The organism is Mycobacterium sp. IS-1556 (assembly GCF_001499985.1).
Classification (GTDB): Bacteria; Actinomycetota; Actinomycetes; order Mycobacteriales; family Mycobacteriaceae; genus Mycobacterium.
The window spans coordinates 513677-569975 of sequence record NZ_LQIM01000001.1 but is presented as its reverse complement, the minus strand read 5'-3'; the positions used below and the strand labels follow the sequence as shown (position 1 = coordinate 569975).

58 protein-coding genes and 2 pseudogenes (2 of these 60 cut by a window edge) are annotated in these 56299 nt (G+C 65.2%); 25 read left to right on the top strand and 35 right to left on the bottom strand.

Translation table 11 applies throughout. The features are described 5' to 3' along the window. Together AU187_RS02750 and AU187_RS02745 are read left to right on the top strand one after the other, a co-directional pair. Positions 1–574, top strand: partial view of an amidase gene (locus AU187_RS02750; protein WP_059100352.1) — the end only. 896 nt of this gene lie to the left of the window's left edge; only the last 574 of its 1470 coding nucleotides appear in the window; its start codon lies beyond the left edge, outside the window; its stop codon occupies positions 572–574. Positions 575–684: 110 nt separating this feature from the next. Next, positions 685–1104: a PPOX class F420-dependent oxidoreductase gene (locus AU187_RS02745; RefSeq protein WP_059100748.1), complete on the top strand. Its 420-nt coding sequence runs from the start codon at positions 685–687 to the stop codon at positions 1102–1104. Positions 1105–1141: 37 nt separating this feature from the next. Here AU187_RS02745 and AU187_RS02740 read toward each other — a convergent pair whose 3' ends face one another. Both AU187_RS02740 and AU187_RS02735 read right to left on the bottom strand, forming a co-directional pair. Beyond that, positions 1142–2305, bottom strand: coding sequence for an RNA polymerase sigma factor (locus AU187_RS02740; RefSeq protein ID WP_059100353.1), 1164 nt, complete (start codon positions 2303–2305; stop codon positions 1142–1144). A 13-nt stretch (positions 2306–2318) separates the two neighbouring features. Further along, complete coding sequence (locus tag AU187_RS02735; protein WP_059166206.1) at positions 2319–2726, bottom strand: YciI family protein; 408 nt, start codon at positions 2724–2726, stop codon at positions 2319–2321. A gap of 100 nt (positions 2727–2826) precedes the next feature. On the opposite strand from AU187_RS02735, the gene AU187_RS02730 reads away from it, so the two are divergent. Then, a complete protein-coding gene (locus AU187_RS02730; RefSeq protein ID WP_059100355.1) occupies positions 2827–3600 on the top strand; it encodes an enoyl-CoA hydratase/isomerase family protein in 774 nt (257 codons plus the stop codon). A 13-nt stretch (positions 3601–3613) separates the two neighbouring features. Here AU187_RS02730 and AU187_RS02725 read toward each other — a convergent pair whose 3' ends face one another. The 4 genes from AU187_RS02725 to AU187_RS02710 form a co-directional block, all read right to left on the bottom strand. Further along, positions 3614–4459 carry an SDR family NAD(P)-dependent oxidoreductase gene (locus AU187_RS02725; protein WP_059100356.1) on the bottom strand — a complete coding sequence of 282 codons (846 nt, stop codon included), beginning with the start codon at positions 4457–4459 and terminating at the stop codon, positions 3614–3616. Next, the gene (locus AU187_RS02720; RefSeq protein WP_172800130.1) at positions 4456–5979 is read right to left on the bottom strand and encodes a flavin-containing monooxygenase; all 1524 of its coding nucleotides are present in this window, start codon (positions 5977–5979) and stop codon (positions 4456–4458) included. The genes AU187_RS02725 and AU187_RS02720 overlap by 4 nt, the downstream gene beginning before the upstream one ends. 78 nt (positions 5980–6057) lie before the next feature. Beyond that, positions 6058–6558 (bottom strand): L,D-transpeptidase family protein, encoded by a 501-nt coding sequence (locus AU187_RS02715; protein ID WP_353612185.1) that lies wholly within the window; start codon positions 6556–6558, stop codon positions 6058–6060. Positions 6559–6856: 298 nt separating this feature from the next. After that, positions 6857–7993: a glycoside hydrolase 5 family protein gene (locus AU187_RS02710; protein WP_059100358.1), complete on the bottom strand. Its 1137-nt coding sequence runs from the start codon at positions 7991–7993 to the stop codon at positions 6857–6859. A 449-nt stretch (positions 7994–8442) separates the two neighbouring features. Here AU187_RS02710 and AU187_RS02705 point away from each other — a divergent pair, with 449 nt between their 5' ends. Then, positions 8443–9510, top strand: coding sequence for an alpha/beta fold hydrolase (locus tag AU187_RS02705; RefSeq protein ID WP_172800357.1), 1068 nt, complete (start codon positions 8443–8445; stop codon positions 9508–9510). 119 nt (positions 9511–9629) lie between these two features. Here the strand turns inward: AU187_RS02705 and AU187_RS02700 are convergent, their stop codons facing one another. The 3 genes from AU187_RS02700 to AU187_RS02690 all read right to left on the bottom strand — a co-directional run bounded on the left by AU187_RS02700 (position 9630) and on the right by AU187_RS02690 (position 13120). Beyond that, entirely contained in the window at positions 9630–10829 is a 1200-nt protein-coding gene (locus AU187_RS02700; RefSeq protein WP_059100360.1) for an acyl-CoA dehydrogenase family protein, read from the bottom strand. After that, positions 10822–12015 carry an acyl-CoA dehydrogenase family protein gene (locus AU187_RS02695; protein WP_059100361.1) on the bottom strand — a complete coding sequence of 398 codons (1194 nt, stop codon included), beginning with the start codon at positions 12013–12015 and terminating at the stop codon, positions 10822–10824. Before AU187_RS02695 ends, AU187_RS02700 begins: the two co-directional genes overlap by 8 nt. 148 nt (positions 12016–12163) lie before the next feature. After that, positions 12164–13120: an esterase family protein gene (locus AU187_RS02690; protein ID WP_156425363.1), complete on the bottom strand. Its 957-nt coding sequence runs from the start codon at positions 13118–13120 to the stop codon at positions 12164–12166. Positions 13121–13316: 196 nt separating this feature from the next. Between AU187_RS02690 and AU187_RS25760 the strand changes: the two genes are divergently transcribed. After that, positions 13317–13856 carry a hypothetical protein gene (locus tag AU187_RS25760; protein WP_197413445.1) on the top strand — a complete coding sequence of 180 codons (540 nt, stop codon included), beginning with the start codon at positions 13317–13319 and terminating at the stop codon, positions 13854–13856. A 108-nt stretch (positions 13857–13964) separates the two neighbouring features. Here the strand turns inward: AU187_RS25760 and AU187_RS02680 are convergent, their stop codons facing one another. The 4 genes from AU187_RS02680 to AU187_RS02665 all read right to left on the bottom strand — a co-directional run bounded on the left by AU187_RS02680 (position 13965) and on the right by AU187_RS02665 (position 16960). Continuing rightward, a complete protein-coding gene (locus AU187_RS02680; protein WP_059166205.1) occupies positions 13965–14897 on the bottom strand; it encodes a M56 family metallopeptidase in 933 nt (310 codons plus the stop codon). Further along, on the bottom strand, positions 14894–15268 hold the full coding sequence (locus AU187_RS02675; RefSeq protein ID WP_059100364.1) for a BlaI/MecI/CopY family transcriptional regulator: 375 nt from the start codon (positions 15266–15268) through the stop codon (positions 14894–14896). The genes AU187_RS02680 and AU187_RS02675 overlap by 4 nt, the downstream gene beginning before the upstream one ends. A gap of 88 nt (positions 15269–15356) precedes the next feature. Then, positions 15357–16211, bottom strand: coding sequence for a cytochrome c biogenesis CcdA family protein (locus AU187_RS02670; RefSeq protein WP_059166204.1), 855 nt, complete (start codon positions 16209–16211; stop codon positions 15357–15359). Next, on the bottom strand, positions 16211–16960 hold the full coding sequence (locus AU187_RS02665; protein WP_059100366.1) for a DsbA family protein: 750 nt from the start codon (positions 16958–16960) through the stop codon (positions 16211–16213). Before AU187_RS02665 ends, AU187_RS02670 begins: the two co-directional genes overlap by 1 nt. Before the next feature lie 121 nt (positions 16961–17081). Between AU187_RS02665 and AU187_RS02660 the strand changes: the two genes are divergently transcribed. Next, positions 17082–18329 carry a L,D-transpeptidase gene (locus tag AU187_RS02660; RefSeq protein WP_059100367.1) on the top strand — a complete coding sequence of 416 codons (1248 nt, stop codon included), beginning with the start codon at positions 17082–17084 and terminating at the stop codon, positions 18327–18329. A gap of 8 nt (positions 18330–18337) precedes the next feature. On the opposite strand, the gene ripB is transcribed toward AU187_RS02660, so the two are convergent. The 6 genes from ripB to AU187_RS25355 all read right to left on the bottom strand — a co-directional run bounded on the left by ripB (position 18338) and on the right by AU187_RS25355 (position 22830). Next, a complete protein-coding gene (ripB, locus tag AU187_RS02655; protein ID WP_502687727.1) occupies positions 18338–18994 on the bottom strand; it encodes an NlpC/P60 family peptidoglycan endopeptidase RipB in 657 nt (218 codons plus the stop codon). Between the two features lie 273 nt (positions 18995–19267). Beyond that, positions 19268–20098 carry an LLM class F420-dependent oxidoreductase gene (locus tag AU187_RS02650; RefSeq protein ID WP_059100369.1) on the bottom strand — a complete coding sequence of 277 codons (831 nt, stop codon included), beginning with the start codon at positions 20096–20098 and terminating at the stop codon, positions 19268–19270. A 69-nt stretch (positions 20099–20167) separates the two neighbouring features. Continuing rightward, complete coding sequence (locus AU187_RS02645) at positions 20168–20701, bottom strand: COG4315 family predicted lipoprotein (protein ID WP_231740358.1); 534 nt, start codon at positions 20699–20701, stop codon at positions 20168–20170. A 109-nt stretch (positions 20702–20810) separates the two neighbouring features. Beyond that, positions 20811–21578 (bottom strand): SDR family oxidoreductase, encoded by a 768-nt coding sequence (locus tag AU187_RS02640; RefSeq protein ID WP_059100371.1) that lies wholly within the window; start codon positions 21576–21578, stop codon positions 20811–20813. 32 nt (positions 21579–21610) lie between these two features. Continuing rightward, the gene (locus tag AU187_RS02635) at positions 21611–22636 is read right to left on the bottom strand and encodes a zinc-dependent alcohol dehydrogenase family protein (RefSeq protein ID WP_172800128.1); all 1026 of its coding nucleotides are present in this window, start codon (positions 22634–22636) and stop codon (positions 21611–21613) included. A 29-nt stretch (positions 22637–22665) separates the two neighbouring features. Then, complete coding sequence (locus tag AU187_RS25355; protein WP_156425341.1) at positions 22666–22830, bottom strand: hypothetical protein; 165 nt, start codon at positions 22828–22830, stop codon at positions 22666–22668. Between the two features lie 156 nt (positions 22831–22986). Between AU187_RS25355 and AU187_RS02630 the strand changes: the two genes are divergently transcribed. Then, on the top strand, positions 22987–23877 hold the full coding sequence (locus AU187_RS02630) for a helix-turn-helix transcriptional regulator (RefSeq protein WP_059166226.1): 891 nt from the start codon (positions 22987–22989) through the stop codon (positions 23875–23877). Here the strand turns inward: AU187_RS02630 and AU187_RS02625 are convergent. Beyond that, on the bottom strand, positions 23874–25505 hold the full coding sequence (locus tag AU187_RS02625; protein WP_197413446.1) for an AMP-binding protein: 1632 nt from the start codon (positions 25503–25505) through the stop codon (positions 23874–23876). The genes AU187_RS02630 and AU187_RS02625 overlap by 4 nt on opposite strands. Before the next feature lie 228 nt (positions 25506–25733). Here AU187_RS02625 and AU187_RS02620 point away from each other — a divergent pair, with 228 nt between their 5' ends. Next, entirely contained in the window at positions 25734–26324 is a 591-nt protein-coding gene (locus AU187_RS02620; RefSeq protein WP_059100372.1) for a TetR/AcrR family transcriptional regulator, read from the top strand. Between the two features lie 117 nt (positions 26325–26441). Here the strand turns inward: AU187_RS02620 and AU187_RS02615 are convergent, their stop codons facing one another. Then, on the bottom strand, positions 26442–27062 hold the full coding sequence (locus AU187_RS02615; RefSeq protein ID WP_059100373.1) for a class I SAM-dependent methyltransferase: 621 nt from the start codon (positions 27060–27062) through the stop codon (positions 26442–26444). 131 nt (positions 27063–27193) lie between these two features. Here AU187_RS02615 and AU187_RS02610 point away from each other — a divergent pair, with 131 nt between their 5' ends. Beyond that, positions 27194–27649, top strand: coding sequence for a MarR family winged helix-turn-helix transcriptional regulator (locus AU187_RS02610; RefSeq protein WP_059100374.1), 456 nt, complete (start codon positions 27194–27196; stop codon positions 27647–27649). Between the two features lie 23 nt (positions 27650–27672). Then, the gene (locus tag AU187_RS02605) at positions 27673–28074 is read left to right on the top strand and encodes a PPOX class F420-dependent oxidoreductase (protein ID WP_059100375.1); all 402 of its coding nucleotides are present in this window, start codon (positions 27673–27675) and stop codon (positions 28072–28074) included. A gap of 53 nt (positions 28075–28127) precedes the next feature. Here AU187_RS02605 and AU187_RS02600 read toward each other — a convergent pair whose 3' ends face one another. Next, positions 28128–29903, bottom strand: a complete 1776-nt coding sequence (locus AU187_RS02600) for an acyl-CoA dehydrogenase family protein (protein ID WP_059100376.1) — start codon at positions 29901–29903, stop codon at positions 28128–28130. Between the two features lie 185 nt (positions 29904–30088). On the opposite strand from AU187_RS02600, the gene AU187_RS02595 reads away from it, so the two are divergent. After that, a complete protein-coding gene (locus AU187_RS02595) occupies positions 30089–31042 on the top strand; it encodes a DUF5996 family protein (RefSeq protein WP_059100753.1) in 954 nt (317 codons plus the stop codon). 70 nt (positions 31043–31112) lie between these two features. Continuing rightward, on the top strand, positions 31113–31520 hold the full coding sequence (locus tag AU187_RS02590) for a VOC family protein (protein WP_231740359.1): 408 nt from the start codon (positions 31113–31115) through the stop codon (positions 31518–31520). Positions 31521–31562: 42 nt separating this feature from the next. Here the strand turns inward: AU187_RS02590 and AU187_RS02585 are convergent, their stop codons facing one another. Beyond that, complete coding sequence (locus AU187_RS02585) at positions 31563–32561, bottom strand: glycoside hydrolase family 6 protein (RefSeq protein WP_059100378.1); 999 nt, start codon at positions 32559–32561, stop codon at positions 31563–31565. 150 nt (positions 32562–32711) lie between these two features. Between AU187_RS02585 and AU187_RS02580 the strand changes: the two genes are divergently transcribed. Continuing rightward, positions 32712–33743 carry a fused (3R)-hydroxyacyl-ACP dehydratase subunits HadA/HadB gene (locus AU187_RS02580; RefSeq protein WP_059100379.1) on the top strand — a complete coding sequence of 344 codons (1032 nt, stop codon included), beginning with the start codon at positions 32712–32714 and terminating at the stop codon, positions 33741–33743. Between the two features lie 12 nt (positions 33744–33755). Here AU187_RS02580 and AU187_RS02575 read toward each other — a convergent pair whose 3' ends face one another. The 4 genes from AU187_RS02575 to AU187_RS02565 form a co-directional block, all read right to left on the bottom strand. Further along, positions 33756–34580, bottom strand: a complete 825-nt coding sequence (locus AU187_RS02575) for an alpha/beta fold hydrolase (RefSeq protein ID WP_059100380.1) — start codon at positions 34578–34580, stop codon at positions 33756–33758. 375 nt (positions 34581–34955) lie between these two features. After that, positions 34956–35198, bottom strand: a complete 243-nt coding sequence (locus AU187_RS25350; RefSeq protein ID WP_156425342.1) for a hypothetical protein — start codon at positions 35196–35198, stop codon at positions 34956–34958. A gap of 202 nt (positions 35199–35400) precedes the next feature. After that, positions 35401–35823 (bottom strand): type II toxin-antitoxin system VapC family toxin, encoded by a 423-nt coding sequence (locus AU187_RS26110; protein ID WP_059100381.1) that lies wholly within the window; start codon positions 35821–35823, stop codon positions 35401–35403. Continuing rightward, the gene (locus tag AU187_RS02565) at positions 35807–36052 is read right to left on the bottom strand and encodes an AbrB/MazE/SpoVT family DNA-binding domain-containing protein (protein WP_059100382.1); all 246 of its coding nucleotides are present in this window, start codon (positions 36050–36052) and stop codon (positions 35807–35809) included. The genes AU187_RS26110 and AU187_RS02565 overlap by 17 nt, the downstream gene beginning before the upstream one ends. Positions 36053–36292: 240 nt before the next feature. Between AU187_RS02565 and AU187_RS02560 the strand changes: the two genes are divergently transcribed. The 5 genes from AU187_RS02560 to AU187_RS02540 all read left to right on the top strand — a co-directional run bounded on the left by AU187_RS02560 (position 36293) and on the right by AU187_RS02540 (position 41612). Next, positions 36293–37294 (top strand): Bug family tripartite tricarboxylate transporter substrate binding protein, encoded by a 1002-nt coding sequence (locus AU187_RS02560; RefSeq protein ID WP_059100383.1) that lies wholly within the window; start codon positions 36293–36295, stop codon positions 37292–37294. Beyond that, entirely contained in the window at positions 37291–37836 is a 546-nt protein-coding gene (locus AU187_RS02555; protein WP_059100384.1) for a tripartite tricarboxylate transporter TctB family protein, read from the top strand. The genes AU187_RS02560 and AU187_RS02555 overlap by 4 nt, the downstream gene beginning before the upstream one ends. Continuing rightward, positions 37836–39371: a tripartite tricarboxylate transporter permease gene (locus AU187_RS02550; RefSeq protein WP_059100385.1), complete on the top strand. Its 1536-nt coding sequence runs from the start codon at positions 37836–37838 to the stop codon at positions 39369–39371. Before AU187_RS02555 ends, AU187_RS02550 begins: the two co-directional genes overlap by 1 nt. Positions 39372–39647: 276 nt before the next feature. Next, positions 39648–39863 carry a hypervirulence associated TUDOR domain-containing protein gene (locus AU187_RS02545; RefSeq protein WP_059100386.1) on the top strand — a complete coding sequence of 72 codons (216 nt, stop codon included), beginning with the start codon at positions 39648–39650 and terminating at the stop codon, positions 39861–39863. A 357-nt stretch (positions 39864–40220) separates the two neighbouring features. Continuing rightward, a complete protein-coding gene (locus AU187_RS02540; RefSeq protein ID WP_059100387.1) occupies positions 40221–41612 on the top strand; it encodes an alanine/glycine:cation symporter family protein in 1392 nt (463 codons plus the stop codon). A 92-nt stretch (positions 41613–41704) separates the two neighbouring features. On the opposite strand, the gene tnpB is transcribed toward AU187_RS02540, so the two are convergent. From tnpB to AU187_RS02520, 6 genes and pseudogenes are all read right to left on the bottom strand, one after another. Next, complete coding sequence (gene tnpB, locus AU187_RS25845) at positions 41705–42748, bottom strand: IS607 family element RNA-guided endonuclease TnpB (protein WP_286131848.1); 1044 nt, start codon at positions 42746–42748, stop codon at positions 41705–41707. After that, positions 42685–43374, bottom strand: coding sequence for a hypothetical protein (locus AU187_RS25840; RefSeq protein ID WP_286131847.1), 690 nt, complete (start codon positions 43372–43374; stop codon positions 42685–42687). The genes tnpB and AU187_RS25840 overlap by 64 nt, the downstream gene beginning before the upstream one ends. Positions 43375–43377: 3 nt before the next feature. Beyond that, a complete protein-coding gene (locus AU187_RS02530; RefSeq protein WP_156425343.1) occupies positions 43378–43809 on the bottom strand; it encodes a hypothetical protein in 432 nt (143 codons plus the stop codon). Positions 43810–43919: 110 nt separating this feature from the next. Then, positions 43920–44451 (bottom strand): annotated as a pseudogene (locus AU187_RS02525) (IS607 family transposase). Next, the gene (locus AU187_RS25345; RefSeq protein ID WP_156425344.1) at positions 44452–44595 is read right to left on the bottom strand and encodes a hypothetical protein; all 144 of its coding nucleotides are present in this window, start codon (positions 44593–44595) and stop codon (positions 44452–44454) included. Between the two features lie 101 nt (positions 44596–44696). Next, on the bottom strand, positions 44697–46295 hold the full coding sequence (locus AU187_RS02520; RefSeq protein WP_059100390.1) for a flavin-containing monooxygenase: 1599 nt from the start codon (positions 46293–46295) through the stop codon (positions 44697–44699). Positions 46296–46405: 110 nt separating this feature from the next. Between AU187_RS02520 and AU187_RS02515 the strand changes: the two genes are divergently transcribed. The 5 genes and pseudogenes from AU187_RS02515 (at position 46406) to AU187_RS02495 (ending at position 51266) form a co-directional block, all read left to right on the top strand. Beyond that, the gene (locus AU187_RS02515) at positions 46406–47170 is read left to right on the top strand and encodes an SDR family oxidoreductase (RefSeq protein ID WP_502687726.1); all 765 of its coding nucleotides are present in this window, start codon (positions 46406–46408) and stop codon (positions 47168–47170) included. 49 nt (positions 47171–47219) lie between these two features. Then, positions 47220–47435, top strand: a pseudogene (locus AU187_RS02510) (SDR family NAD(P)-dependent oxidoreductase); the annotation flags it as partial. 76 nt (positions 47436–47511) lie between these two features. Then, on the top strand, positions 47512–48381 hold the full coding sequence (locus tag AU187_RS02505; RefSeq protein ID WP_059100393.1) for an alpha/beta fold hydrolase: 870 nt from the start codon (positions 47512–47514) through the stop codon (positions 48379–48381). 262 nt (positions 48382–48643) lie between these two features. Then, on the top strand, positions 48644–50254 hold the full coding sequence (locus tag AU187_RS25755; RefSeq protein ID WP_082683705.1) for a histidine phosphatase family protein: 1611 nt from the start codon (positions 48644–48646) through the stop codon (positions 50252–50254). A 166-nt stretch (positions 50255–50420) separates the two neighbouring features. Next, positions 50421–51266: an IclR family transcriptional regulator gene (locus AU187_RS02495; protein WP_231740360.1), complete on the top strand. Its 846-nt coding sequence runs from the start codon at positions 50421–50423 to the stop codon at positions 51264–51266. Positions 51267–51272: 6 nt separating this feature from the next. Here the strand turns inward: AU187_RS02495 and AU187_RS02490 are convergent, their stop codons facing one another. After that, positions 51273–52370, bottom strand: a complete 1098-nt coding sequence (locus AU187_RS02490) for an acyl-CoA dehydrogenase family protein (protein ID WP_059100394.1) — start codon at positions 52368–52370, stop codon at positions 51273–51275. A 70-nt stretch (positions 52371–52440) separates the two neighbouring features. Here AU187_RS02490 and AU187_RS02485 point away from each other — a divergent pair, with 70 nt between their 5' ends. Beyond that, the gene (locus AU187_RS02485) at positions 52441–53493 is read left to right on the top strand and encodes an acyl-CoA dehydrogenase family protein (RefSeq protein ID WP_059166203.1); all 1053 of its coding nucleotides are present in this window, start codon (positions 52441–52443) and stop codon (positions 53491–53493) included. Here the strand turns inward: AU187_RS02485 and AU187_RS02480 are convergent. Next, positions 53407–54873 carry a wax ester/triacylglycerol synthase family O-acyltransferase gene (locus AU187_RS02480; RefSeq protein WP_082683665.1) on the bottom strand — a complete coding sequence of 489 codons (1467 nt, stop codon included), beginning with the start codon at positions 54871–54873 and terminating at the stop codon, positions 53407–53409. The two genes, AU187_RS02485 and AU187_RS02480, sit on opposite strands and share 87 nt — an antisense overlap. A 194-nt stretch (positions 54874–55067) precedes the next feature. On the opposite strand from AU187_RS02480, the gene AU187_RS02475 reads away from it, so the two are divergent. After that, positions 55068–56299 carry the 5' portion of an AMP-binding protein gene (locus AU187_RS02475; RefSeq protein ID WP_059100755.1) on the top strand. It continues 397 nt past the right edge of the window, so the window shows 1232 of its 1629 coding nt (coding positions 1–1232); it begins with the start codon at positions 55068–55070; its stop codon lies off the right edge, out of view.

The following is a 56299-nucleotide window of genomic DNA, read 5'->3' as shown; positions in this document are numbered from 1 at the left end:
GGCCCTCGCCCGCGACTTCCTGCTCACCTGGTTCGTCTACACCGCGTGGGAACTCGACGAGGCGAAACGGATCTCCGGCGCAGGTGACGAGTCCTTTGAACGGGACACGCTGATCCTGGCCGCGCTCGGCCGGGCGACGAGCGGTGTCGATTACGTGGACGCCGTCGAGCGGCGCCACGACCATACGCGGCGGCTGACCACCTTCTTCGAGTCCTACGACCTCCTGTTGACCCCCACGTTGGCGACCCCGCCGCCGAAGATCGGCGAGTTCGATCTCCCGGTCGGGTTGCAGCGCGCCGCCGACGTGCTGATCAAGACGCGCACCGCCCGGCTACTGCGCTACACCAAGATCGTCGACGACATGGTGGACAAGAACCTCGGGTGGGTGCCGTACACGCAGCTGGCGAATCTCACCGGAAGACCGGCCATTTCGCTACCTCTGCACTGGACCGCGGATGGCCTGCCACTCGGCGTGCAATTCGTCGCACCCCTGGCCGGCGAATCGCTGCTCATTCGGCTCGCCGCCCAACTCGAGCAGGCGGTGCCCTGGGCGGATCGCGTCGCTGGGCTCTAAGCCCGAGCTCGATTCCACTCGGTCGATGAGCAACTCGCTGAGATCAAGGACTTGATCGTCGACCGCCACGATTGACTGCACGAGCACCTCGTCGCCCTACAGTGAACGTCATGCAACTGACCGACGATGTGATCGCATTCCTCTCCGAGGGCACGCGAACGGGGAAGCTAGGTTATGTCGCATCAGACGGCAGACCGCTTGTGGTGCCGGTGTGGTTCATCGTCGACGGGCAACAACTCGTGTTCAACACCGGTAAGCACACCGCCAAGGGCCGCGCGTTGCTACGCGACCCGCGGGTCGTGCTATGTGTCGACGACGAGCAGCCGCCGTACGGCTTCGTTCAGATCCAAGGCACGGCGTCGATAAGTGAAGACCCGGCAGAACTCATCGACACCGCGACTCGGATCGGTGGACGCTACATGGGGGCCGACCGTGCCGAGGAATTCGGCCGGCGCAACGGCGCGCCCGGCGAGCTCGTCGTCCGAATTTCGCCGAACAAGGTGATCAAAGCGTTCGACGTCGCCGATTGATTCGAGCGCGCAAAAGACCCGGGGATGCGGGACAAATTCAGCTCGAACCGTCCGGCGGACGCTGACGAAGGGTGGCCGCGCGCATCGTGAGGTGATTGCGCTCGGCCAAATTCTGCGCCTTCGCGGCGGCCTCCACGTAAAGCGTTGCTGCCGTTGCGATGTCACCCGCACGCTCGTGTAGGTAGGCCGCCGATGCGGTGTAGCGCGGGAGCGTCGGGTCGACATCGGCGAGTGCGGCAAGTCCCGCCTGCGCGCCGTCGGCCTCCCCGACGGCGACGGCGCGGTTGAGCCGCACGACCGGGCTGTCGGTCAGCCGCAGCAGTTCGTCGTACCACTCCACGATCTGCACCCAGTCGGTCTCGTCGGCCCGCTGAGCGTCGGCGTGAAGCGCCGCGATCGCGGCTTGCGCCTGATACTCGCCGAGCCGGTCGCGCGACAGCGCGGCCTGCAGCACGGCCACGCCGTCGGCGATCAGGTCGCGCCGCCACAGGCCGCGGTCCTGTTCGGCAAGCGGCACCAGGCTGCCGTCGGCGCGGGTCCGCGCCGGGCGCCTCGCGTGGTGAAGAAGGAAGAGCGCAAGCAGCCCGGCGACCTCGGGTTCGTCGGTGGCGGCGGCGAGTTGGCGAGCCAGCCGGATCGCTTCCGCGGCAAGGTCCACTTCGCCGGTGTAGCCCTCGTTGAACACCAGGTACAGCACGCGCAGCACGGTGCCGAGGTCGCCGGGCCGATCCAGCCGGACGGCGCTCACCGTGCGTTTGGCTCGGCTGATCCGTTGGGCCATCGTCGATTCGGGCACGAGGTAGGCCTGCGCGATCTGCCGGGTGGTGAGACCGCCGACGGCCCGCAGGGTCAGCGCGACGGCCGACGCGGGGGTGAGGCTGGGATGCGCACACAGGAAGTACAACTGCAGCGTGTCGTCCACGGAAACAGCCGGCCCGGGCGCCGGTTCGTCGAAGGCCTGGAGCTCACGACGATGCCGCGCGGTGTCGGACCGGGTGAGGTCGATGAACCGCCGCCATGCCGCGGTGATCAACCAGCCCTTGGGATCGGCGGGATATTGATCGGACCCCGCCGCCCACCTTTCACTGGCGCGCAGCAGCGCCTCCTGAACCGCGTCCTCTGCGGTCGCAAAGTCCGCCCCACGGCGGACGAGGGCCGCCAAGACCCCCGGAATCAGGTCCCGTAGCTGGGCCTCGTCCACCAGCCGCCACCACCTATTCGGTGACCGTCGGCGGAGCGGTCAGAAAAGGCCGGACCTCCAGCCATTCGTGGATCGGCTCACCGCCCGCTCCGGGTGCCGCGGACAACTCGCCGGCCAATTCGACGGCACGCTCGTAGGAGTCGACGTCGATGATCATCCACCCGGCGACCAGGTCCTTGGTTTCGGCGAAGGGGCCGTCGGTCACCGGCGGCTTGCCTTCGCCGTCGTAACGGACCCACGCCCCCTCCGGGGCCAGCGCCTCGCTGTCGACGTACTCGCCGGTGGCCTGCAGGCGCGCCGCGAAGTCGTTCATGTACTTCATGTGCGCCTCGATCTCGGCGGGGGTCCACTGGTCCATCGGCACGTCGTTCACGGCCGCCGGCGCGCCTCGGTAGTGCTTGAGAAACAGGTACTTCGCCATCGTTCTCCCTTTCGGATCGACGACCCTGATTGGTCGCTCACCCGTGGGACGGAGCCGTCACGACATTCTCGACATCCGCCCCCGTGGCTATGGTGCAGCCATGAACCTCGTCACCTACGAGTTGGCCGACCACATCGCCACCATCACACTCAATCGCCCCGAGGCGCGCAACGCCATCAACGGCGCGCTCCGGCAAGATCTGAACGCGGCCTGGGAACGCTTCCGCGACGACGAGGACGCGTGGGTCGGCATCCTCACCGCGAACGGTGACGTGTTCTGTGCCGGCGGCGACCTCAAGGACGGCGAGGGTTCGGTCGGCACCTTCGGCGGCACCTTCTGGGAGAAGCCGACGATCAATTCGTTCGAGAGCGGCATGGAACTCTTCAAGCCCACGATCGCGGCCGTCAACGGTGCATGTATCGGCTACGGGCTGACCGGCGTTCTGTTCTGCGACTTCGTGATCGCGTCCACCACCGCGACCTTCGCGTTTCCGGAGGTGTCGCTCGGAGTGCCCACGATCGTCGGGGCGATCCGGCTCCCCGAGCGCGTCCGGTGGGCCGACGCCATGGAACTGTTGTTGACCGGAAAACCGATGTCGGCCGAACGCGCCAAGGAGATCGGCCTGGTGTGGCGCATGGTCGCGCCCGACGATTTGCAAGCCGAAGCGCGCGCGTGGGCCCGGACACTCACCGAGGCGGCGCCGCTGGCGCAACGGGCCACCAAGGAGGTGGCGTCGCGCACCGCCAACATGGGTTGGATCGAGTCTGTCCGGTTCGGGGAGACGATGCGCAAGGTGGCCGCCGCCACCGAGGACGTCGGTGAGGGGTTCCGAGCCTGGCAGGTGAAACGCCAACCGCAATGGCGTGGGCGCTGAACGCGGCGAAGACCTAACCGAACGTTCGCTTCTCCCACCAGAGAACCATCCGCGCATGAGCCCGCGGGAGTACGCGGACCAGCAGGTCGACGCCTTTGGCGTCCCTGCCCACCAGTATTCGACTGCGGTTCGCCGCGACCCCGGCCAGGATCGTCTCGGCGGCCCGAACCGGCGACATCTTGAGCAGTTTCGCGTTGTACGCCTCGGCCCGGTGCCGCTGCTGGTCGGTGATCTCGCGGCCGGCACGCTCGGCCTCGGCCAGCGCCGACGTCGCAATGTTCGTGGCGATGCCACCCGGATGCACCACGGTCACCCGCACCGGATGGCCTTCGGCAAGCATCTCGGCGCGTAGGGATTCGGTGAACCCGCGAACCGCGAATTTCGTTGTGCAGTAAGCCGACATCGATGCTTGCGCCAGCAACCCGTTCAGGCTGGAGATGTTCACGACATGCCCGTCGCCGGAGGCGATGAGGTGTGGCAGGAACTCTTTGGTGCCGTTGATGACGCCCCACAGGTTGATGTTGACGATGCGTTCGTAGGTTTCGTAATCGCCCTCGAGCAGAGGCGCGGCACCGCCGGCGACGCCGGCGTTGTTGTAGAGCTGATTGACGGCGCCGTGGTGTTCGGCCACGGCCGTTGCGTAGTCCCGCACCGCGCACCGGTCACTCACGTCGAGCACTGCGACGTGAGGCTGCCTGCCGACAGCGCTGACCCTCGCGGCCGTGCTGCGCAAGCCTTCTTCGTTGACGTCCGATATCGCTGTCAGTGCTCCGCGGCGGGCCAGCCCGATGGCCAACGCACGTCCGATTCCCGACCCGGCACCGGTGACCACCGCCACCTTCCCGTCGAACGAACTCACGGCACCTCCACTGTTCGGGGCGATGCCGCCGTCTCGTAGGCGTCGATGTCGAAACGCTTGGTCTGCTTGCGGAATCTGAACGTGAAGTCGGGCCAGAGGGTGGTGTTGTTGCCGTGGGCGTCGAGATACCAACTGGCGCAGCCACCTGTCATCCACACCGAGTTGGTGAGTTTGCGCTGCAGTTCTTCGTTGTACGCGTCCTGCTCGTCCTGGCGGACATCCAGACGGCTCAGGCCGCGGCTCTCCATGGTGGTGATGGCGTCGACCACATAGTTGAGCTGGGATTCGATCATGTACACCATCGACGTGTGGCCGAGCCCGGTGTTCGGCCCGATGAGGATGAACATGTTGGGGTAGCCGGCGATCGTCGTGCCCTTGTAGGCCCGCATCCCCTTGTCGGCGAAGGTCTGGCTCAGGGTCCGCCCGTCGCTGCCGCAGATCGTCTCGAACATCGGCGAGTCGGTGACGTGGAATCCGGTCGCCACGACGATTGCGTCGACCTCTCGGGCGGTGCCGTCGGCGGTGATGATGCTGTGGCCGTCGATCTGACGGATGCCGTCGGTGATGAGGTCCACGTTCTCGCGGTCCAGCGCGGGATACCAGTCGTTGGCGATGAGCATGCGCTTGCACCCGATACGGAAGTTCGGTGTCACCTTGCGCCGTAGTTCGGGGTCGCGGATCTCAGCGCGGATCTTGGCGCGGGAGATGAACTCGAACAGCTTCATCAGGCGAGGGTTCTTCGCCAGCCCGAGCACTTGGGTCTCGCGCGCGGCGTAGATGCCTGCACGGGCCAGCCGCAGCACACCCGGGATGTTGCGGAAGATCCACCGTTCGATGCGGGTGAAAGGACGATCGAAGCGCGGCAGCAGCCACGGCGCCGTGCGCTGATAGACGTCGATGTGCGCGACGGTGTCAGCGATCGCCGGAACGATCTGGATCGCCGACGCGCCGGTGCCGATGACCGCGACGCGCTTACCGGTCAGGTCCGCATCGTGGTTCCACTGCGCCGAATGGAACAACTCTCCGTCGAAGTCGTCGATGCCCGGGATCGGCGGCAGAGCCGGTTCGGCAAGGGCGCCGAACGCGCCGATGACCACATCGGCTGTCATCGCCCCATGGCTCGTCGAGAGCTCCCACCGGTGCTGCTCCTCCTGCCACGCCACTCGTCTGACGTCACAACCGAATACGTGCCGATCCAGGACACCGGCGCGGCGCGCGACGCCACGGATGTACTCCTCGATCTCGGCCTGATTGGAGAACGACCGGGTCCAATTCGGGTTCAGCGCGAACGAATACGAGTACAGATGGGACGGAACGTCGCACGCCGCACCCGGATAGGTGTTGTCGCGCCAGGTGCCGCCGACGTCGTCGCCGCGCTCGAGCACGATGAAGTCGCGGTGTCCGGCCTCGTTCAACCTCACCGCCGCACCCAGGCCGGAGAACCCGCTTCCGATGATGGCGATGTGCGTGTGACCGGGGAGGGGCTCTGACTGCGGCCGGATCACTGGTTCGTCAGACACGGCGCCCCCTATCCACGGTCCCGTAGGTAGGTAGTAGTAGCCGCTTGCGCCGCTCCTTACACCACGTCGGTCAGCCGGTCACGCCCGTGACGGCACAAGCGACGGGCTCCCGACGCCGATGGTGATCCGCGGGGCAGCCGACGGATCCAGCCACTTCAGCACCGAGCGCATCTCGTCACGGCCGATGGCCACACATCCCCAGGTCGGGTTGCCGTCGGTCACGTGGAGAAAGATTCCGGAGACCCGCCCCGGGATGCGTTGCGGGTTCACCGCGATGTTGACGGCGTAGTCGTAGACGGGTCCGGAGTCGTAGAGGTTCTCCGCTATCGACGACGGTTTGCGTGGTCCGCGCACGTGGGTGTTGTACGTGGGCGAGTCAGCGTCCTCGTCCCACCAGTCCTGGTTGGTGGTCTGGAAGTACGGCATCTTGGTGCCGGGATTGGGTTCGCGCCCGAAGGCTTGGTCGAACGTGAACGTTCCGACGGGGGTGCGGTGGACACCGTCGGCGGGGGCGCCGACGCCGAGCGCACCCACTTTCGCGGGTGTCGGGCCCAAGACCGCTTTCCATTGTCGGCCCACCCGCTGGAAGGCGGTGAGGGTTCCTGAAGTTGCGTTCTCAGCGGGTACGCCGACAACGATCCACTGTGTGGACTGCCCGGCGGGCGCAGTCGCGGGCTGGGCCGCAGCGGGCGCAGCGAGTGACACACTCAGGAGCAGGGCCCCGAGTTGCGCCAGTGCTTTTCGCAGTTTCACAGGTACCTCGGGACCGGGAACGAACCAGCATTCTTTGACGAGTCCGGTGATCTTCTCAGAGACTTCCGCGCGATCGGGTCACCGAGATCCGTTCGCTATCAAAGAGAAATGCGGTCGCGACAGCTCAGCTGGCGTTGCTCACCCCGGCCAGCTTCTGGATGACGCGTATCTCGTTGTTGTCATGGGCCCGTCCGTCGGGGTGAATGAGGTCGCTGAACCACGTCTCCGGAAGCGTCGTGTAGGGGTCCTGCCACGAGTCCCACGGCAGGTACGTCTGCGTTCGACCAGCGACGAACCCCCAGTTGTACGCCGCGACATTGCGCCTCTTGGCAATCGGCAGTATCCCTTCGACGGTGCTGCCCAGGTTCCGCGCCAAATACTCCGTGCACAGGATCGGGCGGCCCAGCGGCGTGAGTTCGTCGATGCGGGCCTCGAATTCGGCGGGGTCGCCGTAACTGTGAAAGCTGATGACGTCTGATTGCTCGAGTTGAATGCTGCAGATCTTGCTGCGGCTTGCCGGGTCTCTCCAGTGGCCTTGCCACACACCGCTGGTCAACGGTTGAGTCGGATTGACCGCACGCGCCCACTGGAAGACGTGCGGTAGGAACGCTGCGACGAGTTCCAGCTTGTCCTCGTGTTCGACCTCGCGGTAGTCGCGCGCCGGGTTGTCCGGCTCGTTCCAGACGTCCCATCCCAGGACGCGTGGATCGTCGCGAAGCAGGCCCACCACCCCGGTCACATAGCTTTGCAGCACGCGGGTGTAGTCAGGATCCTGCAGCCGGTGAGCGCCCGGGCTCTGCACCCAACCGGAGTTGTGCACCCCTTTGATCGGCGGGCGTTGGCGACCCGCCCGCGGCAACGGATCCCAGCACGAGTCGAACAGGACGAAGAGCGGCTTGATGTTGTGACTCGCCGCGATCGAGACGAACTGAGATAGCCGCTGGCTGAAGCCCGCCCGGTCGGTAGCCCACAACTGGTCGTGCAGAAACACCCGCATGGTGTTCATCCCGATCCGCTTGGCCACGCTGAGTTCACCGTCGATACGGCGTGCGTCGTAGGTGCCCGCCTGGAACATCTCCAGCTGGTTGACGGCGTTGGAGGTGACGTAGTTCGCGCCGAGCAGCCAGCCCTGTTTCGCGTACCAGGCGTTGGCGCGGTCAGCCGACCATCGACCCGTCGCGCCGGATGCGGACGGAAGCTTGGTCAGCGCCGCGGCCGCTGCCAGGTACAGCGGAAGTTTGAGAGCCGTTCTGCGGTGCACCAATTGAACATAGTGTTTGTATCCGAACCGTCGCTTCGCGGGGCTCTTCCTGCAACACAACAGTTTTCGAATCGTTATAGACCAAGGCGATCGGGGATGCACGCCCACGCTCCGAATCAGATGGGACGGCTCAGCCGCTGTCCTCCGTAATGTGCGGATGCAAAACTGAGTCGGATCAATGAAAGAGGTGATCACCTATCGGCTCGGATCGATCGGCAGACAGGTACATTCGCTGGCTGCTTCTGAGTTTCGCGACCGTCTTCGTTGTCGTAGTCAGTTGGATCGTCGCAATCGTCACTGCGGCCGTCGTCGCGTTGCAACTGGCTGATGTTCGGCTCCTGCTGGGCATGGCAGTTGGTGCGTGTTTGGTTGTGGCCGGTGCAGGAGCATGGCTCGCGGCTCGTAACTTCCGCCGCCACCGTCGGGCCTACGCGATGGTCACCGCGCTCGTGAGTGCGTTCATACTCGCCGCGGCCGGATCGTTCGTGGTGCTGCATCCGTTACCGAGTGCACGGCCGCCGGACAAGTCGACGGCCGCGCCGGATGGCGTGCGTTATTGGGACCTGCCCAACGGGTCGCGTTTGGCCTACCGACACCTCTCCGCGGTCGGCCCAGCGCGGCCCACCCCGGTAATCGTTGTTGGCGGCGGGCCCGGCGAAGCCGTCGTGAGCGACCCGGCGAATGCCGGACCCTTCCGCGGGCTGACCCGCCTCGGGTACGAGGTTTACCTCTACGATCAGCTCGGCGCCGGCCTGTCGGCGCGGCTCAACGACCCGGCCGGCTACACCGTCGCCCGGCATGTCGACGATCTTGATGCGATCCGCGAGCAGCTGAACGCCAACGAGATGATTCTGGTCGGCGCCTCCTGGGGAGGAAGCCTGATTGGCAGCTACCTCGCCGCCCACCCGACCCGGGTCGCAAGAGCCGTCCTGACTTCCCCGGCCCCGATGGACTATGCCCGGTGGCCCGATGCCGGTGACATCGCTGCCCGCCTGCCCGACGAGGCGCGACAGCGTGCCGAACGCCTTATGCCCAACAACTTCCGCTTCATGATCTGGTACTTACTCGGCAGCATCAACCCGAGGGCGGCTCACGATCTCCTGCCCGACAGCGAGGCCGATGCCTACTTCGACACGTTCTTGACCATCGTCCGCCCGGCGACCGTCTGCGACCCGACGAAACTACCCGAAACTTTCGGAACAGGAAATGGCCTCTACGCCAACGTGTTCACCGTCCGCGACGCGGTATCAGGGGCTCAATCCGCTGTGCCACAACAGCTGCGAAGCAACGACACACCGGTGTTGATCATCACCGGCACATGCAACTACGTTCCCTGGGAACCGACCGCCGAATATGCAACCACCCTTCCGCGAGCAACACTCGTCTGCCTGCCGCACGCAGGACATGACGCCGACGTCGATCAGCCTGATCTGTACCGGCGACTGGTCCAGGACTTCCTGCTCGGCGAACCACTCCCGATGCCTGCCACCGCACCCACTCAGCCATGTCACCCCTGAGGAAGGTCTCGGATGTCCTTGCGCCACCGTTGTCAGCCGGCGATCGGACCGTGAAAATCTAGCCTCAGTCCAGGAACCGATACTCGACGTCGAATGAGCGGTAAGTGCGCTCTGACGCGCTAAACCGTGAGCCCGTCGGCCACCCGGGGGACCCGGTCGGCGGCGGCATCGTCGAGCACAATCGCCGCGACCCGGTCCCGGTGCTCTTCGGCGCTGCCCAGCAGGACCGCGTCGGTCGCGGCGCGCTTGTAATAAAGATGGGCCTGGTGCTCCCAGGTGAATCCGATCCCGCCGTGTACCTGGATGGTGTCGTTGGCGACGTGGCTGAGCGCTGCCGAACAGACCGCTTGGGCGATGCTCGTCGCGAGCGCGGGATCGTCAGACCCGTCCGTCAGAGCCCAGACTGCGTGATAGGCAGTCGATCTCGCGTGCTCGACGTCGACCAGCAGATTGGCCAGGCGATGCTTGACCGCCTGGAACGATCCGATCGGCCGGCCGAACTGCAGCCGCGATTTCGCGTACTCGACGGACAGGTCGAGCAGATGCTGCGCGGCGCCGACCTGCTCGACGGCGAGCAGCGCAGCACCGACCTGCAGCGCGTGGTCGAGGACTCGCGGGGTTTCGCCGGGACCGGCGATCAGGCGCCCGGAAGCGTTGGAGAACGTGACGTTGGCCTCGGGCCGGGTGAGGTCGAGGGTCGCCAACGGCGTTCGCTGTACCTTCCCGGCGGCGGTGTCGACGGCATACAGCGCGACGCCGTCGGATCCGCGCGCGGCGACCAGCAGGACGTCGGCGGAGCCGCCGTCGACGACTTGAGCCACCATGCCCGACAACGCGTCCCCGTCGGCGGTCACCGTCACCGCATCCGGCTCGAAGACTCCCGCCCGGTCCACCACCGCGACGGCCGCGGTGCGCCGACCCTCGACGAGGTCGGCTAACAACTCGTCACGAGCCGGGCCGGCCGGAGCGGCGACCAGTGCGGGGATCGCGAGGTACACCGTGCCGAACAGCGGTCCGCACGCCAACCGCGCACCGAGTTCCTCGATCGCGACGGCCTGATCCACCAAGGTGCCGCCGACGCCGCCGTCGGCTTCGGGCACCGACAGCCCGAGCACCCCGAGCTCGGCACCGAGTCGCCCCCAGACCTTCGGGTCGAACGGCGGGTCGGACTCCATGAGCCGCCGGACGTTGTCTTCGGCGAAGTGCTCGGCGCTGAACTTGCTCACCGCGTCGCGCAATTGCGCCTGCTCGTCGGTGAACCTGTACTCAGCTCGGGTCTCAACTTGATTGTCGGGCTGATCCGCAAGCTTCTCAACCACGGGGGATCTCCTTCCAGGGCATGCCGGCGTCGGCCCGCAGATCACCGGGCAACCCGAGAATGCGCTCGCCGAGGATGTTGCGCATCACCTCGGAGGTGCCGCCTTCGATGGTGTTGGCGCGGCTGCGCAGGTATCGCTGCTGGATCGGGCCCTGCCAATCCCGCTCGCCGGCGCCCCTGCCCTGCTGGTATCCGTGGTACAGAAGACCTTCGGGGCCAAGGAAATCCATGCACCACTGATAGATGTCCTGGTTGAGCTCGGCGCCGACCAGCTTGCCGATCGAACCCTCCGGGCCCGGACCGCCGACCGTGGCGGCGGCTCGCGACCGTTCCGAGGTCAGCCGCTGCGCCTCCGAGCGCAGCCACAGCTGCGTCAGCCGGTCGCGCAACACCGGTGTGCGGCGCTCCGGCCGCGACGCCCACAACCCCGTCGCGTCGGCGATCGTGCCCGCGCCCCGACGGCTGCCGCTGCCGCCGAGCGCGGTGCGTTCGTTCATCAGCGTCGTCATGGCGACGGCCCACCCGTTGTCGACGTCGCCGAGGCGGTGCTGGTCCGGGATCCGCGCGTCGGTGAAGTACACCTCGTTGAATTCGGCCTGGCCTGTCATCTGGCGCAGCGGGCGGGTTTCGACGCCCGTGCCGTGCATGTCGATGACGAAGTACGTCAAACCTTTGTGCTTGGGCACATCGGGGTTGGTGCGCGCGAGCAGCAGCCCCCACCGGGCCCGGTGGGCCAGACTCGTCCAGACCTTCTGGCCGTTGATCACCCAGTCGTCACCGTCGCGCGCCGCGGAGGTGGCCAGGCCGGCGAGATCGGACCCGGCGCCGGGCTCGGAGAACAGCTGACACCAGAGGTCCTCGGTGGTGGCCAACGGGCGCAACCACTTCCGCTTCACCTCCTCGGTCTGGGCGTGCTCGCGGATCGTCGGCGCGGCCATGCCGTAGCCCATCGGATTGAGCCCGAGCGGTACCGGCCCGCCTGCGCCTTGCAGAACGCGGTCGGCGACCGCCTGAAGTCCACGGGACACGCCCAGACCGCCCAGGCCTTCGGGGAAGTGCACCCAGGACAGGCCGGCGTCGTAGCAGGCGCCGAGGAATTCGGGGATGGGAACGCTCTTCGGGTCGTGGTCGGCGACGACTCCGCGCGCCAGCTCAGCGACGCGGTCGGCGTCAGCGGCATTGCTCATGCATGTCACGATAGAAACTCGACGCGCGTCGAGCGTCAGCGGGATGAGGTCGTGTGGCCTTAACGGGTGGATCGCAGGCATCTGGTGGCTGCAATCAACCCGTTAAGCGCGACCCGTTGAGGCCGGTCAGCGTCGTTGTAGCGTTGCGTCAGTCCTCAGATGTTGGCGCTGCACTCATCACCCGTTGGATGTCGGGCTTCATCTCCTGCAGTTGCTGTCCCCAGTACCCCCAGCTGTGTGTGCCGCCGACGGGAAAGTTGAACACACCGTTGGCGCCGCCGGCAGCGAGGTACTCGTCCTGAAAAGTCTTGTTTGTACGCAACGTAAATCCTTCGAGGAACTTGGCATTGAACAGGTTGCCGCCGCTGATGCCCGCGTCCAGGTCTGTCGGGGTGCCGTCACCGGCGTAGATCCAGATGCGGGTGTTGTTCGCGACCAGCTTGTCGATATTGACCATCGGGTCGTTGCGCTTCCACGCCGGATCGCTCGATGGGCCCCACATGGCCTCGGACTTGTAACCGCCCGCGTCCCCCATGGCGAGGCCCACGAGCATCGGCCACCAACCCTCCGAGAGGTTCAGAAAGCCCGAAAGCGAGGCGGCGTACTGGAACTGCTGAGGGTGGTAGATCGCCAGCGTGAGTGCGGCTGAACCGGCCATCGACAGGCCGACCGCCGCTGTTCTGCTGGCATCGACATCCTTCTCCGATGCCAGATAGGCCGGTAGCTCCCGGGTCAGAAACGTCTCCCACTTGTATGTCTGGCAGGTGCCGGTCTTGTCTCTGCAGGCCGGCGCATACCAGTCGCTGTAGAAGCTGGACTGGCCGCCGACGGGCATCACCACCGACAAACCAGAGCCGTGGTACCACTCGAACGCCGCGGTGTTGATGTCCCAGCCGTTGAAGTCGTCCTGTGCGCGAAGGCCGTCGAGCAGATAGACCGCAGGAGAGTTCGGGCCACCGCTTTGGAACTGGACCTTGACGTCGCGGTCCATTCCGGCCGAGGGCACCATGAGGTACTCGACGGGCAGGCCAGGCCGCGAGAAGGCAAAGGCCCTGCCGACGCTACCTGGCACCAGCGAACCGAATACCAGAATCAGTGCCACCATCGACGCCGATACCCGCACTACCAAGCCCTGTACTCCAGACACCCGCGTTCCTTCCGCTCGACACCTACGTAGATACGTAGTAGATACGTAGGTGCTGATATGTCTAGCCCACCGGAGGTCATCAATGCAACCCGCAACGACAAAGAGGTACGCCGGAGCGCTGGCCGCCGGGCTGTTGGCCATCTTGGTGATTGCGGTGCCCACCGACATCATCGATACGCCATTGTTCAGCCGTGATGTGCCGGTCCGGTGGTGGGAGTACCCGGTGCTGCTCGCCACCGGTCTGCTCACCGTGGCGTGGTTCGCCATCGAGGGTTCGCGACGCAATAGCGGATTCGTGACCTCTGGGCTGACGCTGGTGACCTTCGCGGTGGGATGCCCGGTCTGCAACAAGCTCGTCCTGCTTGCCGTCGGTACTTCCGGCGCACTCGGCCTCTGGGCCCCAGTGCAGCCCGCGCTGGCTGCGTTGTCGTTGGCATTGCTGACGGGTCTGGTAGCGCTGCGATGGCAACGTCGGCCTTGGGTGACCGGCAGCTGTACTCGTGTGCCGGACTGTGAGGCACCCGGCGCCTACAAGCAGCCGCGGCCTGCGAATACAAATGGGCTTTCGCCATGTGCCAGTTCAGCTCACGGACGCTCGCCCACTTCGACCCGGGTAGTCGGACAGGCGCCCTTCCAGGATGCCGTTATTGAGCCGGATCGCCCGTTCCCGGCGTATGGACCGCCGGAAATCTGACTGGCCAGCCGAACAGGTCGTAAATGCGGCCAGCTCCGGGTACCGCGCCGCGGTCGCCATCAACAATGCACTGGTGCTTGACGATGCGAGATTTTCGGTCAGCGGCATCTAAAGGGTGCATAGCGCGAACGCCAGCGCGGCACAGCTCGGAGTTGCGCCGACGACGAGCGCCATCAACAGTGCCTGGGGACGCCAACGGGGCTGGCGCGCGGGTTGACTCAGGCGGAGCAACCGATCGACGACCGCAGTGCCTGACGCTGCCAGCGCTCCGGCAGGAACGCTGTGTCGGGTGCTCAGTGTGAGCAGGCTGGCCATCAGGGGTGCCCGGCCGTATTGGCGAGTGGCGGCATCGTCGGCGCGCATCTCGAGTAGCGCCGGCACGGATCTTGCGGCGGCACGCATCAAGGGCAGGCGCGTCAGCGCCGCCGACAACGCGTTGAGCGTCGCGATGATGTGGTGGTGCCGGCCGCGCAGGTGCGCCCGCTCGTGGGCCAGAACTGCCGCCAAGCCCGCGGCGTCGAGCAATTCCAGAGCCGCGGTCGTGACGACGATGGCGTTTCGCCCACTGCCGGAAACGCAGTAAGCCGTGGGCTGGTCGGCCGTGATGACGACGACGCCGTTGTGAGCAGTGGGTCTGCCGACAATGCGCACTGCGTCAGCGTGTTCACGATTGCAGCGCCGGGTATTTCGCAAAGAGATGATCACGCGTCGCGCGGTGTGGATCGCCACCATGGCCGTCAGCGCGAGCAGTGCGACGACGAGAATGGTCGCAAGCGACGATGGCAACTCCACTGCGCTGGTGATCCCCAAAGTTTCGACGCAGAAGGTCAATGCGGTGTTGGTGATCACGCTGTGCGCCGAACCCACGACCAAGATTGCCAAAGCTGCAACCCAAGCGAACAACGCCGTCCCGACCGCCACCAACCAACCCGTGAGGGACAGCCGCGGATGCACGCTCGTCGCGATCGGGCTCGTGAGTACGGCCGGTGCCAGCCAGCTCAATGCCACCGCATAGATGAGCAGGAAGGTAACCGCGTTCATTGCGACGAGTCCTCGGTGAATCGCTGAAGGGTTTGGCGAAGCTTCACCGAGTCGTCGTCGGCGACCTGTTCGAGAAAGAAGTTGAGGATCAACTCGCTGTCACCACCGGTCTCGAAGACCGTCCGCATCAGCTTCGCGGAATGCTCTTCGCGGGTCATTATCGGCGTGTAGCGGTACGCCAAGCCGACTTTTTCGCGTTCCAGCCATCCTTTGCGGAACAAGTTGTCCATGGTGGACATCACCGTGGTGTAGGCGATTTGGCGTTTGCAGACGAGTTCGTCGTGGACGCTGCGCACCGTGGCCGGCTCGGCGCGCGACCAGAGGACATCCATCACCACGGCTTCGAGGTCGCCGAACCCTCTGATCGCCATCCCTATCACCGTCCACTAAGCGCAGCTGCCATGTCGCCACCCGTACCGCCTGCACCATACCTACGTAGCACGATAGTAGCCACGCTGCTCAATGATCGGCGGGTTCCGCCGAGGCGGTGTGCGAGCGGGCGTGGCGCCGCCACAACCGCACGCCCTGCCATGCGATGAGCACCACTACAACACCAAGCAACACCGCAGGATCGCTCGCTCCAGCGGACAGCCGACTGAGCCACACCTGCAATTCGTATTCGGCATCGACGGTCAGTACACCACCGAGATTCGCGGTGCCGTCGGTGATGAGGAAAAGACCACCGATGGTGATCAGAATCCCGCCGCTGAGCAGCGACGTGGTGTGTGTCTGCAACGGACCGAGCCGTAGCGGCCGTCCTCGCAGCCAGCCTCGCTTGGCAAGGTTGAAGCGATCCCACAGCCACGCAAGCACAAACAGCGGTGCGGCCATGCCGAGGGCATAGATCGCCATGAGCAGCGCCCCGTACACCGGGTCTTGACCCATCGCCGACATCGTGAGGACCGCCCCAAGAAGGGGGCCTGCGCAGAAACCGGCCAGCCCATATACGGCCCCGAGCGCCAGTACCGACAGTGAGGTGGAAATGTTGATCCGGCCCGTGATCGCTTGCATGCCGGGCATGCCAAATCCCTTGCCGAGCAAGGTCATCAGACCGAATGCGATCAGGATCAGTCCGCCGATCAGCGTCACTTCGCTGCGGTAGCGCGTGATCGCATTGCCCAACGCACCAATTCCGGCGCCGATCGGCATCAAGACGGTGCACGGACCGATCCAGAAGATGAAGGTCCGGCGGAGCAGGAGGTGCAATCGGTCGAACGCATAGGCGAAAAATGACGGCAACAGCAGCGCCGAACACGGACTCACTAGCGAGGCCACTCCACCCAGGAAGGCCCCGAGCACGCCGACGCCGATCATCAGTTCTCCAGCGCTTCGGTGATCGCGCGAACGAACTCTTCGGTCGGTTGAGCGCCGAGCAGGGGGACGTCGTTGATCAGGAACGCCGGAGTGCTGGGCACGCCGATGCTGTTGCCCTGCGCCAGGTCGGCATTGATGGCGCCGTCAAAGGCGTTGCCTCGCATTCCCGCAGTGAACTTGTCGAGATCGGCGACACCGGCCTGCTCGGCGAAGTCCACCAGAACCTCGTCGGGCAAATCTGCTTTCGATCGCTCCGGAGCAGCCGAGTAAACGGCACGGTTGAACTCCCAGAACTTGCCCTGCTCTGCTGCTGCGCGCCCGGCACGAGCCGCCAGCATCGACTGCTCACCGAAGATCGGGAAGTCGCGCCACTCGATGCGCAAGGTTCCCGAATCGACGAAGCGCTCGACAAGTTTAGGTTCGGTGTCTCGACTGAACTTGGCGCAGAACGGGCATCGGTAGTCCGAGAACATCACCATCACCACGGGTGCGTCAGGACTACCCAGAGCGAATGGGTCCTCCGCGAGCCGGCGTTCGACGGAAACCAGTCCGGCCCCCTCACCACCCGCGGCAGCGGTCTCGCCGGGCCCGGTGACCGCCGACGCCGACGAGGGTGTCGCGCCCGGCGCCGGCGCAGCGTCGTTGTCGGTTGGTAGCACCAGATACAGGATCAAGGCGACGGCAACGACGACCAGTCCCCCGATGAAGATGAGGTCCTTGCTGAGGCCGTCTCGCCGCGAACCGCCCATCGTCCACCTCCGTGCTAGCGTGTGAGCTACGTAGTTACGTAGTAGGTACGTAGCCTTTGTAGCACACCACGCTCTTAGAGCGGGAACAGCAGACGGGAGAGCTCTCACTGTGGCCTCGGTTATGCGCCGCAAGCGGATCGGATCACTACTCGTGGCGTCGCTTGTCGCCGCTACCGTCTGGCTCGTCGACCGATCGGGCATGGCGGGCACCACGGTGGAAGTGGCGCCGCCTCCACTGCCGGCAATCCCAGCGGTCGTAGCCGTCTCGCCTGCCTCGCAAGCTTCAGCAGTGGACCCGTTGAGCGCTGTACGGGTCAGCGCAAGCATGGGAACGCTGACCGAAGTCACACTCGTCGACGACATGAATGACGCCGTGCCCGGGTCGTTGAGCACCGACCGACGATCCTGGCAATCGGACAATCCGCTTGGTTACGGCCGCACCTACACGCTGCTCACCTCGAGCCGTGGTCCCACCGGAATCCCCGATACGCACACTTCGACCTTCACCACGCTCACACCAGCGCAACAGACCGCGGTGACCTTTACCGCGACATCGGGGGCGGAGCTGGTCGAGGGGGGCACCTACGGGGTCGGCACCGTCATCGTGGCCCGCTTCGACAGGCCTGTCAGCGACCGCGCCGCCGCCGAGGAGCGGCTTCTAGTCAAAACCGTTCCGCCGGTAGAGGGTTCGTGGTACTGGATGGACAACCAGCACGCACATTGGCGCCCGCGGGACTATTACGCGCCGGGCACCCAAGTCGCAGTGAGCGCCGACCTCTACGGAGCACACCTTGGCGACGAACTCTACGGCGAGCGCGACAGCGCAGTGTCGTTCCGCATCGGCGATTCGCACGTGTCCATCGCCGACGACGCCACCAAGCAGATCAGCGTATACAGCAACGGGCAACTGGTCCGGACAATTCCGACCTCGATGGGCATGGGCGGATCGGAAGTCGTTGGAAACCAAACGATCTCGTTCTGGACGCAGCCCGGTGTCTACACGGTCATGGACAAGGCCAATCCCGTCGTCATGGACTCTTCGACCTATGGGCTACCGGTCGACGCACCATTGGGCTACAAACAAACAGTCAACTACGCCGTACGACTGACCAACAGCGGAATCTATGTGCACCAACTCGACGACACAATCTGGGCGCAAGGAAACACCAACGTTTCCCACGGATGCCTAAACGTCAACGCCGACAACGCACGGTGGTTCTATGAATTCTCCCAACCCGGCGATGTGTTCGAAGTCCGCAACACCGGTGGTGAGCCATTGCCCATTTGGCAGAACGGTGACTGGAGTGTGCCGTGGGATCAGTGGCTCGCCGGCAGTGCACTAGCGACGGACGACGACGCTCCACGCTGAGGCCCGAGTCAGGTCTCTATCACACGAGTGACGGACGGCGTCATCCCGGTAATGCGTACCGGCGAAACCTTCACTGGCACACCGGTTTGCTGCGCTTCGATCATCCGGCCGTTGCCGAGATAGAGGGCCTCGTGCTGGCTTCCACCGGGGCCCCAGAACAAGAGATCGCCACGCTTGGCGTGCGATCGCGGGACATGCCGGCCCGCGTTGTACTGGTCGCCGGACCATCGCGGGAGCAGCACCCCGACACCCGCGAAAGCGAAACGGGTCAACCCCGAACAGTCGAAGCCGACGGTGTCGGCACCCGAGTCGACGCCCTTGCTCGGTCCGGTCAGACTTCCGCCTCCCCAGGAGTACGGCACCCCAATCTGTGAGCCTGCCCGTGAAATCACGTATTCGATCGCTTGCGGGCCGTGAACCCGGTTACCACGCAACGCCGTAGCCCCTGACGCTCTGTAGTCTCCGACCCCCAGGCTGCTCAGGAATCTGCGTCCGAGATCGACCGCGGTTTCGGCTGCGACTTGGGTCGCACGCAGCGAAGCGTTGGCGATTGCCACCGGATCACCCGGCGCCCCAGCGCTCACACGGCGGGGCAGAGTCGGGTCCCACTGCCCAGGTTCAGCACGGGCGACCCCGGCAGATGTCCCGATCACGACGGGCACGATGGCGAGGAATCCGACGCGAATTGCTTCCCGGCGACGCAAGACTGCCCTCCACGCTAGTCGATAAAGAACCGTTCTACGTAGTAACTACGTACGTAGATAGACAGTAGCTATGCCGCTTCCGGCGACGCCAGCCACATTTGAGTCTCGGTTCTGCAACTCGCCGTTAAGTTGGCGCAGCAATTCGAGGCTTGGGCCATACGGCCCTAAGTGGTGGATTGCAAGCATCGGTGTCTGCAATCACCCGTTAAGCGAGCCCAGCCCGCCGAGCCTGGCTCAGCCGCGATACCCGGCGACCTTCTCGGAGTATTCGTCGAGCAGACGAAGCGATTCATCGCGCGGCTTGGTGGGCAGCAGCAGGTTCGCCTGCCGGTAGCCGAGGTCCTCGAGGGCGCGCCAGTAATCCGGGTCGATCGGGGTGCCGAATGTCGTCAGCGGGACGTCGTGGTTCGCGCCCGCACGCATCTGGTCGATGCGTTTGGTCAGCCGCTCGACCGGAAGTGGGTTCGACATCCAGCCGGCGCCATGGCGGATCACCCGCTTGACGGTGGCATCGGAGTCGCCGCCGACGAGGATCGGCGGATGGGGCTTCTGAACCGGTTTGGGACGCAGGTATGACGAGTCGAAATCGACGTAGCGGCCGTGGTATTCGGCCGGTTCCTCCGTCCACAACACCTTGATGGCCTCGATACGTTCGTCGAGCAGCGCGCCGCGCGTCTTCGGGTCGGTGCCGTGGTGCCGCAGTTCCTCGATGTTCCAGCCGGCGCCGACGCCGAACACGAACCGGCCACCCGAGATCAGGTCGATGCTGGCCGCTTCCTTCGCGGTGATGATCGGGTCGCGCTGGATGAGCAGAGCGATTCCGGTGATCAACTCGATCGTCGACGTCACCGCCGCGGCGGCCGCGAGTGTGACGAACGGATCCAGCGTGCGGTAGTAGATCTTGGGCAGGTCACCGCCCATCGGGTACGGAGACTGCCGACTGGCCGGGATGTGGGTGTGCTCGGCGATCGCGAGCGCGTCAAAACCCCGTTCTTCGATCGCGCGGGCCAACGACGCAGTGTCGATGGTGTCGTCGTTGACGAAAGTGGAGATCCCGAACTTCATGTGCGCACCTAACTGCCGTCGTCAGGGGCTGGCAACGCCCGTTCGGATCACGCTATTCCTCGGCGATCCTCAAGCCAGGGGCTCGCCGTTTTTCGTCAGGACGTGCCATTCGCCGCCGAACATGTCCAAACCCTGTCCCTTGGCGTCCCTGTCCGTCGTGTCGCCTGCGTATCGATAGAGCGGGATTCCCTTGTAGGTCACCTGGTCACCGCCGTCGCGGCGCGGCACGGTCCGGGCCGCCGCCACGCTGATACCTATGCCGCCCGCCGGATCGCTGTCGGCCAGCACGGGCAGCCAGGTGTCGGCGCATTCGCCGTAGCAGGTGGGCTCGTTCGCCGAGTCCGCCGAGAAGGCATACAGCGTGCGGCCGGAGCTGTCGACGATGATCTCCCCCAGGCCGGGGCGGTCGTCGATGGCGAGGGAGACGTCGCCGATCGGCAATTTCCGCTCGACGGACGGCGGCGGGTAGGGCGCCGGGGCGGTTGCATCGGTTCGCAACGCGGTCGCCGCAGTCTGCACGCCGGAGGTCTCAGAGCTGTTCGCCGTCTGGTTGTCGAGTGCCGAACAACCGGTCAGGGCGATGACGCTGAACGCGAGGGTCAATGTGCAGGCGCCGCTCCGGCATCCTGCAGCCAGGATTCGAGGCATGGGCATGCTGCATCAATACCAGCCGTGCCAGGGCTCATATGTGTCGGGGTGCGTGCGCGCCTGGTCAGCCCACGGTCTGTCCGCCGTCCACGACCAGGGCGTGGCCGATGGTGAAGGCGGCGTTGTCGGAGCACAGCCAGAGCACTGCGGAGGCGATCTCGTCGGGCCGGCCCATGCGCCCGATGGGTTCTTGGTCGATGACGCGCTTGCGGCCTTCGGGTGTGCCGCCGGAGAAGCGGTCCATCATGGGGGTGTCGATGATGCCAGGACACACAGCATTGATCCGGACGTTGTCGGAGGCATAGTCCAGGGCGGCGGACCTCGTCATCCCGATCACGCCGTGTTTGCTCGCCGCGTAGGCGGCCTGCCCGGCGAAGCCGCTGACACCGGCGCCCGAAGAGGTGTTGACGATCGCGCCGCCACCGGTCTCCAGCATCAGCGGAATCTCGTGTTTCATGCACAGGAACACACCGCGCAGATTGACGTCGACGACTCGGTGCCACTCGTCCTCGGCGATGTCGACGATCGGTTTGACCGGTTGTTCCACGCCGGCATTGTTGAACGCGAAGTCCAGACGCCCGAAGGACTCGACGGCCCGGTTCAGCGCCGCCTGCACGTCGCGACTCTGGGTCACGTCGCAGGTCACCGCCAGCGCCTGTCCCCCGGACCTTTCGATCAATTCGGCGGTTTCGCGGCACCCGTCTGCGGAGATATCGGCGACGACCACCGCGGCGCCGCGCGCTGCGAACGCGACAGCGGTCGCTTGGCCGATCCCGCTGGTGGCGCCGGTGACGAACGCGACGCGGCCGGCGAAGTCGTCGGTCGGCTTCATGAGTGAAGCCTCCTCTTTCGATGTCACAGGTATCAGAGCTCGAGCAGCACCTTGATGGCGCGGCGCTCGTCCATCGCGGAGTAGCCTTCGGCGGCCTGCTCGAGCGGCAGGGCGAGGTCGAACACCCTGCCCGGGTTGATCTTTCGGTCCCAGATCAGCTGGATCAGCTCGGGCAGGAACCGGCGCACCGGGGCGGGACCGCCATGCAGGTGCACCTCGGCGAAGAACAGCTCATCCGCCGGAATCGACACGCCTTCGTGTGCGACGCCGACGAAGCCGATGTGCCCGCCGGGCCGGGTAGCACCGATGGCCTGCAGGAACGATTCCTGTGTCCCGACGGCCTCGATCACCGAGTGCGCGCCGAGCCCACTAGTGAGCTCCTTGATCTTGGCCACGCCCTCCTCACCGCGTTTAGCGACGATGTCGGTCGCGCCGAACTCACGGGCAAGGTCTTGCCGGTGGGCGTGGCGGGACATTGCGATGATCCGTTGGGCGCCCAGCTGCTTGGCGGCCAGCACACCCATTAGCCCGACGGCGCCGTCACCGACCACGGCGACGGTCTTGCCGGGGCCGGCCTCGGCGGCGACGGCGGCGAACCAGCCCGTTCCGAGGACATCGGATGCGGCCAGCAATGAGGGGATCAGCTCCGCATCCGGTTGACCGGGTGTCGCCACGAGGGTGCCGTCGGCGAACGGGATACGGGCCTTGTCGGCTTGAGTGCCGATCGTGGCAGAGACGAATTCAGCGTGCACGCAACGACTTTGGTAACCAGCCTGGCAGATCTCGCAGGTGTTGTCGGAGATCACGAACGAGCCGACGACGAAGTCGCCAACCTTCAGGGTTTTCACCTCGCCGCCGATCTCCTCGACGACGCCGACATACTCGTGCCCCATCGGTGTGTGGTCGACGTCTTCGACGCCCCGGTAGGGCCACAGGTCCGACCCGCAGATACATGTCGCCGTAAGGCGGACAATCGCATCCGTCGGCTCGACGATCTTCGGGTCGTCACGCTCTCCGACGCTCACATCGCCGGGGGCGTTCATGAAAACCTGACGCATGGCTTCTCCTTCGTACGGTTCGAGGTCGCCTATGGCGACGGTTGCAGGTTGTCCTGGAAGAACTCCGTCAATTTGTCGAACGGAATGAGGTCGACCCGGTCGTAGAGATCGACGTGGCCGGCACCGGGAACGACGTAGAGTTCCAGCGCGACGAAACCGGTCAGCTTGGACAGGCCACGACGCGCGCCATGCATGAAGAGCTCCTGACAACATCCCGGGCGGGAAGTCTGGACTGGCTTCCCGGCATGTGCACAACGAAACCAGCCTTGCCAGCCGGCGTGGGAGTTCCTGATGAAAGGTGTAATGACAAGACATCCCACGAGCCGTAGCGCCCTCGTACCGTGGAGGACATGGACAACCGCGCCGAGGTCCGCGAGTTTCTGGTCTCGCGACGAGCCAAGGTGACCCCGCAACAGGCCGGTGTGCCGGTGACCGGTTCCCGCCGAGTCCCTGGACTGCGCCGGGGGGAGGTTGCCGACCTCGCCGGGATCAGCATCGAGTACTACAGCAAGCTGGAACGCGGCGCTCTGGCCGGCGTTTCGGCGTCCGTCCTGGACGCGATCGCCCGTGCGCTCCAACTCGATGACGCCGAACGCGCTCACCTGTTCCACCTGGCCCACGCCGCCGACGGCACCGCTGCCGGCATGTGGCCGCGACGACGCCCCGCGAAACGCTGGGCGCCCCGGCCCGGCTTGCAGTGGGTGCTCGACAAATTCACCGCCCCGGCGATCGTCCGCAATGGCCGGATGGATCTGCTCGCCGTCAATCACCTCGGGCGCGGCATGCACTCATCGTTGTACGACAGCGACCCGAGCCGCCATCCGAACTTCGCCCGCTACACCTTCCTCGACGATGACTCGCACCGCTTTTACCCGAATTGGGATGAGGCGGCCGACACATGTGTCGCGATCCTTCGCACCGAGGCCGGTCGTGATCCATTCGACAACCTGCTGCACGATCTCGTCGGCGAATTATCCACTCGCAGTGAGGACTTCCGTCGCCGGTGGGGCGCTCACAACGTCCGCTATCACGGCGCGGGGACCAAACGGTTCCACCATGACGTCGTGGGCGACCTCGAGCTCACCTACGAGAGCGTCGACATGATCTCCGAACCCGGGCTGACGCTCACCCTCTACGCGGCAGAACCTGCCTCCCCGACCGCACACGCCCTAGACCTCCTGGCCTCGTGGACGGCGGGCCAGCCGGTTGAGAATCCGCCTGCGCCTCACCTTGGACGCTAGCGGTCAAGGCCCAGGATGTCGACGCTGCGTTCGCGCATCTCGACCTTGCGCACCTTGCCCGTGACCGTCATCGGAAACTCGTCGACAACGTGCACGTATCGCGGAATCTTGTAGTGCGCGAGCTTGCCTGCAGCGAACGCGCGCACGGCGTCGGCGTCGAGCGCGGGACGACCCGGCTTCATCCGGATCCACGCGCATGTCTCCTCGCCGTACCGGGCGTCGGGCACGCCGATCACCTGGGCGTCCTCGATGTCCGGGTGCGTGTAGAGGAACTCCTCGATCTCTCGCGGGTAGATGTTCTCGCCGCCGCGGATAACCATGTCCTTGATGCGGCCCACCACGTTGCAGTAGCCGTCGTCACGCATCACGGCCAGATCGCCGGTGTGCATCCAGCCGTCGGAATCGATTGCCTGAGCGGTCTTCTCGTCGTCGTTCCAGTAGCCCAGCATCACCGAATATCCGCGCGTGCAGAACTCGCCCGGCTGTCCGCGCTCGACGAGCGCACCGGTGTCCGGGTCGACGATCTTGATCTCAACGTGGGGATGCGCCCGTCCGATCGTCGCGGTGCGCCGTTCCAGGTCGTCGTCGATGAGCGTCTGGCACGACACCGGCGACGTCTCGGTCATGCCGTACGCGATCGCCACCTCCGACATGTTCATGTCGTTGATGCAGCGCTTCATCACCTCGACCGGACAGACCGCGCCGGCCATGATCCCGGTCCTTAGCGTTGACAGGTCGCGGTCGGTGAACTCCGGGTGGTTCTGCATGGCGATGAACATCGTCGGGACGCCGTACACGCCGGTGCAGCGTTCGCCCTCGATGGCGGCGAGCGTCGATCCGGGATCGAAACCCGGTGCGGGAATTACCATCGTGGTGCCGTGACTGGTGCAACCGAGGTTGCCCATCACCATGCCGAAGCAGTGGTAGAAGGGCACCGGGATACACAATCGGTCGTGCGGGCCGAGCTTGATCAGCTCCGTGGTGAAGTATCCGTTGTTGAGGATGTTGCGGTGCGAGAGTGTCGCTCCCTTCGGGAAACCCGTTGTACCCGAGGTGTATTGAATGTTGATGGGGTCGTTGTTGGATAGGCCGGCCATCCGCTTCGCCAAGGCCTCGGATGTCACTTCGTCGGCGCCCGCCCGCAGCGCGTCCCAGTCGGCCGTCCCGATGTGGACGACGTCGGTCAACGCTGGCACGTCCGCGCGGACCTGCTCGACCATCGCCACGTAGTCAGACGTCTTGAACGACGTCGCGGCGATCAACGTTCGGGCCCCGGATTGGTTGAGCACGTAGGCCAATTCATGGGTGCGGTAGGCGGGATTGATGTTGACGAGGATCGCGCCGATCTTCGCTGTCGCGTACTGCGTGAGTGTCCACTGCGCGCAGTTCGGCGCCCAGATGGCGACCCGCTCGCCCTTGCCGATCCCCAACGCCATGAGGCCCCGGGCCACGACGTCGACCTCGGCGTCGAGTTCGGCCCACGTGTAGCGCAGACCCTGCGCGACGTCGATGAGCGCTTCACCGTCGGGGTGACGGGCGACGGTGGCTTCGAAGTTGGCGCCGATCGTCTGCTCGAGCACCGGGGTGTCGGTCGGTCCTGCGTCGTAAGACTCCACCGTCGACGGCATTGCACCAGGTCCTTGCATCGGTAGTCGGCCTCGATCGGGGTACCCGATCGATTCTCCTCATCCTCGCGCCTGCACATCTCGGCACGGCACAAAATTGCGGAGATCGGACGTGGGCATGTCGCGCAGAGCGGCTGCGGAGGGCCGAAATGGAACGGTACGGTACCGTATCGACCAGGGCAAGCGCTACGTCATGGATGACGCGCTATAAAGCTCGGTCAAGGAGGACGTGTGCCGCCGGAACACGCGCACGATGCGCCGGAATCGCGGTGGACCCGCCGCGAAGCGGAACTGTTGGCGATCACGCTGCAGCAGTTGCAGCAGCACGGGTACGACCGATTGACCGTCGAAGCCGTGGCGACACAGGCGAAAGCGAGCAAAGCGACCGTGTACCGGCGCTGGCCGTCGAAGGCGGACCTAGTGCTCGCGGCCTTCGTCGAAGGCACCCGCGTCACCGCCGTCCCGCCCCGAACCGGCTCGCTGCGCAGCGACTTGCTGGAGCTCGGCGCCTCGGTGTGCAGGCAGGCGTGTGCGCACGGCAGCACGATGCGGGCGGTGCTGAACGAGATGTCGCACAACCCGAGGTTGAAACGAGCGATGCAGGACGAGTTTCTCCATCAGCGCAAACTCGTGATCAACGAATTGCTGGCCGAGGCTGTCGAGCGCGGAGAGATCGACGCGGCAGCGATCAACGACGAGATCTACGACTTGCTACCGGGATATCTGGTATTTAGGGCGTTGGTTTCCACACGGCCGCCGACCGAGGAGACGGTCCGCATTCTGGTCGACGACGTGCTGCTGCCCAGCCTGGGGTACCGCTGAACGTTGGCGCGCTGTTGGCGCCGTTGGTCGATGCCGTGTGGGATCGGGTCGCCGATTCCGGTGGTCGACACAAGCCGCGGTTGCGGGTCAGCGCGGATGTGGGCAACTGATCTGGAGTCAGCCAGCCTTGCGTGCGACCACCAAGTGCCCGGGCATTTGGGTCTGGCCGTTGACCGGGACCACAGAGTGCAGCTTGGCCGGACGGATCTCCTCGACCTGCCAGTACCGCGAAACCTGCTCGCGCAGCTGACCTTCGGTGAATTGGGTGGGCCCGGGCCCGTCGTGCTCACCAAACGCCCCGGTTCCGAAGGCCAGGATGTAGAACCTGGCGCCGGGCGCCGCCGCGCGATGCATCGATTTCAGGTAGCCGTCGCGCAACTCATCGGGCAACGCGTGCAGCAGCCCGCTGTCGAAGATGGTGCCGAACCGCGCGTCGTACCCGGTCAGTGACGAGATGTCGGCGGCCACGAAGGTCGTGTTGGTCAACCCACGTTCCTTCGCGGCGTCGGCCGCGGCAGCTATCGCGGTCGGGCTCAGGTCGATTCCCACGACCGTGTGACCACGGGCGGCGAGCGCCAGCGCCAGCTCGGCGTGCCCGCAGCCGGCGTCGAGAACCTCACCACTGACAGCCGCTTCGTCATCGATCAATGCCGCGTACTCCGGTTGCGGCGCACCGATGTTCCATGCGGGTGCCTCGTCGGACCGGTATGCCTGATCCCAGTCGATTCGGTGTGTCATATCGAAATCGCTCCTCGCGGCGTGCGGTTAGTTCAAACTTGTATTACCATGAGAGTAGTCACAGCCTAGACGTATTTCAAGCATGCGTCAGTGGATAGTTTCGATTTGAACCGATCACCGAGAGGGCCGGTATGGCACGCAGCTTGACCGCGGCGCAGGAGCGCGCCTGGCGGCCCTACATCGAGGCCAGTCTGCGACTGGAGACCAGGCTCGACGAACGGTTGCGCGAGAATGCCGGAATCACCCTCATGGACTACCACCTGCTCAGACTGCTGGCCAATGCACCGCAGCGCAGACTGCGCATGAGTGAACTGGCCGAGAAGATGGTGTTTTCGCGCAGCCGAACCACCTACCAGATCACCGCGATGGCCAAACGGGGTCTGGTGCTCCGTGAACCGGTACCAGAGGACGGCCGAGGCTATCGAGCAGTGCTCACCGCCAGCGGTGCGGACGTGCTGCGGCAGGCCGTGCCGCTGCATACCGACGCGGTCCGCGAATTGTTCTTCGACCACGTTGAACCGGATGAGCTCAAGGTCATCGAACGGGCCTTCACCCGACTGCACCAGCACCTGGAAAGCCAGCACTGAAACCACTACCGAAGGCGGAGTCCATGACATTCAGCCCGGCCGAACTGGCCTACCTGCGCGATGAGCCGATCGGGCGACTCTGCACGATCGGCCCGGCAGGTGATCCGCAGATCCGCCCGGTCGGCGTACACCTTGGCCCCGAGGACACGACGATCGACATCGTCGGCCATGCGCTGGCCTCAACACAGAAGTGGCGCAACGTAATCAGTCGGCCCAACGTGGCCTTCATCGTCGACACCGTGGTCTCTGTGAGCCCGCCGGACGCGCGCGGCATCGAGATCCGAGGAACCGCCACCGCCCTCCCCGGAGCAGGTACCACGGAGGGCGGCCTGAGCGGCGACATCATCCGGATCACGCCGCGCCGGATCATCGCATGGGGCATCGACAGCGCCGGTACGTCGGCACGCAACGTCACAGACAGCTGAGTCAATCGCGACTTCCTCTGCGCCCGCTCGCGTTCGCATAAGCCTTGAAGCGTTCAATCCAGCGTCAGCGCCCCATACACGAGTTCGTCGAAGCGTCCGATCGCCTCGTCCTCGTCGGCGTCAATGCCGCGAAGCGGTCCGTGGTCGACGAGGTAGCGCTGTGCGTACAACCGAGCCACCAGCGCCTTGCGATCCGACCCGTAGGTGGCGCGTTCCCAAGCCGCCTGCTCGGTCAGCAATGCGGCCGCGTAGACGTCGCCGATGAACTGCGCGAGCGGAAACAACCGCGCCTCCGCAAGATCGCCATCGAGCTTCTTCCATGCGGTGATCGCGGCGTCGAGATCGTCGATGCGGCGGCTGACCAGGTGTGTCGTTCCTTCGTCGTCGGACACCGATATCGCGTCACGAAGCCGCGCCAGCATCGGCTCGTGTGCGCTCGACTTCTCGATTCCCCGCCTGACGTCCAGGCACAGAATGTTGTCCGGGCCCTCCCAAATGGTATTTACCTGAGCATCCCGAAGAATCCGTGCGACCGGCCAGGTTTCGATGTAGCCGTTGCCGCCGTGGATCTCGATCGCGTCGGACGCCATAGTGATACCCAACCGCGCGACCTTCAGCTTGGTCACCGGCACGGCGATACGCTGCCGAACTTGATGTGGCTGTTGGTGATTCGGATGACCTGTCCCATCGAATACCAGCGCGAGGGCGGCTTCGGAGTCAATGATCATCTCGGCCAGCTTGCGCCGCATCAACGGCTTGTCGCTTAGCGTTTCGCCGAATGCGCACCGGCTCTGGGCAAAACACAATGACTCGACCAGTGCCCGTCGGGCAGCAGCCGCAGCGAACAGAGCGGTGCCCAGTCGCGCTGAGTTCGTCAGTTCCATCATCCGGCCCAGTCCTTTGCCGTCGGACGGCCCGGCATCACCGGTGGCCTCTCCGGACAACAGAAACGCCTCGGCGTCGACGAACTCCACTTCGCCAGATGCCACCGATCGGGTGCCGAGCTTGTCTTTGAGCCGCCTGATCCGGATGCCGTTGCGCGATCCGTCGCGACGCGTCCGCAGCACGAGGAACGTGGCGATACCGCGGCTGGAGTCCGGCGCACCTTCCGGTTTAGCCAGCACGACGAACACCTCGCCGTCGCAATTCGAGGCGAACCACTTGAATCCGTTCAGTAGCCACGCGTCACCGTGCCGCGTAGCCGTCGTCTCCAGCGCGCCGAGGTCCGAGCCGCCCGTACGTTCGGTGAACATCTGAGCGGTCTCGCCCTCCCATTCGCCCGAGGCGAATTTGGCCAGTACGTAATCCCGCACATCGGCCGGCGCGTAGGCCGAGACTTGCGACTTGACCATGCCGCCGCCAGTCCCCAGCGCGCAGCCCATGCCGATGTCGGCCTGGTTCATCAGATAGTTCGACGCAAACAAGATCAGAGAGGGGCTCACACCGTTGGCACGCGCTTCTTCGCGCAGCACCGACTGAGCCTCGAGGATCGCGCGTTTGGATTGGATGAACGACGGCGGCTGCACCACCTGGCTGATGTCATGGCCCCAGCGGTCATACCGTTCGAGGCGCGCGGGACTGCGGTCGGTCTCTTCGGCCCACCGCGCCACCGGCCCGCCCATCAATTCTCCGGCGCGCGTCAAGTGGGGTTCGGCGAACGCCAGCTCGTCGGGCTGCAAGTAATACGCCATCGTCGACCGCAGCGTCGGATCGGTCGTGAACCAGTTGAGACCCACCGCTCCTTGATAGTTCTCCGTGCGATAGCGCGCGGCCTTCTCTGTAGTGGCGAAGGGCAGGTGGTCGACGGCTTCACCTTTGTACGGGGTCATCCACCCACGCTATTACAGATTTCTGTCGCCTGTTGTGAAATCGTAATACCGTTCTGTCTCGCTGACTTCCTCTTTCGTTCGGGTTATCGGTCGCGCGACCTTTGGCCTTCGCCCTGCCGGCGGTTCTTGCGGCAGTCACTGATCGCTATGCGTAGGTTCTGTCCGCCCGGGGAAAGCTGATGAACATGGCAGGCATCGCCACAACCAAGTCCGCGTCGTCGAACGGCTGGCCACAGCTGCGGGTCGACGACTGGAGCGCGTCACGCGAAACACTGCATATGTGGACACAGATCGTCGGCAAGATCCGGCTCGCGCATGCGCCGATGATCAACCATTGGTGGCAGACCACTCTCTACGTCAGCCCGCGGGGATTGACCACTTCCGCAGTGCCGTCCGGAGCGAGGGTGTTCGACATCGAGTTCGACTTCATCGAGCATCGGTTACACATCCGCTCCAGCGACGGCGACGCCCGTCAGATTGCGCTCGAGCCCAAACCCGTCGCTGAGTTCTATGGCGAGACAGTGCGTGCGCTCGGTGAGCTCGGAATCACGGTCGAGATTCAGGCCAGGCCGAATGAAGTCGAGCCCTCGATCCCATTCGCCGACGACGATGAGCACGCCTCCTACGATGCCGACGCCGTGCAGCTGTTCTGGCGCCAACTCGTAGCGGCCGACAGAGTTATGCACGAATTTCGCTCGCATTTCATCGGCAAGGTCAGCCCCGTGCACTTTTTCTGGGGCGCCATGGATCTGGCCTGCACCAGGTTCTCTGGCCGCACTGCGCCCAAGCATCCCGGCGGCGCGCCCAACTGTGGTGACTGGGTGATGGAGGAGGGCTACTCCCACGAGCTGAGCAGTTGCGGCTTCTGGCCGGGCGGCGGCGACGAAGGCGCGTTCTACGCCTACGCCTATCCCGAGCCCAACGGCTTTGCCGACTATCCCGTTGCACCTGAGCAAGCCTTCTACAGCACCGAGAACGGCCAGTTTCTGTTGCCGTACGAGGCGGTGCGAACCGCGGCAGATCCGGACAGAAACCTTTTGGAGTTCCTGCACACCACGTATCAAGCGGCTGCTGAACGCGGCAACTGGGACCGAGCCGCGCTCGAAGTCGATCCCCACCGATGGCGTCACAAGCAGTAGCCGTCAGCTCACTGAAAGGGGAATTGTGGTCAACCGCAACGATCTACCAGCTCCCGAACAGGGATTGATCTTGACGCACTTTCTGACCGTCCGCGACGTCGCCCGCTCGCGCGATTTCTACGCCGACATCTTCGGCGGTGAAATCGTTCTCGAGGAGAACCCCGCCATCATCAAGGTTGCCAACAGCTGGATCATCATGAACCCCGGCGGCGGGCCCACCCCGGACAAACCCGACATCACCCTCTCGCCACCACAGGCTGGCGACCCAGTCTCGGCGTTTCTGAACGTGCGAGTGGCCGACATCAACGCATTCCACGCCGACGCCAAAACCAAAGGCGCTCAGTTCCTTACCGAACCACTGGACCGCAAAGCCGAGATACGCTGCTATATCCGCGACCCCGACGGCTACCTCATCGAGATCGGACAAGCCACCGGCATGCTCCGCGGCGTCTACGCCGACCGACCCGAGGACGACTAGATGTACGCCCCGGGGTACCGCTAAACGTTGGCGCCCAAGGCTTTACCGCGGACGGGCGTTGCTGGCCAGCTCGACGGCGTACTGATTGACGAAGGTGCCCGCCGGGGGATCGCCTTTGTCGCAGGTTCCGTCGGATTCACCGGGCCGCTTGATCCACAGGTACGCGTCGGCGTGCGGGCCCGCAGTCTGCGTGGTCGGCGGAACACCCAGTGCTCGGCCGTCCGGATTGCACCAATGCAACGGTGAGTCGGGGGCCGCTCCATTGCCGTTGCGCGACGTGTCGATCACGTAGTGGGAGCCATTCGTGAGGCCCGAAATCGCTTCCCCGTAACCGATTTCCTCCTCGGTGGTGAAGAAGTTCGCGACGTTGAGGCTGAATCCCCTCGCTCGGTCGACGCCGGCCTGGTTGAGCCTGGCGGCCATCTCCTCGGGGCTGTGCCAGCGCAAGTGACCCGCGTCGACGTACACGGCCGCGGCCGGATTGCGGGTGAAGGTATCGACGGCGTAGCGGATCAGGTCGAACCGCTCCTGGCGCTGGTCACCCGACAGGCAATCGGCCATGGCGAGCGCGTCGGGTTCGAGGATGATCGCCACCCGCGAGCCACCCAGGTCGGCTGCGATGCCGTCGATCCACGCCCGGTAGTCGGCGCCCGACGCGAAACCACCTGCCGCGAAGCTGCCGCAGTCGCGGTGCGGAATGCCGTAGAGGGTCAGCACCGGCAAGGCGCCGGCTGCTTGCGCGTCACCCACGTACTTCGCGACCGTCGCCGCGGAACCGCCGGGGACGAGCCAGTACGCCTGCGGCGTGTTCGCGATGGCAGTCAGTTCGGGGCTCGGCGGATCGGCCTTCTGCGCAGCACGCATGGCCGCGGATGCGGGGTTGACGTAGAACCGCATCCCGGCCAACGGGTTCGCCTCGCTGACCAGGTGCACTACCGGAGCCGGAGCCGGTGGGGAAGCCAGAAGTCCGCCGCATACAACAACCGCGGTCAGGACCGAAGGGAGCCACCGAGCGAGCGCACGAGCAGGGGAGATTTGCACTCGATGAACATAGCGGCTCGGCCATCTGCGTCGCGTAGTGGCGGCGGCGGACTCACTGCTCGGATCTTGACGTTGTGGGCCGACGTGGTGAGCGCGTTAGGGTGCTTCGATCGGCCTCAACGAACCAGCCGATAGAAGAGTTGGGCACGCATGACCGCAGCAGCAGAAACGTCAGCGCTCGAAGCGCGGGTCGGCCACTGGTACCAGATGGACGGCACATACCTTGTCGGCCGCGAGAAGGTACGCGAATACGCCAGGGCAGTGCAGGACTACCACCCCGCGCACTGGGACGTCGCAGCCGCCGCTGAGCTGGGATATTCCGACGTGGTGGCGCCGCTGACGTTCACTTCGACGCCGGGTATGTCGTGCAACCGCCGCATGTTCGAAGAGATCGTCGTCGGCTACGACACCTACATGCAGACCGAAGAGGTCTTCGAACAGCACCGTCCGATCGTCGCGGGCGACGAGTTGACCGTCGACGTCGAGCTGACGAACGTGCGCAAGATCGCCGGCCGAGACCTCATCACGGTGACGAACACGTTCACCGACACCGCCGGCGAGCGGGTGCACACCCTGCACACCACCGTGGTGGGAGTGACCGCTGAGGACGTCGATCCGGCGATCAAGTCCGCCGTGCAGAACGCGATGATGCATGACGTCGATTTCTCGGGAATCGGCACGCTCGATGCCGCCTACGAGAAGACGGTGCGCCCCGAGGGGGAGATCCGGATCGCTGAAGGGGGTATGACCCGCGAGCCCGGGACGCCGTCCTTCGACGAGCTCAATGTCGGCGACGAGCTGCCGGTGCATCACACCCGGCTGTCGCGCGGCGACCTGGTGAACTACGCCGGAGTTGCCGGCGACGCCAACCCGATCCACTGGGACGAGGACATCGCCAAGCTGGCGGGGCTACCGGACGTGATCGCCCACGGAATGCTGACCATGGGGCTGGGTGCGGGTTTTCACTCGGCGTGGTCGGGCGACCCCGGTGCGGTCACCCGCTACGCGGTACGGCTGTCCGCACCCGCGATCGTGTCGGCCAAAGAGGGCGCCGACATCGAGTTCAGCGGCCGGATCAAATCGCTGGACCCGGCCACTCGCTCCGGCGTCGTCATCGTGGGCGCGAAGTCCGCCGGCAAGAAGATCTTCGGCTTGGCGACTATGAACGTCCGCTTCCGCTGACGCGTCAGAGCGTCAGGCTACGAAGTCCCGCAACGCATCTGCGATTGCCTCCGGCTGGTCCTCGGGGATGAGTGTCCAGGAGTCGTCGATGACCATCTTGGTGGCGTCCGGGAACAGTTCGACCAATCGATCCGCGTGCGCCAACGGCATCATCCGGTCTTCGCGGGCCCACACGACGAGCACCGGACGCGTGAACGTCCGCATCCGTTCGGACAGTTCGAGCAACCGGCGGCGCGACGGAGCGCCCGTGGCGAACTTGACCAGGTCGCGGCGGATCGCGGCATTCTCGACGGCGGGCCGGAACCACTCGTCGAACAACCAGTCGGGCAGACCCTTCTTGGTCAGCGCTCCATAGGCGCGCCGACTGTGCCGGAAGAAGTTGGTCCCGAGCATCCTGGACAGAAGCCACCCGCCGCCGGGCATGCGGCACAGCAGCGCCGCCGGACGCGCCGGTTTCGGTGGGTAGTTGTCGAACGCCGTACACGACGCCAGCACCAGTCGGCCCACGCGCTCGTCGCGGCCGTCGGAGATCATGAACTGCCCGCCGCCCCAGTCGTTGAGGACGAGGGTCACGTCCCCGAGGTCGAGGGCATCGAGGAAATCGGCGAGAATCGCCGCCATTCCTTGTTCACTCAGGTCGGCGTCTGGGCTCATCGGTTCTTTGTGGGCGCCCATAGGCAGCGTCGGTGTGATGCACCGGTATTCGGGTAGCAGCGCGATGACCTTGCGCCATTGCCGGCCGTCCATCAGCAGGCCGTGACCGAACACGACGATCGGCCCGTCTCCGCCGGTGTCTTCGTAGGCGATGGGACCTGATGGCACGTCGACTGTCGGCATCGCAGCCTCCTAGATAGATCGTTTGTACTCGGCCGACGATAGGCTGTTCCGAACGCGTGCTCCGTGTTTTTCCGCACGCTGCACTCGATCGAGCCGGTTGTCATTGCGGGCCAAAGAGTTCAGGTCATCGCGAGCGCCGCGCTCGCACAACAGAGTGCGGATAACACCGGAGTGGCGGGGACCCCGGTGGCACTGGCGTCAAGATCGTCGTCCTCCACGCGGGGCTGACCTTCGGCCGTCGTCATCATCCGGTGGGATGCCGCCGATGTCGATCACGGCCTCGGTTGACCAGAACGTCGGACGCCGCGCAGGTGTCGTTGTTCGGACACCGGCGTCCGCGTTTGGGTTGGTCGCCAAGGAGGTTGTTAGGAATCCCTAGTCGCGAGAAAGGTTGCCTTGCAAGGGCCCCGGTGAGGAGAACTCACCGTAGCTGCGCGCATCTGACACCGTCGGCGGCGCAACCTGAATTGCGACGTGGCCCTGTCTCTGGTTCGTCGCGGTCGATGCGCCCCCATCGGGGCCGGTGACCGTGCTTGTCGCGGAAGCGCTTGGCGCGGCGGCAATGGCCGCAGCAGCCGCACCTGTCACGAACATGGTTGCAATATAATGCAGTTTCATAACTGCTCCTTTGCGTGTTTCTTCGTCCGCACGGTGCAACGACGACGTGAACCCATGCCATCCCGATGAGGGGCGCACTGGCATTACATGTATTGGTAGAGCGCCCTTAAAAACAGTGCCAGCGGTGATGTCAACGACGTTTTTCTGGTCAGCCAGTAGCTGTCACCACACCTCAACCAGTGGGACTCAGCTGGATTGGCTGTCAGTCAACGAACCGGTAGTCGACCTCGAGTGAGCGATACGTGCGCTCAGCGCGCCGGTCCCGGGTAAGCAGGATGCGGTGATTGTTGACGGCCGCCTGGCCGACGAGGGCGTCGTACACCGATCCGCCGACGATGTCGAGGCGAGCAAGCCGTTCACGAAGGTCGCGGGATCCGGTCGCGTCGAGCCAGCAGTCTCCGGGGAAAGCCGAGGCGAGTACCGAGGCCGCCTGGCCGGCATCGAGGCGCAGTGGAAGAGGCAACCGGGTCAGCACTGTATACGTCTCGAACGCGGCATGCCCCGCTAGCGCAGGACGAAGGTCAACCAAGGCTCGGCGGCAGGCCGGATGTGCTTCATGGGTCGGATCGAGAGCGGCGACGGCAACGCTGGTGTCACACGCCCAGCGGTCACCGTTGGAGGTCATCGCGAATTCGACGGACGTCGTCTTCGGTGAGCACGGCACCCTCGACGTCGCCGAGTATCGGCAGGCCGTCGCTGGTGTCGATCGACCGTTGGCGGCGTCGAACGGGCTCGATCCTTAGACCCGATCCGTCGGGAATCAGTTCGAGCGGCGTGTCCGGGGTGATTCCCAGCGCAACACGCAGCGCTTTGGGGATGACCACCCGTCCCACCCGGTCGATGGTTACGTACATAGCATGAAGCTACCAATCAATTGGTAATTTGGGCCTACGCAACCATTCCTGGTCGTGACAACCACACGCTCGTCTAATCCGACTGCCCGGGCGGTGTCGACCAGAGGCGCGACGGCTTACTGGGTCCGACGGCGCGAGCCATGCGGCGAGGCTCAGGTTCCAATTCCAAATACGCGACCGTGGGGCGCATGGAAGGGTCAGGATGTGCCTGGTTCACGGTGATCGCGAAGGGATAAGGGCATGCGCGTTCCGACAGCTGTCCGGTGGATCCTCGGGATTGTCTGTGTCGGCGCCTTGGTGGTGGCGGCGGGTGTCAACGCGAACCGGACCGGCTCGGGAGCCGAAGCCCGCGCCAAGCTCACACTGATCGCGCCCGCCGCGGCCGGTGGCGGTTGGGACCTCGTCGCACGAGAGTCTCAGCAGGCACTGCGGTCAAACCGCATTGTCAACAATGTCCAAGTGGTCAACGTTCCCGGCGCCGCTGGAGCGATCGGGCTCAGTCAACTGACTCGCCTCGGCGGTGACCCGACCACGATGATGGTGACCGGCACGGTCATGCTCGGCGGGGTCGAGCGCAACGACTCACCTGTCGCACTGTCTGATATGACGCCCATCGCCCGGCTCGCCGAGGACTTCGAAGTCATTGTGGTGCCGGCCGACTCGCCATACCAGACGCTCGGCGAGCTGATCGAAGCGTGGCGAGCCGACCCCGCGGCGATGCCCATCGGTGGCGGCTCGGCCGGCGGAATCGACCATATGGTCGCCGCCCAACTTGCGCGCGAAGCGGGAATCGACCCTGAGCAGATCCGATACGCCGCCTACGCCGGCGGTGGCGAACTGACCATAAACCTGCTGTCCACGGCGCCAGGCACACCCGACGTCGGGATCAGCGGATACAACGATTTCCGGGACATGCTGGCCGAGGGACGACTGCGGACACTGATGGTGGTTGCGCCGGAAAAGTTGGAGGGCCTCGACGCTCCGACCGCTGCCGAGGCCGGCTATCCGGCCGTCGATCTGGTGAATTGGCGCGGTTACGTCGCCCCGGCCGGTCTCACTGACGACCAGCAGCAAGAACTCATCGAAATCGTTGGGGAAATGGTCGAGACCGAGCATTGGCAGAGCGTCGTCGCGCGGAACCGCTGGAAGGAGACCTTCCTTACCGGGGACGACTTCGGCAGGTTCATCCGCGAGGAAGAGCAGCGGGTGAAGACCATTCTGGACGATCTGGGGCTGACATGACAGTAAGCGAACACGACACCGCTGCGTCGGCTGAACCCACACCGCCGCGCAGGTTTTGGACCGGCAAGAGCGCATTGATCATGCCGGCGCTGATGGTTGGGCTTGGGCTGGTCCTGGTCTACGGAATCTTCGACATGGAGATCGCCGATGACTCGGAACTCTTCGGGCCCAAGGCATTCCCCTGGATCACCGCCGGGTTCTGTTTCCTCATCGCGGCGCTGCTCACCCTGGTCATCCTGCGCAATCCTGAGGTGCCCGAACCAGTGTTGGACGACCAGGGGCGTCCCATTCCGAGTCTGTTCAGCAATTGGCGGTCCACCGGAATCACGATCGGGTCGTTCGTGGCGTTCACTGTCCTGCTGATACCCGCCGGCTGGATCATCGCCGGAGCCGTCGTCTTCTGGGGAGTGACCGTCGGGCTCGGCAGCACGAGGTATGTTGCGAATCTACTGACCGGCCTGGCGATTTCGTCGATCATGCAACTGATATTTGCCGGCTTGCTCGGCCTGAGCCTGCCCCCCGGCGTGATGGGGATGTTCTGATGGACTCGCTGACTGGACTGATCGGGGGATTCGGTGACGTCCTCACTCCGGTCAACCTGCTTTACGTCTTCATCGGCGCCGTCATCGGCACCGCGGTCGGGGTGCTGCCCGGACTGGGATCGGCGATGGCGGTCGCACTGCTGCTGCCCGTGACGTTCACCCTCGACCCGCTGGCCGCGCTGGTGATGTTCGCGGGCATCTATTTCGGCGGGCTCTTTGGGGACTCGATCGCCGGAATCCTCATGAACACGCCCGGGAACTCGACTGCCATCGCCGGATCCCTCGAAGGACACCGGATGGCCAGGAAGGGCCGCGGCGCACAGGCATTGGCGACCTCGGCGATAGGCGCGTTCATCGGCGGCATGGTCGCCACGGCTCTGGTGGTCTTCTTCGCACCCGCGCTGGCGGAGTGGGCGACCAAGTTCGGTCCGGGCGAGTACTTCGCGCTGGCGTTGTTCGCGTTCATCGCCACTTCGGCGGTGGTGTCGGAGTCGGTGCTCAAGGGTGCGGCGGCGTTGCTGATCGGCCTGGTGCTGGCCATGATCGGGACCGACGAGGTCAGTGGTTCTCAGCGGTTCACCTTCGGCAACGTGGCGCTCTTCGACGGGATCAGCATCGTCGTGATCACCGTCGCGATGCTCGCCGTCGGTGAGGTCATCTTCGTCGCCTCGCGTATCGGACGGCCCGACGACCGCAGCTTCACGCCGTCAACAGGACGCCCGTTCCTGTCCAGGGCCGAATACCGGGAGGCGTTGCCGGCATGGTTACGCGGCACCGCCGTCGGCGTGCCGTTCGGCGTCATCCCGGCCGGCGGCGCCGAAGTCCCGACGTTTCTCGCCTTCGGTGTCGAGAAGCGGCTGGACAGTCGGCGAAAGGTGCCGATGTTTGGCAAGGGCGCGATCCGTGGCGTTGCCGGTCCAGAAGCGGCCGGCAACTCTACGGCGGGCACGGCCATGGGTGCTCTTCTGGCGCTGGGGCTGCCGACGTCGGCCACCGCGGCGATGCTGTTGGCCGCGTTTCAGCAGTACGGTATGCAGCCGGGTCCGCTGCTGTTCGACCGCAGCGCCGACATCGTTTGGGCGCTCATCGCCAGCCTGTTCATCGGGATGGTCGTATTGCTCGTGTTGAATCTGCCGTTCGCTCCGCTGTGGGCAAGACTGCTCTCGATCCCCAAGGAGTACCTCTATGCGGGGATCGCAGTGTTCGCCTGCTTCGGCGTGTACGCCGCGAGTTCGGCGATCATCGACGTCGTGTTCATGCTGGTGCTCGGTGTGCTCGGATTCGCCATGCGCCGCTACGGCATCCCGCTCGCGCCGGTGCTGATCGCGGTCATCCTCGGCCCGCTTGCGGAGTCGTCGCTGCGCGCCGCGATGAACAACTCGCAGAACAATCCGCTCACGCTGGTGAGCACACCGATCACGATCACCTTGTACGCCCTGCTGGCCGTCGTCATCGCAATCAGCACCTACAACAAGCTGAGACTGCGCAAGGAAGTACCGGCATCGGCGCGCAGCACCGAGGACGTGGCCGGCTGAGAGTCTCAAATAGTTTGTCGTCCTGGTTATTTCGCGTCATACCCTAGTCATCTGAGGTCGGCTGCACCGACGGTTTAGCGCGGATTCAGCGCGGCGGGTTGTACGTCTAGAGCAGTTCAATTGGCCCTCCACGACGCCAGCAGGTCGAGGCCGTGCGCGGTCGAGGGCATCAAGACGCGCGGAATCTGGGCCCGCAGCTGCGCGCACCGAGAAGGCGGTGGCGGCATACCGTGGTAGGTGACGAAATCGACGTCCGTTGAGGAGGGGAGCGAAGAAATGAATGAGCACTTCAAAGTCGACGACCACGTGACGTGGAATTCGGAAGCCGGACAGGTCAGCGGCAAGATCATCAAAGTCCATACGCGGGATGTGGACTACAAGGGACACACCCGCCACGCCAGTAAAGAAGAACCGCAGTACGAAATCAAAAGTGACAAAACCGATCACATCGCCATGCACAAAGGATCGGCATTGAAGAAGGTCGACAGCTGACGCGGAGAAGGCTGTGGTCAGCCAACCGATCGCTGGCACCGCGCGAAACGTGGCGGTATCTCACGGGTGCTACCACAAACTAGCACTCGCTCGAGCTCAGTAGCTCGCTGAGAGCTACCAACATCCGCATGCCATCCTCGAGGGTATGGCGCGGACGTGGTTGTCGGTGACCTTCTCCACCGACTGTCAATTGGGTCGCGCCCCCGAGTTCCTCGCCGACGCGGGCATTCGTGTGGGCTCACAGTTTGACGGACGCTAACTCGCGCAACTGACGATCGACGCCCGCGCCGATCCCCGAGGTTGGGTAGGTGGACTACGGTTTTCACCAGTCCGATGTCTCTGCGATCCGGCGGTGCGATGACCACTCTCGACGACTTTCTAGGCGATGCCAGTTCTTTCATCTGGGGCCCCTGGCTGCTGATCCCGCTGCTCCTGCTGACCGGCCTGTATCTGACTGTGCTGTTGCGCGGGATCCAGGTGCGCCGGTTCCGGCTGGCGTTCTGGCTGGCGTTCGTCAAGCGTAAGGATCCGGGCGCCGAAGGCGATATCTCGCACTACCAAGCGTTGTCGACGGCCCTGGCTGCGACCGTGGGCGTCGGCAATATCGCCGGCGTCGCGACCGCGATTGCCCTTGGCGGTCCCGGGGCTGTGTTCTGGATGTGGTTCACCGGCATGGTCGGCATGGCGACCAAGTACAGCGAAGCTTTTCTCGGCGTACGCTTCCGTCGCACCGACGCCGCCGGGGAGCAAGCCGGTGGTCCGATGCACTACCTACGTCGCGGCATCAAAGGGCCAGTGGGCGTGTTTCTCGGCGGATTCTTCGCGGTCGCAGGAGCGCTGGCCGCGTTCGGCATCGGCAACATGACGCAGGCCAACACCGTCGCGGCCAACGTCAACGAAGAGTGGGGTGTGTCGGCACCGATCACAGGCGCGGTGATCGTGGTGCTGGCCGCCGCGGTGATCTTGGGCGGCATCAAGAGCATCGGGCGGGTCACCAGTCTGTTCGTCCCGGTGATGATCGTCATCTACATCGTCGGCGCGGCAGCCGTCCTCGCCTTCAACATCGGCGAAGTGCCGCGAGCCTTGGGCGTCATCTTCACCGACGCCTTCACCGGCACCTCGGCCACTGGAGGTTTCGCGGGGGCGGCCGTCGCAGCGGCGATTCGCTACGGCGTCGCGCGTGGCATCTTCTCCAATGAGTCGGGGCTGGGAACCGGCGGCATCGCTGCGGCCGCGGCGAAGACGACCCACCCAGTCCGGCAGGCGCTCGTGTCGATGACTCAGACGTTCATCGACACGCTCGTGGTGGTGAGCTTCACCGCGCTGACGATCGTCGTCACCGGCGTATGGAAGGAGGCCGGCCCCGAGGAGGCCGCCAGTTTCACCGCACGCGCATTCGCTGAGGGTCTCCCCGGGAGCTGGGGCAGCGTCATTGTCACGCTCAGCGTGATCTTCTTTGCGTTCTCGACGCTGCTCGGATGGTCCTACTACGGCGAGCGGTGCGTGGAGTACCTGTTCGGACGGAAGGCGGTCTTTCCGTACCGGATCCTTTTCATCATCGTGATCTACCTCGGTGCCACCACGGCTCTCAAGACGGTATGGACCTTCTCCGACGTCATGAACGGTCTGATGGCGCTGCCCAACCTCATCGGTCTGATCATCCTGTCCCCCCTGGTCTACCGGGAGACCCGCGCCTACTTCCGCGGCGAGGAGCACGCGGACGACATGCGGGCGCGGAGCGATGTCTGAGGCGTACCGGCCAGCTCCGGCGACGGATAGTAAGGAATAATTGGTGTTGGGGTGCGGACCGTTGCGGCTGAGTGAGTATTTGTGAGTCTCATTCAGGCGCTCTCCTTGCGGAGTTCCGTTGTCGCGGGGGCGACTCCGGTTTTGGCCTCACTGTTCGCGGCCTTCCCGTGCGGGCGGGTCTTACGCAAACTCCCCAGGCAATCGGTGGTGCCGATGGTCTGAGCCGCCGTCTCCGGCACCCCTGCCGGAACCGCTGACGAACGGGGCCGTGGCCCTGACTGGGCCACAACTGGCATATCCGGCCAGTCGCGGAGATTTTTGGCAGCGTTGCGATCACGGTCGACGACTTCACCGGTCTGCGGGCAGACGAGGTGCTTGTCAATGCGGCCTTTACCTTGCAGGCGGCATGGACTGCCGTCCGGGAGGTAGCAGCCGTGGTGGATCTGGCTGGAGGCATACCAGCGATCCGCCACGATCAGGGTGCTGCCACACCGGGTGGTTTTATACGCCATCATCGGCGCGACCATTCCCATCGCAGCATCGGAGACGGCGCGCCGGTAGGCGCGTCTGCCCATGCTGCGTTTCATCGCGGCCACGTCGAGATCTTCGATCACGACCTGTCCGTAGGTGCCCGCCAACTCGGTGGTGAGTTGGTGAGCTCCTTCCCGCCGCAGATGCACACACCGGCGGTCCAACCGGGACAGCTTGCCTTTCGCTGCCCGATGACCGTGTGATCCGGGGATACGGCGGGAAAGTTGGCGACCAGCCCGGCGCCTAGCAGCCAAGGTGGCTTTCAGCGGGGCCGGATTCTGGTATTCGACAAGCGTTTCGGTGCCGGTGATGATGTCGCGGGTCGCCACCGTGGCCAGTGTGCGCACGCCGAGATCCACGCCGGCCCGCACGGTGGGTCGGGTCGGTGTTCGCGCTGTGTCGGGGGTGCGTAGCGCGTAGCCGACCGAGACGAACAGTCGCCCCCAGCGCTGCGACAGCGTCATATTCAAGATCCGCGCGCGACCTGAAGCGAGATGGCGTTGCACACGGCGGGTGTTCTCCATCGACCGCAATCCGCCGATCACCGGCACCGTGATCGTGCGGCGATCATCCTCCAGTCGCATAGCGCCGGTGGTAAACCGCACCCGACCCGGATCACGGCGCGCGGATTGGAACCGCGGAAACCCACCCGCCGGCCGTTGCGGGTGCCGTTGCGACTCGCGCTCCAATTGCTCAGTGCCTGGGCCAGATCGGCCAAACCCGCGGAGTAGCACTCCTTGGAGTTTTCCGCCCACCACGGCGCCACGTCATCCTTGGCGCGGTTCCACGCCTTGCGCAGCGAGCCCAGATCCCAGCCCACCGACTCATGTGCCGGATCAACAGCCTTCGCGTCCAGGTCAGCTTTCACGAGGTCCAGACCCCAGTTGAACGCTTTACGGCGGGCACCGAAATGCGACCGCACCAACCCGGCACGGGCACCATCAGCGGGCCATTCGACCTCGAGCTTGGCCGCGGTGACCATCCAGCCCGTCGGCAGTTGCGTACCCGGCGACCCGGTCGCGGCATACCTGTCGGCGTCTCCGTCGTAAAGCTCGAAAAGCACCGACACTGACTCCACTGTCGCCCGATGCGCCTCGAAATCGGATCCCACAGCCACGAATCGCGACACTGTCGGTGTGCCATCGGGTTTCGCCTTGCCCGGCAACTGCACACCACCGGTTGCCTCGGCCACCTTCGCGGCCTGGGCGCGGGTACGCATCACGACGATCACCCGTCAGCGCACCACCTTCAACGCCTGTGACAGCACGGGCGACGCAGTGCCATCCCCCAAGTCGATACTGTGAATTCCTGCATCATGCAGCACGCCAGCGGCCCAGGCATCGGTATCACCGCGATCCTTGATCGCCCGCAAATACGCCTCCGCCAATTCCAGTTCCCGGGCCTCGCGTGCCGCGCGACGCTGCGCATCGGCCCGCTCACGCGCGGCGCGCACCTGGCGCTGCTCTTGGGCAGCGATCAGCCAGCCCGGTGGCGCCGCAAGCAGCTCGCAGACATCACCCGGGGTGATGCCTCGGTCCTTGACGACACGGACCGCGACGCCCAGGCGTTTGGCGATGCTCTCACGCTCGCGCCGTCTTTGCCGGTTGGCCTGTTTATCGCTGCGCTTTTGTCGTGCAACGATCAGCCAGTCCGGCGGATCCTCCATGACCGCCTGCACACGCGCAGGCGACGCGGTAGCCCAACCCTGTTGCCGCAGCGTACTACTGGTGACGCCAAGAACTAGCGCCGCGCGTCTAAGCTCACCCATCTTCGCCATCAGGCCACCCGCGCTGATTCTGTTTTCGTCGCAGTGACCGCACGCATCGCCCGATTCCGCGCGCCCCGGCGACCGTACAAGCGAGCACACATCGACGTCAGCACCTCGATCATGTCGCGCACCAGATCATCGGTGGTCCCACCAGCATCCGCGACCACGATCCGCCGCCCCATGCGCACCGAGCGCAGCTTCGAGGTGCTCCACCCCGAAACGCGCCAGACGATCCCGATGCTCCACAACCACCACCGTGGCAGAAGGGTCTGACAAGATCCGCCGTAACTTCGGTCGTTTCCCGTTCAACCCGGAACCGACCTCGCACACCACCTCACCGATCTCGTGCCCGTTTGAAGTGGCCCACCGCGTCAGACGGCCGACCTGCCGGTCAAGATCCGAGCGTTGATCATGCGACGACACCCGGGCATATAGCACCACCCGGCCCGACACGTTCTCCGGCGCCACCTCAACCCAGATCGTCCCCGACTCCAACCGCCGAGCAGGCACCGGCATCTTGCCCTCCCGAAACCACCACATTTAGTCACATACTGGCGAACAGTTCCTACCCTCGATCTCGATCGGGATCGCGGTGTGGCCCCGCGCCTCCAGTTCGGCCGTCACCTCGCGCCAGTACACCTCGCCGGCCCCTCCGGCGCCGGGGAGCAGGACGAACGTCGCCATTTTCCGCTCCCTTCGCAAGCCTCTGAAAGTCTAGACACGGCCTTAGCGTGCTCTCATGGCGAACTCGCTTGCGAGCAATGAACTCTGCACCTCGGTGCTGGTTACGCCTCGATGACGTCGAAGCCCTTGTAGCCCGCATCGGCCACCTCGGCGATGATCTGACCGTATATCCCAAAGCCGCCGACGAACGGCATGAACACCCGCGGCTTACCGGGGATGTTGGCACCCAAGTACCATGAATTAGCTTGTGGCATCAGCGTTCCCGCCGCCCGCCGAGTGCACTCTTCGACCCACTCCGCGACCGCTTCTGGGCGTGCCTCCAGCGCGACCGCTCCTCGTGCGCTGAGGTAAGCGATGGCGTCCGCCACCCAGTCCACATGCAATTCCGAGTGCAGGACCATATTGGCGAGCACCGACGGACTGCCCGGGCCCGTCATGTTGAACAGGTTCGGAAACCCCGCAACGCTGAGGCCGAGGTATGTCGCCGGTCCGTGCGCCCACGCCTCGTTCAGGCTCTGGCCGCCGCGACCGACGATGTTGAGCTTGGCGACCGACCCGGTCATGGCGTCGAAACCGGTGGCCAACACGAGCGCGTCCAGTTCGTAATACGCATCGGCAGTGTGTACACCGGCGGCATCGATCCGCTGGATTGGCGTGGCTCGCAGATTCACCAGGTGGACGTGGTCGTGGTTGAACGTCTGGTAGTAGTTGTCGTCGGTGCAGATCCGCTTGGTTCCGATCGGGTGGTCGGTGGGAATCAGCAAATCGGCCGTCGCGGAGTCGTCGATCACCGCGCGCACCTTCTGCTCCCAGAACACCCGCGCCGTGTCATTGGCTTCGAGGGTGACCAGCTGATCGGCGAACGTCTTGGAGAACAGCACACCACCCAACTGCCACCGCTTTTCATACGCCTCGCGAAGTTCCTCGTCCGACGCCTCGACGGCCAACTTCGGGTGCGGCTGGTGCGGCGAGCCGCCGCCACTGGCCATCGACAATCGTCGCCGCTCGGCGTAGTTCGCTTTGTGGCTCGCCCGCGTCGCGTCATCGAGGGGCACATTGCCCGCGGGCACACTGTAGTTCGCAGTGCGCTGGAAGACATGCAGCCGGGCGGCCTGCTTGGCGATGCACGGAATCGCCTGAATACCAGACGATCCGGTGCCTATCACGCCGACGCGCTTACCAATGAAGTCGACGTTCTCGTGCGGCCAATACGCCGTGTGGTACACCGCGCCACCGAACGAGTCCAGTCCGTCGATCGCGGGTATGTTCGCGTTCGACAGCGGACCAACGGCCAGCACGCAGAATCTCGTGGTCACCACGTCGCCGCGGTCGGTGCGAACCTGCCAACACAGCGTGTCCTCGTCGAGGACCATATCGGTCACCCGGGTGCCGAATGTGATGTCGCGCCGCAAGTCGAAGCGGTCCGCGACATGGTTCAGGTACCGCAGGATCTCGGGCTGGGTCGCGTACTTCTCGCTCCAGTTCCACTCCTGCTGAAGATCTTCGTCGAACGAGTACGAGTAGTCGACGCTTTCGACGTCGCAGCGAGCGCCGGGGTAACGGTTCCAGTACCAGACACCGCCTACCCCTTCGGCGGCCTCGAACACGCGCACCGACAGCCCGTCGCCGCGCAGGCGATGCAGCGCATAGAGGCCGGCGAAGCCGGCGCCGACTACGACCACATCGACGGTCTGGTGCATGACTGAGACGGTATGAGGCACGCCAACCGAGCGACATCCGACGTCTCATTGGGCGGGACTGCGCAGTGACGCGGGCCCCGCGCGGTGCTGCCATGAGGCCCATGCAAGATCTGAACGGACTATCCGGGTTGGTGGCGATCGTCACCGGCGGCGCCCGCGGCTTGGGCGCCGCTTTCTCCCGCCACATCGTCGACCGGGGCGGCAGGGTTGTCGTCGCCGATATCCTCGACGACGAGGGCGAGCAGCTGGCTGAAGAACTCGGCTCGGCTGCGCGGTACGCGCACCTCGACGTCACCGAACCCGAAGGGTGGGTCTCGGCGGTAGAACTCACTCAGGCCGAGTTCGGCACCCTCAACGGACTGGTCAACAACGCCGGGGTGTCAACGGGCCAATACATCGAACACGAACCGGTCGATCATTTCCGCACCGTGCTCGAGATCAACCTGGTCGGGGTGTTCAACGGCATGAAGGCCGTGATCGCGCCGATGCGTGCGGCCGGCGGCGGCTCCATCGTCAACATCTCGTCGGCGGCCGGGCTCATGGGCCTCGCGCTCACCGCCGGCTACGGTGCCTCGAAGTGGGGGGTGCGGGGGCTCACCAAGATCGCCGCAGTCGAACTCGGCATCGATCGCATCCGAGTGAACTCAGTGCATCCAGGTATCACCTACACCCCGATGACCGCTGAGATCGGCGTCCAACCTGGCGAAGGCAACTATCCGAATACGCCGATGGGCCGCGTCGGGGCCGCCAACGAAATCGCGGGCGCGGTCGGCTATTTGTTGTCCGACGCCGCGGCATACGTCACGGGGGCCGAGATCGCAGTCGACGGCGGTTGGACCGCCGGGCCCACCGTGAAATATGTGATGGGCCAGTGAATTCAGGCCGATCGGAGGCGAAATGAAACGTTTGGACGGTCATCGGGTCCTGGTGACTGGCGCGGCGTCCGGTATCGGACCGGCCACTGTATTACGGCTGCTCGACGAGGGCGCAGCGGTGGTCGCCGCCGACGTATCAGCCGATGGCCTGGAGAAGACCAGTGCGCAAGCACAGGAGTTCGGCTCGGGCACGCAGCTTTTCGTCCTCGAATCGAACATCGGCGACGGGTCCTCGGTAGTCGACGGCGTCCGGTCGACGGTCGACACGGAGATCCGCATCGACGGTGGTACGCACGCATGACGACCCGAGGACGAGCACGGGCGCGAGCGAAAGTCGAGGCATGACAGTAGAGCTCAGCCAGGAAACCACCGCCAAAGAAGTCATGACCGACGGCGGTGTGCTGCGTTACCACGAATTCGGCGACGGCCCCCCGCTGGTCTTGTTGCACGGCTCAGGCCCTGGGGCCACGGGGTGGCGCGACTTCCGCGGCGTGCTGGGCGCGTTCGGCGAGTTCTACAGATGCCTGGTCCTCGAGTTTCCCGGCTTCGGTGTCAGTGACGACTTCGGCGGCCATCCGATGGTCACCGCGCATGACGCGCTCACCCGGTTCGTCGACGCGTTGCCACTTGACAGCGTGGACATTGTCGGCAACTCGACGGGTGGGTCTGTCGCGATTCAGTACGCGATCGACCATCCAAAAAAGGTGCGACGGCTGGTGACCATCGGCGGTATCGGCCGCAGCGTGTTCTCACCCGGCCCGGCCGAGGGCATCAGGTTGCTGCATGAGTTCGCCGAGAACCCAACGAAAGACCGTCTGGTGCAATGGCTGCACTCGATGGTGTACGACCCAGCGCTGGTGACCGACGAGCTCATCGAGGAGCGATGGGCCCGCGCCACCAAACCGGCGACGCTGGCCAGCGCGCGTCGGATGTACAGCAAGGCCGCCTTCGAGCAGATGGTTCAGGCCATGGAAGCCGTCGACGGGCCACAGCCGTGGGCGGCGATGCACCGGGTCAAGGCGCCCATCCTGATCACCTGGGGGCGTGACGACCGGGTGAGCCCGCTGGACATGGCGCTGATCCCGATGCGCACCATCCCCAACGCCGAATTGCACGTGTTCCCCAATTGCGGGCACTGGGCGATGATCGAGCAGCGCGACGCGTTCGTCAGCACCGTGCTGTCGTTTCTGCTTCACAAGGACGGCGGCTGACACGCATCGATTCCGGTCGACCAAGGCCGCCGGCGGCGATTCGCTCGGCGCCTTGTGCGTGCCCCGCGCGGGAGCTGACAACGCCGAGTCTCGGTGTGCGGGATTGCCGCTTACCCGCCCGTCAATCGTGAGTTCACCATGACGTGTCCGTACCACCGAGAGGAAGTGTTGAATGATCGAACCTTCTGTCCCCGCCCCAACGGCGGGGCGACCCATTCGACGACGGAGATCCGCGTTCTGGAAATTGCTCGGTGTCGCCCTGATGGCGTCCGCTGTCCTGCTCGGAACCGCGATTCCGGCTGCCGCCGCCGAGCTGATGCGGGTGACGATCGTGCGTCACGCTCAGTCCGCAGGCAACGCCTCTGGGCTGATCGACACGTCGACGCCCGGCCCCGACCTCACGCCGCTCGGCCAGGAGCAAGCCCAGGCGTCTGCGGACAGGCTGGCCGTCAACAATTACGACGCCATCTATTCCTCGACGATGGTCAGGACGCAGCAGACGGCGGCGCCGATGTCGGAACGCCTGCGCCTGCCGGTTCAGGTGCTGCCCGGTCTGCAAGAGATCGAGGCCGGAATCTATGAGGGCACGCCCGAGAACGAGGCCTTCGGCGGTTATCTTCAGGCCCCGCTGCGTTGGATTGGGCTGATTCCGACGCCAGCTCCTGGCGACCCGCTCGACGCCCGGATTCCGGGTTCGATCGACGGCCACGAGTTCGACGCCAGGGTGGACGGCGCGCTGGAGACCATGTACAACAACGGCGACCGCAACGCCGTCGTGTACTCACACGGCGGCACCACCATGTTCTGGACGATCATGAACGCAAAGAACCTCACCACGGAGCAGAAGCTTCAACTGCTGACTCAAACCCCACTGCACAACACCGATTACGTGGTGCTGGAGGGCAATCCGGAGGACGGCTGGACACTGGTGGACTGGAACGGTCAGCGGTTCACGCCGGAGCCCACGCTCGAGTCCGAGGTGCAGCTCCATGCCCGCACGCTGCAAAGGCAGCTCGCGGCCGCCGCAAAGCTGATCACCGACGCGGCAGCCACGGGGGACATCGCAACGCTGATGAACGCGATCAGGCAAAGCGTCGCGGACACGACCTTCTCGGTCCAGAAGTTCACGAACGCGTTGCAGCACGAGATCACCGAGCGGCTGGCCAACCTGACCCCGCCGGCGCCGGCCGTGCCGTCGTCGCCAGAGGCGCACACGGTCCAGCTGGCGAGTCAGACCACGTCTTCAACCGTGGTGTCGCCATCGGCGACCGACATGATGAAAGCGCTGACAAAGCCGGTGGACGACCCGGCGACGACCGAGACCGACTCGCAGCGTCAAGCCGACGCATCGACCGTCCAGGCGACCGACCCGGCCACCGTCGAGGCGACCGTCCAGGAGACCGACCCGGCGTCGACGCAGGCCGACTCGGCGACGACGGTGGCCGACTCGGCGACGACGGTGGCCGACCCGGCGACGACGGAGGCCGACCCGGTGACGACCGGGGCCGACGCGGCGACGACGGGGACGGACTCGCAGCGTCAGGCTGTCCAGGCGACCGAGCCATCGAAGAAGAAGGGTGCGGCGTCCAACGGCGCGACCGATCTCTCGAACGGCAACATGGCGGTCCCCGGAAAGTCCGGGACCACGTCGACCCGTGCGGACGATCGTGCGTCGCAGGCGGTCAACGTCAGCGATCAGGCCGCGTCGTCGGACAAGCAGCGCGGTGGCGTTGCCGTCAAGGACGCCGACACCGGTAGCAAAGCCAGCGAGGCCACTGCAGGCGCCCAAGCCGGCGGCGGCGACACAGCTGGAGGCAGCGGTGGCGACACGTCTGGTAGCAGCGGCGGTGACTCAGGCGGGAGTGACAGCTGACACCGTCGATTTGACCGCATAGAGCAGTCGGCCCCCCTCACCAGTTTCGGTGGCGGGGGCCGATTGCTGCACACCGAAGATTTCAAAGCGTCGGCATGCCGAGGAGCGGGATGATTGGGTGGATCCTGTGTCGACGTCAACTCGAGGCGCGGTTGTGCAGCGGTCCGTGACGCAACACGACACGGTGGTGTCGATGGTGGAGCGCGTTGCGCTGATCATGAACGCGTTCGACGAGCCGGGCAAGCACTTGCGCCTGGACCAGGTGGTGACCCGCACCGGGCTGCCACGATCCTCTGCGCATCGCATCCTCAAGCAGTTACACACCGCCGGGCTGCTGCAACACCACCCGAATGGTTACAGCATTGCCGCCTCAGCGCTGCCTGCGACGAGGATGGCCGACCACTCGCAGTTGCGGGGCGTGGCGTCTCGCGTCCTCGACCGCCTCCACGCAGACACCGGGTTGGTGGTTCATCTCGGAGTACTGGTCGGCAGCGAGGTCGTCTATCTCGATAAGGTGTCAGGCCGCAGCGGCATCGTGGTACCGACGCGAGTCGCCGGTCATACCCGGGCGCATGCCAGCGCCTTGGGCAAGGCGATGCTGGCTCAGCTTCCCGCCGAGGAGGTCGATGCGATCGTCGGAGATCGGCTTCGCAAGCTCACCCGGGCCACGATCGCCGACCTGCCGACGTTGCATCAGGAGCTGGCCCGCATCCGATCCCGGCATGGGCTCGCCTACGACAATCAGGAACTGGCGATAGGCCTGGCCAGCGTCGCGGCTTCGTTAAAGACCCCCGACGGTGAGGTAGCCGGCCTGTCGCTGACGGGCGCTGTCCCGATGAACCGGCTGCAACGGACGGCTCCCTTCGTCATGCGTGCAGCCAGGCACATCTCCCAGCAACTCGGCGGCACACAACCCGATGCGACGCAGAGCGGTTCGACGTCTTCGGCCGCAGCCACCGACAACATCCTCTCCCGCGTGTTACGCACCATCACCTCCGACGCATGGGTCTGAAGCGCATCACCAGATGAGGTCGTCGACTTTCAGGCCGAATGCGAACCGACCGACCACCGACAACACCTGTTCGACATTGCTGGCGACGTGCGTCCGAGCGGTCTGCACATCACGCCATACCCGCTCGACCAGAGCATCGCCGCCGATGCCCGTGCCGGAGTCCGGGATGAAGGTTTGGATGGCCCGCACGGCGCGGTCGGATGCGACTACCTGGTCTCGTCGCGAGCGCAATATCAGTGCAGTGTCGGGCTCGGAGGCGTCGCGGGCGCAATCCATGAGTTCGGTTAAGTTGCGCCGTATTTGAAGTGCGGAGAGTTCGAGGTCGGCAGTTGCCATCGCGACCGCGCTCAGCGCTGTGGCGGCGGACGGTCCTCGAGCGGCAAGCACGTTGTCAGCCGCGCCGAGCAGGGGCACGGTTCCCGTGTGCGTGTACAACGTGGGTTGCGGAAGCCGGTAGAGCGGGTTGACGGCGGTCCGCTGGTCGAGGCCGAGCCAGCCGAACGTCCGGTGCGCCGGCACGAGCGCGTTGGAGACGACGACATCGTCGGCGCCGATCCCGCGCAGGCCCAGGCCATTCCAGTGCGATTCGACGGTATAGTCGGCGCACGGCACCAGGGCCGCGATGAAATCCTGGGCTGCGCCGTCGTCGCCGACCAACACCGCGGCGGCGATCAGCCACGACGCGTGATGGATGCCTGTGCAGCGGTTCCATCGACCCGACAGGCGGTAACCGCGACCGACCCGCTCGAGACGTCCGGTCGGCGCATAGGACGCGCAGACCAGCGCCCGCGGATCCGAGCCCCACACGTCCTGTTGCGCCCGCTCGTCGAACAACGCCAAATGCCAGCTGTTCACGCCTAGCATCCCGGCCAGCCACCCCGTCGAAGTACACGCCGAGGACAGCTCGCGCGTCAGTACAAGGTAGTCGTACGGATCGGCTTCCAGACCTCCGAACGCCTTGGGACGCAGCATCGAGAAGAACCCCGCCTCGTGGAGCTCCACGATCACGCTCCGATCGACGGCACCGCGGCGGTCGACGTCACTCGCCGCGTCAGCGATCGCGGGAAGCAGCGACTCAACGATGTCAATCTCACTGTCCCTCATAGCGCCGCCTGATTCCGGGAGCCTTGTGCCACCATCATGAATACCATTCATTGCAGCCAGGGGAGTGGGCATGACCAAGTCGTCCGGTGTGCGAAGCGCCGCACAGGAAACACTCGGCTCCTTGGCAGCGATGGTTCGCCGCCACCAAGCATCCACAGCGGCTGAAATCATTGCAACACTGCATGATTCAGGGGCCGGCCGATTGCTGCGCCCGGCCCCGTATGGAGGACTGGAGGTCGATGCCGAAGAGTTCGTCTCGCTGATCGGTGACCTCGCCGCCCTGGACGGGTCGGCAGGTTGGCTCTGCGCGATGTTCAACGTGGCGGCCTATGACGTCAGCAGCCTGCCCGAGCGCGCGGTGAACGACGTGTGGGGCGCCGACGCCAACGCATTGATCGCACCCTGCTACAGCGCCGGGGGTCTATTGGCTCAAACCACCGGCGATCGAATGCTGAGCGGCCGATGGCAGTTCGTCGCGGGCGGCGAATACGCCGACTGGTTTCTGCTGACCGCGGACGCAGACGGGACGCCGCACTGTGTCCTGGTGCCGCGCAGCGCTGTCCACATCGAGCCGGCCCAGCACCCGACCGGACTAGACGCGGCGGGTATCCGCGATGTGACGGTGACGGACGTGCCGGTCGAACAACGACAAATCTTCCAAAATGCCGTCGAGCGCGCACAATTCGCACCGCGAATTGCCACCCGGATGCTCGCGGGTGCAGCAGCGGCAGCGGTGGTCGTGGGGGCGGCTGGCGGTGTCTGGCGGACTTTTGTCGAGCAGATGCGCGAACGGCTCGCCGCCTCGTACGGCAGCGAAGAGTTGACCGATCAGACGTCGACGACTGTGCACGTTGCTCGGGCGGCCTCGGACATCGACGCCGCCCGGCTGCAGATCGAGGCGTCGTTTCGACCAGGCAGAGACGGGGTTCGGGACACCTTTCGGGCCGCGGCGTGGGCACATCGGCAAGCCGCCGTACGGGCGCGCGATGCCGCCGATCAGCTGCTGGGTGCCAGCCATCGGCACGCGCTCGATGCCTCAGACCAAGTCACCCGCCTGTGGCGAGACGTCCACGCCGCGTGTCGGCTGACCATATTCCTGCTCGATGGCCTGGATTCGGGATGAGGCCGCGCTCAACTCCGCGAGCACCTCGGGCAGGTGCTCGGCGATCTCGAAGGGGTCGGCCACCTGGTCACCGCAGCTCAGCACCCCGATGGCCATCTCGTTCTGGTAGCTCCAACCGGTGAAGTTCAGCCCCATGGGGAACACCAGCGGGCCGGTGGAGATGAGCTTTTCGATGGGCGCCCCACCCCAGTAGAGGCGCCGCTGCGGGCCCCGCATGTTGGAGGCGATGAGGCTGAACATCGGCCGCCGGCTCACTCTTGCGCCGATTATCGGCAGTACCCGTGAATACAGCCAGAACAGCGGCCAGTACTCCATCCAGTCGTGCTGTAAGAAAGCGTCCCGTTCTGCCTGCACCTCGCGCGCCGTTTTGGTGGCGGTCGCAATGGCATGCAGGCGCTCGACCGGATCGGCGATGTGGGTGGCGAAGTCGACGTTCCAGCGTGCGACCTGATTGCCCCACTCCACCTCCGCACCGGGCGGCCGCATCGACACGGGCACCACCGCGGTCAAGGGCTCGTCGGTCAACTCGTCGCGCCGGTCCAGGAATTCACGAAGCGCGCCGCTGCACAACGTCAGGAACACGTCGTTCACCGTCACATCGAAGGTCTTGGCGACCCGCCGTATCTCGTGAATATCGCAGCTGCGGTAAGCGAACCGGCGATCGGCGGTCAGCGGCTCGTTGAACGGTGCCGGGGGCGCGGCGAATGCCTTGGCGTAGCCGGGCTTGCCGGCCTTCTGGCGGTTCCGGATGATGCGAGTCACGCGTGCTGTGCGAGCAACGATGCTGGGGAAGCGAGCGAGTGCGGCGAGTTGATGGCGCAACACCAACGGGAACCAGATCCAAGGGGCCGGCCGACGCTCGCTGGGCATCGGGATTCGCCGCAGTCTCGGCAACGGTGTCGCGGGATCGGCGCTGAAAATGGTTTCGAGGAGTCGCAGCGAGGCCGACCCGTCGGCCACCGCATGGTGGATCTTGAGCATGAGCGCGACCCGGCCGTCCGCGAGACCGTCGATGTACCACAGCTGCCATGCCGGACGGTTTCGGTCGAGCCCCTCGGTGAAGATCGTGCTCAACGCCGCTGCGAGCTCGCGATCGCCGCCCGGTGCTGCCGCCGTCGCCCGCTGGACGTGGTAATCGATGTCGAGCTGGGGCCGCGCGATCCACCACGGCCGCCCAAACCCGACTCGCGGCATCAACAGCTGCCACTGCAGCGGTTCCACGCGGTCCACCAGACCGGGGATGGCATCCTTGACCGCCTCGAATGTGAGCGGCTCGTGTCCCTGGCTCGGGTCGAGGACGACGACCTTCATCGTATGTTGCGGTTGCGCGTCGCTCTCCCACGCGAGGAAGCTGTTGTCTTCACCCTTCAGACGCCGCATTTCTCACCTTCAACTTGTCGTACTGCAGCCCGGGGGCAGGTTGTGGTATCCATCACTTGTACGGCCTCACTGTGCCGAAGGAGACGTCTTGTCTCGAACAGTGAGACTGCCCATCATCGCGCGCGGTGCGCCGCCATACCGTTTCCGGCGTGCGGCGATACATTCCAGACCAGCTCTTTCTTGGTGGCGCCAGGCTGGCCGCCACGGCTGACCGGCTCAAGGTGACGGCTCGCAGCCTCAAGGTGCTACGCGAGGCCGGCCTGTCCGGCGGACTCGCCGACGGCGTTCGATCGGCGAAGATGGTGAAGACCTACGGTCCCTTCGCCGGGATCATCGAGACCGCCGCTCTCCGCGACGCCGACGCCGTGGCTATCACCGACGAGATGGGCGACCTGACGTTCGCCGAGCTGAACGCGCGGGTCAATGCGCTGGCACGAGGATGGACCGAAGCCGGCTTCGGGCGCGGTGACGTGGTGGCGGTGCTGTGCCGCGACCACCGCGGGCTGATCACGGTGCTGGCGGCGGCGGGAAAGATCGGTGCCCAGACACTGCTGATGAACACCGGCTTCGCCAAGCCGCAACTGGCCGACGTCGCTCACCGCGAGAAGGTCTCCGTCCTGGTCTACGACGAGGAGTTCTCCGGTCTTGTCGACGCCATCGATCCGAGGGTGCGTCGCTACGTGGCCTGGGGCGGTGCTGATTCCGCAGCGCATCCGGACGACGCCGACAGCTCTCTGGAGCGGTTGATCCGGTCGACGTCCAGTGCGCCGGTTTCGGGGCCGCCGCAGCCGGGTGGTCTGACGCTGCTGACCAGCGGCACAACCGGCACACCGAAGGGGGCGCCGCGCGGCAAGACCTCGCCGCTGTTCTCCGCGCAGTTGCTTGACCGGGTCCCGCGTCGGCGCGGCGAAACCTGCATGTTGGCCGCACCGATCTTCCACGGCACCGGTTTGGGTCAGGCGGTCCTGTCGCTGGCGCTGGGCAATCGGTTGGTGCTGCGCCGGAAGTTCGATGCCGAGGAAACGCTGCGTGCGGTCGCCAATTATCGGTGCAGTGTCCTGGTGGTGGTTCCCACGATGCTGCAGCGAATCCTCGCGCTGCGCGAAGAGATTCGCACCCGCTATGACACCTCTTCGCTCCGGATCGTCTTCGTTTCGGGCTCCGCCATGGCACCTGACCTGGTTACCCGTGCCCTGGACGAGTTCGGCCCCGTGCTCTACAACCTCTACGGTTCTACCGAGCTCGCCGTGATGACGGTCGCGATGCCCGAAGACCTGCTTCACGATCCGCGGACGGCTGGCCGCCCACCGGTCGGCTGCAGCGTCCGGCTGTACGACACGGACGGCAACCAGATCACGGCGCCGAACACCATCGGCCGGATCTTCGCCGGCAGCAACATCAGCTTCTCGGGTTACACCGACGGGCG

What these genes read in the sequence shown, in the direction of transcription:
- AU187_RS02745 (WP_059100748.1), top strand. Translation starts at nt 685, where the DNA reads ATGCAACTGACCGACGATGTGATCGCATTCCTCTCCGAGGGCACGCGA.
- AU187_RS02735 (WP_059166206.1), bottom strand. Translation starts at nt 2,726, where the DNA reads ATGGCGAAGTACCTGTTTCTCAAGCACTACCGAGGCGCGCCGGCGGCC.
- AU187_RS02730 (WP_059100355.1), top strand. Translation starts at nt 2,827, where the DNA reads ATGAACCTCGTCACCTACGAGTTGGCCGACCACATCGCCACCATCACA.
- AU187_RS02695 (WP_059100361.1), bottom strand. Translation starts at nt 12,015, where the DNA reads ATGAGCAATGCCGCTGACGCCGACCGCGTCGCTGAGCTGGCGCGCGGA.
- AU187_RS02690 (WP_156425363.1), bottom strand. Translation starts at nt 13,120, where the DNA reads ATGGTGGCACTGATTCTGGTATTCGGTTCGCTGGTGCCAGGTAGCGTC.
- AU187_RS02680 (WP_059166205.1), bottom strand. Translation starts at nt 14,897, where the DNA reads ATGAACGCGGTTACCTTCCTGCTCATCTATGCGGTGGCATTGAGCTGG.
- AU187_RS02675 (WP_059100364.1), bottom strand. Translation starts at nt 15,268, where the DNA reads ATGGCGATCAGAGGGTTCGGCGACCTCGAAGCCGTGGTGATGGATGTC.
- AU187_RS02670 (WP_059166204.1), bottom strand. Translation starts at nt 16,211, where the DNA reads ATGATCGGCGTCGGCGTGCTCGGGGCCTTCCTGGGTGGAGTGGCCTCG.
- AU187_RS02665 (WP_059100366.1), bottom strand. Translation starts at nt 16,960, where the DNA reads ATGGGCGGTTCGCGGCGAGACGGCCTCAGCAAGGACCTCATCTTCATC.
- AU187_RS02660 (WP_059100367.1), top strand. Translation starts at nt 17,082, where the DNA reads ATGCGCCGCAAGCGGATCGGATCACTACTCGTGGCGTCGCTTGTCGCC.
- AU187_RS02650 (WP_059100369.1), bottom strand. Translation starts at nt 20,098, where the DNA reads ATGAAGTTCGGGATCTCCACTTTCGTCAACGACGACACCATCGACACT.
- AU187_RS02640 (WP_059100371.1), bottom strand. Translation starts at nt 21,578, where the DNA reads ATGAAGCCGACCGACGACTTCGCCGGCCGCGTCGCGTTCGTCACCGGC.
- AU187_RS02635 (WP_172800128.1), bottom strand. Translation starts at nt 22,636, where the DNA reads ATGCGTCAGGTTTTCATGAACGCCCCCGGCGATGTGAGCGTCGGAGAG.
- AU187_RS25355 (WP_156425341.1), bottom strand. Translation starts at nt 22,830, where the DNA reads ATGCATGGCGCGCGTCGTGGCCTGTCCAAGCTGACCGGTTTCGTCGCG.
- AU187_RS02630 (WP_059166226.1), top strand. Translation starts at nt 22,987, where the DNA reads ATGGACAACCGCGCCGAGGTCCGCGAGTTTCTGGTCTCGCGACGAGCC.
- AU187_RS02625 (WP_197413446.1), bottom strand. Translation starts at nt 25,505, where the DNA reads ATGCCGTCGACGGTGGAGTCTTACGACGCAGGACCGACCGACACCCCG.
- AU187_RS02615 (WP_059100373.1), bottom strand. Translation starts at nt 27,062, where the DNA reads ATGACACACCGAATCGACTGGGATCAGGCATACCGGTCCGACGAGGCA.
- AU187_RS02610 (WP_059100374.1), top strand. Translation starts at nt 27,194, where the DNA reads ATGGCACGCAGCTTGACCGCGGCGCAGGAGCGCGCCTGGCGGCCCTAC.
- AU187_RS02605 (WP_059100375.1), top strand. Translation starts at nt 27,673, where the DNA reads ATGACATTCAGCCCGGCCGAACTGGCCTACCTGCGCGATGAGCCGATC.
- AU187_RS02600 (WP_059100376.1), bottom strand. Translation starts at nt 29,903, where the DNA reads ATGACCCCGTACAAAGGTGAAGCCGTCGACCACCTGCCCTTCGCCACT.
- AU187_RS02595 (WP_059100753.1), top strand. Translation starts at nt 30,089, where the DNA reads ATGGCAGGCATCGCCACAACCAAGTCCGCGTCGTCGAACGGCTGGCCA.
- AU187_RS02580 (WP_059100379.1), top strand. Translation starts at nt 32,712, where the DNA reads ATGACCGCAGCAGCAGAAACGTCAGCGCTCGAAGCGCGGGTCGGCCAC.
- AU187_RS02575 (WP_059100380.1), bottom strand. Translation starts at nt 34,580, where the DNA reads ATGCCGACAGTCGACGTGCCATCAGGTCCCATCGCCTACGAAGACACC.
- AU187_RS25350 (WP_156425342.1), bottom strand. Translation starts at nt 35,198, where the DNA reads ATGAAACTGCATTATATTGCAACCATGTTCGTGACAGGTGCGGCTGCT.
- AU187_RS26110 (WP_059100381.1), bottom strand. Translation starts at nt 35,823, where the DNA reads ATGACCTCCAACGGTGACCGCTGGGCGTGTGACACCAGCGTTGCCGTC.
- AU187_RS02565 (WP_059100382.1), bottom strand. Translation starts at nt 36,052, where the DNA reads ATGTACGTAACCATCGACCGGGTGGGACGGGTGGTCATCCCCAAAGCG.
- AU187_RS02560 (WP_059100383.1), top strand. Translation starts at nt 36,293, where the DNA reads ATGCGCGTTCCGACAGCTGTCCGGTGGATCCTCGGGATTGTCTGTGTC.
- AU187_RS02555 (WP_059100384.1), top strand. Translation starts at nt 37,291, where the DNA reads ATGACAGTAAGCGAACACGACACCGCTGCGTCGGCTGAACCCACACCG.
- AU187_RS02550 (WP_059100385.1), top strand. Translation starts at nt 37,836, where the DNA reads ATGGACTCGCTGACTGGACTGATCGGGGGATTCGGTGACGTCCTCACT.
- AU187_RS02545 (WP_059100386.1), top strand. Translation starts at nt 39,648, where the DNA reads ATGAATGAGCACTTCAAAGTCGACGACCACGTGACGTGGAATTCGGAA.
- AU187_RS02540 (WP_059100387.1), top strand. Translation starts at nt 40,221, where the DNA reads ATGACCACTCTCGACGACTTTCTAGGCGATGCCAGTTCTTTCATCTGG.
- AU187_RS02530 (WP_156425343.1), bottom strand. Translation starts at nt 43,809, where the DNA reads ATGGAGGATCCGCCGGACTGGCTGATCGTTGCACGACAAAAGCGCAGC.
- AU187_RS25345 (WP_156425344.1), bottom strand. Translation starts at nt 44,595, where the DNA reads ATGGCGACGTTCGTCCTGCTCCCCGGCGCCGGAGGGGCCGGCGAGGTG.
- AU187_RS02520 (WP_059100390.1), bottom strand. Translation starts at nt 46,295, where the DNA reads ATGCACCAGACCGTCGATGTGGTCGTAGTCGGCGCCGGCTTCGCCGGC.
- AU187_RS02505 (WP_059100393.1), top strand. Translation starts at nt 47,512, where the DNA reads ATGACAGTAGAGCTCAGCCAGGAAACCACCGCCAAAGAAGTCATGACC.
- AU187_RS25755 (WP_082683705.1), top strand. Translation starts at nt 48,644, where the DNA reads ATGGCGTCCGCTGTCCTGCTCGGAACCGCGATTCCGGCTGCCGCCGCC.
- AU187_RS02490 (WP_059100394.1), bottom strand. Translation starts at nt 52,370, where the DNA reads ATGAGGGACAGTGAGATTGACATCGTTGAGTCGCTGCTTCCCGCGATC.
- AU187_RS02485 (WP_059166203.1), top strand. Translation starts at nt 52,441, where the DNA reads ATGACCAAGTCGTCCGGTGTGCGAAGCGCCGCACAGGAAACACTCGGC.
- AU187_RS02480 (WP_082683665.1), bottom strand. Translation starts at nt 54,873, where the DNA reads ATGCGGCGTCTGAAGGGTGAAGACAACAGCTTCCTCGCGTGGGAGAGC.